This window comes from Vibrio tapetis subsp. quintayensis (genome assembly GCF_030409945.1).
Lineage (GTDB): Bacteria > Pseudomonadota > Gammaproteobacteria > Enterobacterales > Vibrionaceae > Vibrio > Vibrio quintayensis.
Genome location: NZ_JAUFQV010000032.1, coordinates 230,687 through 288,357 on the forward strand (window position 1 = coordinate 230,687; position 57,671 = coordinate 288,357).

Annotated in this window: 45 protein-coding genes and 1 pseudogene (2 of these 46 running past the window's edge); 22 read left to right on the forward strand and 24 right to left on the reverse strand. The window is 44.7% G+C overall.

Annotation, left to right across the window (positions count from 1 at the left end; genetic code table 11):
- From QWZ04_RS16685 to QWZ04_RS16705, 5 genes are all read right to left on the reverse strand, one after another.
- A protein-coding gene (locus QWZ04_RS16685) for a hypothetical protein (RefSeq protein ID WP_290329387.1) crosses the window boundary here: on the reverse strand, positions 1-231 show its beginning. It extends 318 nt beyond the left edge of the window; the window shows 231 of its 549 coding nt (coding positions 1-231); the start codon lies at positions 229-231; its stop codon lies off the left edge, out of view.
- Entirely contained in the window at positions 224-766 is a 543-nt protein-coding gene (locus QWZ04_RS16690; RefSeq protein ID WP_290329388.1) for a hypothetical protein, read from the reverse strand. The genes QWZ04_RS16685 and QWZ04_RS16690 overlap by 8 nt, the downstream gene beginning before the upstream one ends.
- Positions 767-1,228, reverse strand: a complete 462-nt coding sequence (locus QWZ04_RS16695) for a hypothetical protein (protein ID WP_290329389.1) — start codon at positions 1,226-1,228, stop codon at positions 767-769.
- A 92-nt stretch (positions 1,229-1,320) separates the two neighbouring features.
- Positions 1,321-1,611 carry a hypothetical protein gene (locus QWZ04_RS16700; protein WP_290329390.1) on the reverse strand — a complete coding sequence of 97 codons (291 nt, stop codon included), beginning with the start codon at positions 1,609-1,611 and terminating at the stop codon, positions 1,321-1,323.
- A gap of 142 nt (positions 1,612-1,753) precedes the next feature.
- Positions 1,754-2,656, reverse strand: coding sequence for an EamA family transporter (locus QWZ04_RS16705; RefSeq protein WP_290329391.1), 903 nt, complete (start codon positions 2,654-2,656; stop codon positions 1,754-1,756).
- 123 nt (positions 2,657-2,779) lie between these two features.
- On the opposite strand from QWZ04_RS16705, the gene QWZ04_RS16710 reads away from it, so the two are divergent.
- From QWZ04_RS16710 to QWZ04_RS16740, 7 genes are all read left to right on the forward strand, one after another.
- Complete coding sequence (locus QWZ04_RS16710) at positions 2,780-4,189, forward strand: aminotransferase-like domain-containing protein (RefSeq protein ID WP_290329392.1); 1,410 nt, start codon at positions 2,780-2,782, stop codon at positions 4,187-4,189.
- A gap of 225 nt (positions 4,190-4,414) precedes the next feature.
- On the forward strand, positions 4,415-5,707 hold the full coding sequence (locus QWZ04_RS16715) for an extracellular solute-binding protein (protein WP_290329493.1): 1,293 nt from the start codon (positions 4,415-4,417) through the stop codon (positions 5,705-5,707).
- Between the two features lie 201 nt (positions 5,708-5,908).
- Positions 5,909-6,790 carry an ABC transporter permease subunit gene (locus QWZ04_RS16720; RefSeq protein ID WP_290329393.1) on the forward strand — a complete coding sequence of 294 codons (882 nt, stop codon included), beginning with the start codon at positions 5,909-5,911 and terminating at the stop codon, positions 6,788-6,790.
- Positions 6,791-6,811: 21 nt separating this feature from the next.
- Positions 6,812-7,654 carry a sn-glycerol-3-phosphate ABC transporter permease UgpE gene (gene ugpE / locus QWZ04_RS16725; protein ID WP_290329394.1) on the forward strand — a complete coding sequence of 281 codons (843 nt, stop codon included), beginning with the start codon at positions 6,812-6,814 and terminating at the stop codon, positions 7,652-7,654.
- Positions 7,655-7,658: 4 nt separating this feature from the next.
- Positions 7,659-8,846: a sn-glycerol-3-phosphate ABC transporter ATP-binding protein UgpC gene (gene ugpC, locus QWZ04_RS16730; protein ID WP_290329494.1), complete on the forward strand. Its 1,188-nt coding sequence runs from the start codon at positions 7,659-7,661 to the stop codon at positions 8,844-8,846.
- Positions 8,847-8,859: 13 nt separating this feature from the next.
- On the forward strand, positions 8,860-9,657 hold the full coding sequence (locus QWZ04_RS16735; RefSeq protein ID WP_290329395.1) for a DeoR/GlpR family DNA-binding transcription regulator: 798 nt from the start codon (positions 8,860-8,862) through the stop codon (positions 9,655-9,657).
- Positions 9,648-10,352 (forward strand): glycerophosphodiester phosphodiesterase family protein, encoded by a 705-nt coding sequence (locus tag QWZ04_RS16740; RefSeq protein ID WP_290329396.1) that lies wholly within the window; start codon positions 9,648-9,650, stop codon positions 10,350-10,352. Before QWZ04_RS16735 ends, QWZ04_RS16740 begins: the two co-directional genes overlap by 10 nt.
- Before the next feature lie 47 nt (positions 10,353-10,399).
- Here the strand turns inward: QWZ04_RS16740 and QWZ04_RS16745 are convergent, their stop codons facing one another.
- Both QWZ04_RS16745 and xylB read right to left on the reverse strand, forming a co-directional pair.
- Positions 10,400-11,608: a family 43 glycosylhydrolase gene (locus QWZ04_RS16745; protein ID WP_290329397.1), complete on the reverse strand. Its 1,209-nt coding sequence runs from the start codon at positions 11,606-11,608 to the stop codon at positions 10,400-10,402.
- A gap of 486 nt (positions 11,609-12,094) precedes the next feature.
- Positions 12,095-13,546 carry a xylulokinase gene (gene xylB / locus QWZ04_RS16750; protein ID WP_290329398.1) on the reverse strand — a complete coding sequence of 484 codons (1,452 nt, stop codon included), beginning with the start codon at positions 13,544-13,546 and terminating at the stop codon, positions 12,095-12,097.
- A 241-nt stretch (positions 13,547-13,787) separates the two neighbouring features.
- Between xylB and QWZ04_RS16755 the strand changes: the two genes are divergently transcribed.
- Positions 13,788-14,993 carry a XylR family transcriptional regulator gene (locus QWZ04_RS16755; protein WP_290329399.1) on the forward strand — a complete coding sequence of 402 codons (1,206 nt, stop codon included), beginning with the start codon at positions 13,788-13,790 and terminating at the stop codon, positions 14,991-14,993.
- A 130-nt stretch (positions 14,994-15,123) separates the two neighbouring features.
- On the opposite strand, the gene QWZ04_RS16760 is transcribed toward QWZ04_RS16755, so the two are convergent.
- From QWZ04_RS16760 to xylF, 3 genes are read right to left on the reverse strand one after another with little or no spacing between them, the layout of a single operon-like run.
- Complete coding sequence (locus QWZ04_RS16760; protein ID WP_290329400.1) at positions 15,124-16,296, reverse strand: sugar ABC transporter permease; 1,173 nt, start codon at positions 16,294-16,296, stop codon at positions 15,124-15,126.
- A 4-nt stretch (positions 16,297-16,300) separates the two neighbouring features.
- The gene (locus QWZ04_RS16765) at positions 16,301-17,830 is read right to left on the reverse strand and encodes a xylose ABC transporter ATP-binding protein (RefSeq protein WP_290329401.1); all 1,530 of its coding nucleotides are present in this window, start codon (positions 17,828-17,830) and stop codon (positions 16,301-16,303) included.
- A 59-nt stretch (positions 17,831-17,889) separates the two neighbouring features.
- On the reverse strand, positions 17,890-18,885 hold the full coding sequence (xylF, locus tag QWZ04_RS16770; protein ID WP_290329402.1) for a D-xylose ABC transporter substrate-binding protein: 996 nt from the start codon (positions 18,883-18,885) through the stop codon (positions 17,890-17,892).
- A 1,006-nt stretch (positions 18,886-19,891) separates the two neighbouring features.
- Here xylF and xylA point away from each other — a divergent pair.
- Complete coding sequence (gene xylA, locus QWZ04_RS16775) at positions 19,892-21,211, forward strand: xylose isomerase (RefSeq protein ID WP_290329403.1); 1,320 nt, start codon at positions 19,892-19,894, stop codon at positions 21,209-21,211.
- Positions 21,212-21,301: 90 nt separating this feature from the next.
- On the opposite strand, the gene QWZ04_RS16780 is transcribed toward xylA, so the two are convergent.
- Positions 21,302-22,486, reverse strand: coding sequence for an MFS transporter (locus QWZ04_RS16780; RefSeq protein ID WP_290329495.1), 1,185 nt, complete (start codon positions 22,484-22,486; stop codon positions 21,302-21,304).
- 190 nt (positions 22,487-22,676) lie between these two features.
- Here QWZ04_RS16780 and QWZ04_RS16785 point away from each other — a divergent pair, with 190 nt between their 5' ends.
- The 8 genes from QWZ04_RS16785 to QWZ04_RS16820 all read left to right on the forward strand — a co-directional run bounded on the left by QWZ04_RS16785 (position 22,677) and on the right by QWZ04_RS16820 (position 31,383).
- The gene (locus QWZ04_RS16785) at positions 22,677-23,612 is read left to right on the forward strand and encodes an ABC transporter permease (protein WP_290329404.1); all 936 of its coding nucleotides are present in this window, start codon (positions 22,677-22,679) and stop codon (positions 23,610-23,612) included.
- The gene (locus QWZ04_RS16790; RefSeq protein WP_290329405.1) at positions 23,605-24,552 is read left to right on the forward strand and encodes an iron chelate uptake ABC transporter family permease subunit; all 948 of its coding nucleotides are present in this window, start codon (positions 23,605-23,607) and stop codon (positions 24,550-24,552) included. The genes QWZ04_RS16785 and QWZ04_RS16790 overlap by 8 nt, the downstream gene beginning before the upstream one ends.
- Before the next feature lie 6 nt (positions 24,553-24,558).
- Positions 24,559-25,317 (forward strand): iron ABC transporter ATP-binding protein, encoded by a 759-nt coding sequence (locus QWZ04_RS16795; RefSeq protein ID WP_290329406.1) that lies wholly within the window; start codon positions 24,559-24,561, stop codon positions 25,315-25,317.
- 37 nt (positions 25,318-25,354) lie between these two features.
- Entirely contained in the window at positions 25,355-26,143 is a 789-nt protein-coding gene (locus QWZ04_RS16800; RefSeq protein WP_290329407.1) for a siderophore-interacting protein, read from the forward strand.
- A gap of 54 nt (positions 26,144-26,197) precedes the next feature.
- A complete protein-coding gene (locus QWZ04_RS16805) occupies positions 26,198-26,974 on the forward strand; it encodes a response regulator transcription factor (protein WP_290329408.1) in 777 nt (258 codons plus the stop codon).
- Positions 26,971-28,320 carry a HAMP domain-containing sensor histidine kinase gene (locus QWZ04_RS16810; protein ID WP_290329409.1) on the forward strand — a complete coding sequence of 450 codons (1,350 nt, stop codon included), beginning with the start codon at positions 26,971-26,973 and terminating at the stop codon, positions 28,318-28,320. Before QWZ04_RS16805 ends, QWZ04_RS16810 begins: the two co-directional genes overlap by 4 nt.
- A 210-nt stretch (positions 28,321-28,530) precedes the next feature.
- Positions 28,531-30,441 carry a TonB-dependent receptor domain-containing protein gene (locus tag QWZ04_RS16815; RefSeq protein WP_290329410.1) on the forward strand — a complete coding sequence of 637 codons (1,911 nt, stop codon included), beginning with the start codon at positions 28,531-28,533 and terminating at the stop codon, positions 30,439-30,441.
- 30 nt (positions 30,442-30,471) lie between these two features.
- Positions 30,472-31,383: a siderophore ABC transporter substrate-binding protein gene (locus tag QWZ04_RS16820; RefSeq protein ID WP_290329411.1), complete on the forward strand. Its 912-nt coding sequence runs from the start codon at positions 30,472-30,474 to the stop codon at positions 31,381-31,383.
- Here the strand turns inward: QWZ04_RS16820 and QWZ04_RS16825 are convergent.
- From QWZ04_RS16825 to QWZ04_RS16855, 7 genes are all read right to left on the reverse strand, one after another.
- Positions 31,380-32,300, reverse strand: coding sequence for a LysR substrate-binding domain-containing protein (locus tag QWZ04_RS16825; RefSeq protein ID WP_290329412.1), 921 nt, complete (start codon positions 32,298-32,300; stop codon positions 31,380-31,382). The genes QWZ04_RS16820 and QWZ04_RS16825 overlap by 4 nt on opposite strands.
- A gap of 103 nt (positions 32,301-32,403) precedes the next feature.
- On the reverse strand, positions 32,404-33,807 hold the full coding sequence (locus QWZ04_RS16830; RefSeq protein WP_290329413.1) for an FAD-dependent oxidoreductase: 1,404 nt from the start codon (positions 33,805-33,807) through the stop codon (positions 32,404-32,406).
- 190 nt (positions 33,808-33,997) lie between these two features.
- Positions 33,998-34,900: an EamA family transporter gene (locus QWZ04_RS16835; RefSeq protein ID WP_290329414.1), complete on the reverse strand. Its 903-nt coding sequence runs from the start codon at positions 34,898-34,900 to the stop codon at positions 33,998-34,000.
- 76 nt (positions 34,901-34,976) lie between these two features.
- A complete protein-coding gene (gene phnR, locus QWZ04_RS16840) occupies positions 34,977-35,681 on the reverse strand; it encodes a phosphonate utilization transcriptional regulator PhnR (protein ID WP_290329415.1) in 705 nt (234 codons plus the stop codon).
- 10 nt (positions 35,682-35,691) lie between these two features.
- Positions 35,692-37,371 (reverse strand): putative 2-aminoethylphosphonate ABC transporter permease subunit, encoded by a 1,680-nt coding sequence (locus QWZ04_RS16845; protein WP_435433627.1) that lies wholly within the window; start codon positions 37,369-37,371, stop codon positions 35,692-35,694.
- 45 nt (positions 37,372-37,416) lie between these two features.
- On the reverse strand, positions 37,417-38,511 hold the full coding sequence (locus QWZ04_RS16850) for a putative 2-aminoethylphosphonate ABC transporter ATP-binding protein (protein WP_290329417.1): 1,095 nt from the start codon (positions 38,509-38,511) through the stop codon (positions 37,417-37,419).
- Positions 38,512-38,677: 166 nt separating this feature from the next.
- On the reverse strand, positions 38,678-39,688 hold the full coding sequence (locus QWZ04_RS16855) for a putative 2-aminoethylphosphonate ABC transporter substrate-binding protein (protein ID WP_290329496.1): 1,011 nt from the start codon (positions 39,686-39,688) through the stop codon (positions 38,678-38,680).
- A 236-nt stretch (positions 39,689-39,924) separates the two neighbouring features.
- Here QWZ04_RS16855 and phnW point away from each other — a divergent pair, with 236 nt between their 5' ends.
- From phnW to QWZ04_RS16875, 4 genes are all read left to right on the forward strand, one after another.
- Positions 39,925-41,031, forward strand: a complete 1,107-nt coding sequence (gene phnW, locus QWZ04_RS16860) for a 2-aminoethylphosphonate--pyruvate transaminase (protein WP_290329418.1) — start codon at positions 39,925-39,927, stop codon at positions 41,029-41,031.
- Entirely contained in the window at positions 41,031-42,395 is a 1,365-nt protein-coding gene (locus QWZ04_RS16865; protein WP_290329419.1) for an aspartate aminotransferase family protein, read from the forward strand. The genes phnW and QWZ04_RS16865 overlap by 1 nt, the downstream gene beginning before the upstream one ends.
- Positions 42,388-43,212 (forward strand): phosphonoacetaldehyde hydrolase, encoded by an 825-nt coding sequence (gene phnX / locus QWZ04_RS16870; protein WP_290329420.1) that lies wholly within the window; start codon positions 42,388-42,390, stop codon positions 43,210-43,212. Before QWZ04_RS16865 ends, phnX begins: the two co-directional genes overlap by 8 nt.
- A gap of 128 nt (positions 43,213-43,340) precedes the next feature.
- Complete coding sequence (locus QWZ04_RS16875) at positions 43,341-44,045, forward strand: DUF445 domain-containing protein (protein ID WP_290329421.1); 705 nt, start codon at positions 43,341-43,343, stop codon at positions 44,043-44,045.
- 239 nt (positions 44,046-44,284) lie between these two features.
- Here the strand turns inward: QWZ04_RS16875 and QWZ04_RS16880 are convergent, their stop codons facing one another.
- A complete protein-coding gene (locus QWZ04_RS16880) occupies positions 44,285-45,052 on the reverse strand; it encodes a hypothetical protein (protein ID WP_290329422.1) in 768 nt (255 codons plus the stop codon).
- A gap of 452 nt (positions 45,053-45,504) precedes the next feature.
- On the opposite strand from QWZ04_RS16880, the gene QWZ04_RS16885 reads away from it, so the two are divergent.
- The gene (locus QWZ04_RS16885; protein WP_290329423.1) at positions 45,505-46,248 is read left to right on the forward strand and encodes a phosphatase PAP2 family protein; all 744 of its coding nucleotides are present in this window, start codon (positions 45,505-45,507) and stop codon (positions 46,246-46,248) included.
- Positions 46,249-46,370: 122 nt separating this feature from the next.
- Here QWZ04_RS16885 and QWZ04_RS16890 read toward each other — a convergent pair.
- The 5 genes and pseudogenes from QWZ04_RS16890 to QWZ04_RS16910 form a co-directional block, all read right to left on the reverse strand.
- A pseudogene (locus QWZ04_RS16890) lies at positions 46,371-46,798 on the reverse strand (VOC family protein).
- A gap of 137 nt (positions 46,799-46,935) precedes the next feature.
- A complete protein-coding gene (locus QWZ04_RS16895) occupies positions 46,936-50,760 on the reverse strand; it encodes a DUF6701 domain-containing protein (RefSeq protein WP_290329424.1) in 3,825 nt (1,274 codons plus the stop codon).
- Between the two features lie 142 nt (positions 50,761-50,902).
- Positions 50,903-53,080 (reverse strand): 1,4-alpha-glucan branching protein GlgB, encoded by a 2,178-nt coding sequence (glgB, locus tag QWZ04_RS16900; protein WP_290329425.1) that lies wholly within the window; start codon positions 53,078-53,080, stop codon positions 50,903-50,905.
- A gap of 239 nt (positions 53,081-53,319) precedes the next feature.
- Entirely contained in the window at positions 53,320-55,497 is a 2,178-nt protein-coding gene (gene malQ / locus QWZ04_RS16905; protein WP_290329426.1) for a 4-alpha-glucanotransferase, read from the reverse strand.
- A gap of 58 nt (positions 55,498-55,555) precedes the next feature.
- On the reverse strand, positions 55,556-57,671 hold the 3' portion of the coding sequence (locus QWZ04_RS16910) for a glycogen/starch/alpha-glucan phosphorylase (RefSeq protein ID WP_290329497.1). Its footprint extends 338 nt past the window's final position; the window shows 2,116 of its 2,454 coding nt (coding positions 339-2,454); its start codon lies off the right edge, out of view; it ends in the stop codon at positions 55,556-55,558.

Genomic DNA, 57,671 nt, shown 5'->3' on the forward strand with positions numbered 1-57,671 from the left:
TATGTGAGTCCAAATAATAAACAAAAGCAAAAATGGCATCGTAATTAGGCCGCATATTCCTATCATATAGGTTGGATCAACATAAACTATCTGATAATTGGCGGCCAATTGGATTTGCATCGTCTCCAACGTAAGGTATTCATTAAGCCTAAAAGCAGCAAAATAGCTCAAACCAACGCATATCATCATAACCAATGAGACGTGTAGGACATGCATGACTTTTTTAATCACTTAGCACTTCCTTACCGAACACTTCATCTACATACGCATTCACCGCAGGCAATTCCCGAAAGTAACCGTACATAGCGATACTGGTGATTTCGTCATCAGTACAATATTGCGGATCTTTCACCATGGCTTCAACGATGTGAGTACTTGAAAGCAACGTGAACGGAGGGCACCCGACAAAGCCATGATCGCGAGCGATACTCTTTTGCCTTTGGTGTTCTAAGATTTGGCCGGGAACTGCTAAAGCTAATGCTATCAATGTCGAAACTGCTGCGAGCTTAACTGAAATACCTAAGCTATCTTTTCCGAAAAATTGAGACTTACCAATACACCAAATTATAAAAGGGAAACAAATAATGGAACCGATCCAAATAACATATGTAGGGTCGATAAAGACGATCTGATAATTTAGTTCTATTTGAGTTACTAATGTTTCATATTGATGATATTCATCAAGTCTAAATACAGAAAAAACCACCATAAATGATAGGATCAAAATAACAAACATAAAATTAAGTATGTGTTTTATTTTTTCCATTTACAGACCGCCAACTAAGATTGGTGTCATTTGAGATACCGCTCTTTGGGTTTCAACATCACGATTAATCTTGCTAATATCTCCGGATATTGTTTCTTCTATTTTGTGGTTTATTGATTTTATTATTCGTTCCTTATTTAAGTATCTCCCCTCCAAAGTTTCCAGTATTAAACCAGAAACAAAGGCAACGAAGATACCAAGACCAATTGGAAACAATACGACACCAGAAGTTAAAGCAAAACTTCCTACAAAACATCCAAAAAAAGCAGCCAAAGCGGCTTTAACAACATCAGAACCCACATGCACTATCCAATTGGTTACCGAATAGTTTTTCGTCAATGCCAGTTCCAATGTTCGAAACACCACTGAGTAAACCACCGTAATAAATACACCAGCTTTTGCTGAAGCTCTCATACCTGCCTTGCCAATTCCCAATGCAATCATCTTCGCATTATTCGACAAATAACGAGTGCCTTTTACTAGGCTTCTCAGTTTATGGTTGCCTTTAAATTTGATGTAGCTTTGGTTGCCATTTTGAACGACCTCATATTTACTTAAAATCGAACCGCCTTTTTCAAGTCTTCGGCTAATAGATAGAAATCTTTGAAATCATGCATTGCACTGCCATTAGAGGCGACGAAACCTGTAAGCCCTAATACCACTGCCTTGGCATCAATTTGTGACTCACTCAGCCCTTGCTTTTTCTGGGTTGCGACCCATAGTGCAGAGAATCCTTTCGCTTCCAATACGTACATATCAACTTCTTGTACATCCGCGCTTTTTAAGCAAGCGTCGCGCTGGGATTTTTTCCTTTTACTCAAACATTGAAATCTAGAATTTTGCACTGTCTTTTCCCTAAAAATGGCCGTTCACTAAAATAACTTCCGTCATTCTAGGGAACAACCACCGGGCTTGCTGCACAAGGTTTTGTAACTGCGCGGCACTTCTCTCGTCTATGAAACTGACAAATTGATCGATTACTCATCGTTAGCTCATGGAGCTGGCTACCCCCTGCTTTTTGTCTCTTAATGCCGTCAGCTTCGGTGCAAACACGATGACTAAAATCCCGGCTAGAATCAGCAATGACGCCAGCGTTTGCATCAGGCTCATGGTTTCTTCAAACACGACGTAGCCGCCAATTAAACCAAACACAGGCACCAATAAAGTAAGAGGGGTGGCTGTGCTCATTGGGTATTTCACAAGTAATTTATTCCATACCCAATAGCCAAACAGTGTGGTTGGGTAGGCTTGAAATATCACCGAAAACGATACTTGCCAATTCCATGCTTCTATCGAGTCAGTGAGCACTGCTGGGCCATGAAGAAATACCGCCAAACCGAGTAAAGGCACAGGGGCAAACAACATGCCCCACAAGCTAAAGGCAAAGACTTGAGTCGTGCCCGATTTTTTCACTATCGTACTCACCACACTCCAAGACAATGCGGCCGTCAGAATAAGCATCACACCAGAAAGTGTCGCGGTTCCATTCGTTGCTATCAATGCGGTAACCAGCCCCATCAACGCCAATACGAAACCGGCTAATTTAACGGGCGTTATTGATTCCTTAAACACCAGTGCGCCAATGGTCAGGCCGAAAAGTACATTCACTTGTAGTAAAACTGCTGCCATGCCAACGGTGAGGCCTTCGGTGACAGACCACGATGCCATGCCCCATACACCAAGGCCAAAGACCACGCCATAACTGATCAGATATCGCCAAGGTACATCCGGTTTCTTCACAAAGAAGACCAATGGAATGGCTGCTAAGGTAAAGCGCATCGCTGTAACCACTAAAGGGTTAACTTCACTGACACCAAGCTTGATCACCGCAAAGTTAATCCCCCATATAAACATGACGAACAACCCTAATGCTAAATCCTTGTTACTCATTGCTCTCTCCTTTCATCATTCTAAAACTGGCTAAATTATGAGTAGTATTCCGCAATGAGTGCAGATACAATTTTAGGATAAAAAAAGGGTACAGTTTAAAAAAGTCGGAGTAAGGAGAAGCGTATGCGCTATATGGATTTGGCTGAGAAGTACATCAATGAGATCCAATTAGGAAATATGATGGCGGCCACCAAGATGCCATCATTAAGGAAGTTTTCAAAACTGCACTCCGTTAGCATGTCGACCACCTTAAATTGCTATCAGCACTTAGAATCGTTAGGCTGGATAATCGCTAAGCCGCAATCTGGGTACTTTGTCTCAAATAAGTTAAACGCCTACCAGCAACCTACTTTGGTCTCGTTCGAAAGCCAACTATCAGAGCCTCGCCAGCATACCGTTCATCAATTGTTTGGATCGAATCAAACCCGATCAGGCCCTTTAGGGGTTTCTCGCATTCAACCCGACCCAGAATTAATGAAAGCCATGGAGCAGTGCTTTCGTCGCGCAAACAAACGCATGCACAATCGCTTTAATGAATACCCTACCCCTCAAGGTGAGCCACTGCTGAGAGATACATTGGTACGGCATTTCTCTCAATACGATTTTCACTTCGGTGCTCAAGATTTAGTGATCACCAATGGGTGTATGGGCGCCATCAAAACCGCTATCGAAATCTGCTCAACGGCGGGAGACGCCATTGCGATTTGCTCACCGTGTTTCAGCGGTTTACTGGATCTACTGGCTGCTATGTCTCGTAAGATCGTCGAGATCCCATCCATTTCATCGGGTATCGACTTAGATCAACTTGAACTGCATATGAAAAATGGCACCATTAAGGCTGGCTTGTTTTGCACCACCCATATGAATCCGCAAGGCATCACCATGTCGCCAGAGCAAAAAATGCGTTTGGCCGATATGGCACGACGTTATGAAACTCCCATTATTGAAGATGATGTATACATTGAATTACCCCATGGGAATACCGTGCCATTACCCGCGAAGTTTTATGACGAATCTGGATATGTCTTATGGTGTGGTTCGATTTCTAAAACGCTGAGCGCATCGTACCGTTTAGGTTGGTGCTTACCTGGTCGCTATAAAGATCAATATCTCAAAATGTTTGCCGCGGGAAGCTATGGTGTTTCAGCACCGATGCAACTCGCAACCGCCGATTACATCGATAGTGGGCAATACACCAAGCACTTAAGAAAAAAGCGATTTGAATTGCTCGCACAAAAGCGCCAGTACATTGAGTATCTTCAGCAGCAGTTGCCCCAAGGTAGCCGTATTAGCGATCCCGCTGGAGGCTTAGTTCTTTGGCTACAGATCCCAAACCTAGACAGCGTTCAATTGCTTGAGCAGGCCAACCTTCATGGTCTCGACATCCGTAATGGTGATATTTTTAGCTCCCTGCCCCTTTACCAAGATTGCGTGCGACTCAACATCGGATACCCTCTATACAACCCAGACCATACACCAAGCGAAGCCTGCAAGGACATCGACACTTTAGTTTCATTGCTAGATTCAAAATAATCTCCTGCTGCATCCAAGATAATCTCTTTCTACCAAGTAAGTCATGACTCATTATAAAAAGTAATGAGTCACACCTTAGCCATAAATCTTTCATCTTTCTGACATTTACAAGTAACCCCACTGACACAAATCTTCGCCAACATAGCATCAAACGAAACAAACGAAGTCTCGTTCGAAACCAACAATCAGTAAATTCCGTGAAAATTCATCCAAAAGGAAACGATGATGAAAAAGCTATGGCTAGCAGGGTTACTTTCTGCAACTGTTTCAGGCACTACTTTCGCAGCAACAGAAGTTACATGGTGGCACGCAATGGGCGGTCAACTTGGAGAAACGGTTAACAAAATCGCCAAGGACTTTAACGCCTCTCAAACAGAATACAAACTCACGCCTGTTTATAAAGGCTCTTACACTGAAACTTTAACCGCAGGCATTGCCGCGTATCGTGGTGGTGAAGCACCGAACATTCTTCAAGTGTTTGACGCAGGCGCTGCAACGATCATGAATGCACCAGGCGTCGCAACACCCGTTCAAGATATTCTTGTTAATGCCGGTTACTCATTCGACTCTCAAGATTACTTAGCTGGTGTTCGTAATTTCTATGCTGACAGCGACGGCAAAATGGTCGGTATGCCATTTAATAGCTCAACTCCGGTTCTTTACTACAACAAAGACATTTTAGCGAAAGTGGGTGTAAGTGCGCCAAAAACCTATGAAGAGCTTGAAGCGGCGGCGAAAAAGCTAAAATCGCAAGGTTACATGACCTTCTCTCAATCTCTGACTCCTTGGATTATGTTTGAGAACTTTAAGTCTCGTCATAACTTACCCGTGGCTGACCAAAACAATGGCTACGATGGCCTATCGACTAAGATCATGTTCAATACCAAAGACATGATGATGCACGTAAGCAAACTCAAAGAATGGTCAGATTTAGGTTACTACAAATATTACGGCAGCGATTGGGACGCGAACCAAACGCCATTTGAGCGTGAGAAAGTCGCAATGTGGATGGGTTCGTCAGGCTCTTTCGGTGGCTTACGTAATCGCGTTAAGTTCGAACTTGGTACGACTTACCTCCCGTACTGGGAATCAGTGAATCCTGATGCGGGCCTCACGTTCATCGGTGGCGCAGCTTTGTTTGCTCTTGGCGGCCATGATAAGGCACAAGATAACGGCGTTGCAGCCTTCTTCGAATACCTAACCCAACCAGAAACACAAGTTTACTGGCACAAAACAACGGGGTATGTACCTGTAACCAATGCCGCGTATGACCTAGCGAAACAGTCTGGCTACTACAAAGAGCAGCCCGATGCAGAAGTGGGTGTAAAACAACTTAGCTTGAAATCAGGTGAATGGACGAAGGGCTACCGCTTAGGTTACTACCCTCAAATCCGTGAAGTGATGCACCGTGAATTCGACAACATCTTTGCAGGCCGCACGAGTGTAGAAAACGGCTTAGACAAAGTTGAAGACGAAAGCACTAAGTTACTGAAACGCTTCGCACGCACAGTGAACTAAAGCTAACTTTTGTCACTGAATATACGCCGGCTGATACCTCACTTTTCAGTAATCGGTTGGCGTTTATTTCGGCTCTTGCAACATTGATGATTTCCCTTTCGTGTACCCACTTTGTTTATCAAAAAGTGCTGTTATCGCGATGTCCTGCAATGAAATCCAGCATCAATTTGCGCCTTTATTTACCACTATTGGATGAATCTCGTGGAACGTCGCCAGCAATTTTTTCACTCTCCATTACCTTATTTTTTCTTAGCACCGCAGATCATTATTATCGCCATATTTTTCATTTACCCAGCAGCTAAAGCAGTGTACTTGTCGTTTATGTTGGAAGATCCATGGGGCATATCGTCTACGTTTGTTTGGTTTGAAAATTACCAAATGTTATTTGAATCCAGTGAATACATTGAGTCTATTGGTTTCACGTTAATGTTCGCATTTGTGGTTTCTTTTCTCTCGCTCGCCCTTGCCCTGTTATTGGCCGTGAAAGCCGACAACATCATTCACGGCAAAGGGCCGTACAAAGTCACGCTAACTTGGGTTTATGCCGTAGCGCCCGCCATTGCAGGCATCATTGGCAGCTTTTTGTTCAACCCACACATTGGCGTGCTAACCGACTTTTTCGCCTACGTGGGTTGGGACTTTAGTTTTCAAACCGATCCGGTCGATGCCACTTTAGCCCTTGTTTTGGTGTCGGTTTGGAAGCAAGTGTCGGTGAATTTTATCTATTTCCTTGCTGGGCTTCAGTCGATCTCTTATGCCGTCAAAGAAGCCGCGATGCTCGATTGTGTCAGCGATAATAAGCGCTTTTGGACCATCACTTTTCCGCTGCTCGCACCAACAGGGTTCTTTCTATTAGTCATCAACTTGACGTACGCATTTTTCGAAACATTTGGGGTCATCGACACCATGACCAACGGCGGGCCCGGCGGTTCAACCACCTCGCTCGTTTACAAAGTGTATCGCGATGGATTCGTAGGGGCCGATTTAGGCGGCAGTTCGGCTCAGTCGGTCGTATTACTGCTCTTGGTATTAACCCTGACTTTCATCCAGTTCCGCGTCGTTGAAAAGCGTGTGCACTATTAATTTCGAAAGGACAAAATAATAATGAAGAGCAACCGACTCTCTGACCACTTGATTTTAATCACTGGTGCGTTGTTTATGTTGATCCCCATCTGGCTGATTTTCGCCAGCTCAACGCACAATCCAAATACCATCGTAAGTGAGGGCCTGCAATGGTTACCTGGCGATAATTTCTCTGCCATTTACCATGAAGCCTGGAACACCAGCCTAGGGTTCAATGACGATGTAAACGCTCAAACGATGATCATCAACTCTATGATCATGGGCCTTGGTTTTGCCTTCGGAAAAATCGTTATTTCTATGATGGCCGCTTACGCCTTGGTTTATTTTCGCCTCCCTTACGCCACCGCGTGGTTCTGGCTGATTTTTGTCACCTTATTGCTACCGTTAGAAGTGCGAATCATCCCGTCTTATGAGGTGGTTTCAAGTCTAGGTATGCTTAATAGCTACACAGGGTTAATTCTGCCGTTAATTGCATCCGCGACCGCGACGTTCTTCTTTAGGCAGTTCTTTAAAACGATTCCAGATGAACTGTTAGAAGCCGCACAATTAGATAATGCAGGGCCATTTCGCTTCCTAATCGACATCTTATTACCGCTCTCTAAAACCATGATTGCTGCCATCTTTATCATCATGTTTGTCGTGGGGTGGAACCAGTATCTCTGGCCAATCATGATGACCACCGATGAGAGCTACAACACCATCGTGATGGGCATTAAACAAGTATTGAATAACATTAATGAAACCAGTTTACCGCGTTATGACTATGCGTTTGCCATGGTAATTTTGGCTATGTTTCCGCCTATTTTGGTGGTTGTCGTGTTCCAACGTTGGTTTGTAAAAGGATTAGTAGAAAGTGAAAAATAACGCCATCAAAAATAAGCAAAACAACGTCACCCACATGAATAATGCAAGCAGCCAAAAGGACCGTACCATGTTGGATATTCGTAATCTCATAAAAACTTATGAGAATGGCCACCAAGCGGTAAAAGGCGTTAGCCTAGACATCAAAAAGGGCGAGTTTATTGTTCTGGTGGGGCCGTCTGGTTGTGGAAAGTCATCCATTTTACGCTCGATAGCAGGGCTAGAAAGTATCTCCGGTGGCGAGATTCATTTAGGCAATAGGCGTGTAGATACAGAAAAACCAGCACGACGAGATATCGCGATGGTATTTCAAAACTACGCACTGTACCCACACATGAGCGTGTACGACAATTTGGCTTACGGCCTAAAAAACCGCAACGTCAACAAACAAGACATTCAAGCCAAGATTGAAAAAGTCGCAAAAACGCTAAAAATTGAAGATTACCTTGACCGAAAGCCATCCAAATTATCTGGCGGACAACGTCAACGTGTTGCCATGGGCCGAGCCATTGTTCGAGATCCACAGCTGTTTCTGTTTGATGAACCTTTATCCAACTTAGACGCTTCTCTTAGAGCCCATATGCGCCTAGAGATCAAAAAGTTGCAACGCAAACTTGGCGTCACCAGTGTTTACGTTACCCACGACCAAGTAGAAGCCATGACCCTTGCCGATCGCATAGTGGTGCTCAACCAAGGTGAAATTGAGCAAGTCGGCACGCCTGCACAAGTTTACCATCAGCCAGCCAGTACTTTTGTGGCCAGCTTTATTGGTAGCCCAGCGATGAATTTTATCTCAGCACGATTAGAAAATGGCCGCCTAGAAGTCGCAGGCCAGCCGTTTTATCTCTCTCAATATGCCCATATCGAAGCCTGTAACGTCACTGTAGGTGTTCGCCCAGAGCACGCCGAGATTGCGCCAACAGCGGAAGCCTCTGACCCCACAACAATGCATGAACTGGCACTAACTCTGAAATTAAATATCAGCGTTGTAGAACCTCTTGGGCCAAACCAACTGGTGCATGGCAAAGTAAGTGGCAATGCATTTATCGCCGTTACGCCAGAAATCGAGTTAGACCAAACTCAGCCTCTGACGCTGACGGTCGCCCACAGTAATCTGCACATCTTTGACGAACAAGGAAAGCGCTTAGGTTCGCATCATCGCGATGTTGAATTACACAAACAAGCCATTGCTTAATTAGGACAAGACCGTGAGTTTATCTTCAAGACAAAAAGCCATACTGACCTATCTTGAGCAAGCGCACGGCGTGTTATCGAGTACCTTGCTATCAGAAAGGTTTTCAGTGTCGGTACAAACCATACGCAAAGACATGAACGACTTGAGCGACAAGGGCATGGTTAGGCGAGTGCACGGCGGGATATCCCTGCCAAGTGCTAACGATAACCTGTCGTTCACCAATCGAGAGGTTCTTAACTTGTCGGCCAAGCAATGCATCGCACAAAGCGTGGTACAAGAGCTCCCCGAGGGTACCAGTATTTTCCTTGGAATTGGCACCACGCCAAAACACGTGGCACAAGCATTATTAGATCACCCCGGCTTAACCGTTGTCACTAACAACATCAATGCAGCGTTGATGTTAAGCCGAAATCCAAACATCGCGGTGCACTTAGCTGGCGGTGATGTTAGGCCGTCCGATGAAGACACTGTTGGTGAGTCTGCCACGGCTTTTTATCGTCAATTCAATATAAAAATTGGCATCTTTGGTGTTGGAGGGCTGGGAGAAAAGGGGCAGCTACTTGATTTTACGCCGGAAGAGTCCCATTTAACACGAGCCATCATTGAGCAAAGCCAGCAAACTTGGCTAGTATTGGATAAAACCAAACTCGGCCGATACGGGCCAGTAGTCAGTGGTAAACTCAATGAAATACAACGCATGTTTGTAGACAAATCATCAAACACTATTGAACAGCTTTGCCTGACAAATCAGGTTGAATTAGTCTGCGCCAGTGAACAACAAGAACAGCATAAGGAAACACTATGCCTCTAATCGTCGGTCATCGTGGGGTTGCAGGTACGCACCCAGAGAACACCAAAGCCAGTATTAACCAAGCCATATCCTTAGGGTTAAAATGGATTGAGATAGACGTGCAACCAACCAAAGATGATGTGTTGGTGGTTTGTCATGATCATACACTAGAGCGATGCAGTAATGGCAAAGGCCGAGTCGATGAACACACCTTAGCTGAATTGGAAGCCTTAGATTTCGGTCGATGGTTTGCAGCAGATTTTGCACACGAACCGATTTTAACGTTAGCCGAATTGTTAACTCATGCTAGCCAACATTCATTGCACATCAATATTGAAGTAAAAATTGACCGCCACGATCCTGCGCACGTTGTCACCTTACTCACAGCAGAGCTAGAACGCGCTAACATCAATCGTGATTTGATTTTAATTTCGAGTTTTAGCCACGATGTGGTCAAACAGCTTGCCGAAAAATGTGGCGAGTACCGACTTGGCGTTATTTCCGATGAACTCAGTGATGGAGACTGCATCCTGCTTGCGCAAGTTAACGCGTTTAGCTGCCACCTCTATTACAAAAACACCACTCAAGAGACCGTCACCAAATTAAAAGGTTTAGGGTATCAAGTGTGGTGTTATACGGTTAACGAGCCGACCAGCTTCCCGCTACTTAATGACGTAGACGCAATTTTCACTGATTATCCAACTCGTTTTTTGTAGTCGCTTTAGGCATCACCTTAGGGCAGCAGAAAAACGACTACATGCACTTAATTTGACAAACTCGGCTTGCTAACCACTTTGTCCGGTCTAAATGCACTTATTTGCCCACGATTAGTCATGTCAGCTTCAACTAAGCTGTACATGGCACGTCTGTAATTATGGATTTGATCAGGCGCGGTCGGATTATAACCGTCGTTTTTTCCGTTAACGTGGTCATGGTAGAACGCCCAGTAGTTATTCGCCCAGTGAACCACTGAACCGTGATTAGTTCCTGCTTGACCAAATGGGTGTACTAAAATTCCCCTCTGATCAAAGTTATGCAGTGGGTTATTATTGTTCCAAGCGACTGCATGTTTGATCTGATAGCCTCCAGGGTAAGGCCAACTTGCCGGAGCCGTAACACTTGCCCATTGCAACCACACGTCATTTCCTACTTTATAAGCATGCGGCCCTTCCAAATAGCTACCAGGTTCTAATCCAAGATCAAGCGGGTTGTATATATAATCGAAGTTAGCATCTATTTTGGCAGCCCAAATGGCTTTATTGCCACCACCACCATTCTTCGCATAAAAAATATACCACTGAGTGCCTATTTTGATAACTGATGGATCAAAGACATGATCAAAGTTATTGTTGGTCGAGATAGGATTTTCTCTTGCAACAAATGGCCCTTCAGGTGAATTAGACACAGCGACACCAATGGTTTGGTGGCTGTTATCTTGGCGAACACTTGGGAAGAACATGTAGTATTTTCCATCATCTCCTTTTACCACATCGGCGGCCCACATAGTTGCACTGTGACCCCAACCCTCCGCTGATTTTCGCGCCCAAGGCACATCTTTCTGACGCAGTACCAGCCCATGTTTTTCCCACGAACTTTGATTGAGTGCCGTATCGATTGATGAAAAAACTTGGTATCCAGGCATACAGAAACCCGTATTAGCCCAAGGAGAGTAAGCGTGCTTTTGCAGTTTATCGGAGCGAATCTGGCAGAGCTCTTTACTGTCTGTAGAGGTGTAGACGTACAACTTCCCGTCAAATACTTTCGCCGTTGGATCCGCTGATCCCACCGGATGCCACTGATTAAAGTGCGGGTTGCTACCACCATCCCAGATCAAATTTGGAGCCCAAGCTTCAGGAAGCAACGTTCTGTTTCTAAGCGTTTCCGCATACGCGCTCGTGATCACCATAGGCGCAATAACCACTGATAAAATAAGGCTCTTATAACTAAAAGAGCGACTGTTTGTGATGTTCATTACTTAATTCGTCCTTGTATTTCATGTTGTAAAGATAAGTACTTCGAAAAGAAACCTGCACAATAAATGAGCAGCCAACTTGAAGTGAGTAAAGTTCACATCTTGCTATAAATAAAGAACGACATTGCATAAACAAAGACATTATCACAATTAACAAAAAACATAATCAGATAAACAAATTACAGGGAAGATATATTAACTTTATCTATTTCAGTTATAAAAAATCACAAACAAAGCCAATAACACCAAGTAATAATCATTAAAAATCAAAAGGTTAAATCAAAAGGTTAAATCACAAAATAACCAATTTAAATTGATAAGCCAACAGAACCACAAAAATAGATGGTGTAATTTTTAGTCCATATTACATTTCCTACCATCTAACTTAGACAAATAAAATAGCACGCAAGTATAATTACAGTTAACACTTAATTCGTGTTAACTGTAATATAATTAAATATTATTTATTTCACAAAAATTAGTACACTAAAATACGTCTTTTAGTTTTGCATACAATTTTCGGTAAGTCACTCTCTTCGTTTTGTAGTGCTGTTGCAACGCTTGGTTCGGCTCGTGCCTCTGAACAAGTTCTGGTACTGGACACACCTCCTTCACCGTTGCTGATTCATCCACGCCTAGAATAGCGAGCCGAGCCGCCCCTAAAGCAGGGCCAACATCTCCGCCTTTTCTATACACTAACGGTAATCCGACGATATCCGCCAGCATTTGTCGCCAGTACTCACTTCTCGCTCCGCCACCAATCAGTGAAACCTCATCAGGAACCATTTTTGTGTCATGTAGTGCGTCAAACCCGTCCGCAAACGCGAATCCGACCCCCTCAAGTACAGACAAAGCAAGTTCATTACGGGACGTAGTGTGTGTCATACCAAAAAATACACCCTTGGCATTTGGATCATTATGAGGGGTACGTTCACCCGATAAGTAAGGGAGAAAAATGACAATGGAATGTTGGTCTACGTCTTTCTCTACGCTTGAGATCATCTCTCCCACATCATCAAACCCGGTCAACTCCGCAACCCATGTTAGACATGATGCCGCACTCAAAATAACAGACATGGTATGCCACGTGTTTGGAAGCGCATGACAAAAACTGTGCAAAGCCGATTCCGGATTAGAAACAAAACCATCACTTACCACGAAATAAACACCTGAAGTACCTAACGATAACATCGCTTGGCCAGGTTCCGTTAACCCAACCCCGATGGCACCGGCGGCATTGTCACCCCCGCCGGCAATCACAGGAACACAAGACATACCCCATTTATGCGCGACGTCTTCACTCAAAGTCCCTGTTACGTCGCTGCCTTCATAAAGCGTTGGCATGTTCTCTCTTGTTAATCCGGTCGCACGTAATAACGTATCACTCCAATCGCGCGCTTTAACATCCAGCCAAGCAGTACCAGCTGAATCAGACATTTCGGATGCACAGTCACCCGTCATTTTAAAGCGCAAATAATCTTTAGGAAGCAGCACCTTATCAATTTTTCTAAACAATTCCGGCTCGTAGTTTTCGACCCACTTTAATTTCGGAGCAGTAAAGCCCGGCATCATAATATTGCCCGTAATGTCACGGCAGTTTTGTACTTCTTTCTCGATCTGTTTGCACTCTTCTTCGCAACGGCCATCATTCCATAGAATCGCAGGCCTGATGACATTTCCGGTGTTATCAAGCAAGGTCGCTCCGTGCATTTGCCCTGATAAACCAATGGCTTTAACCATAGATAAATCAAATTCTTTTCCTAGTTCTTCTATGCATTGGCAAGTTGCTTGCCACCAATCGGCAGGATCTTGCTCCGACCACAGTGGCTTTAACCGAGACACCGACAATTCGGCTGTTTTTGTACCCATTATTTCGCCAGCTCTGGACATAATGATTGATTTAACACCTGAAGTGCCTAAGTCAATTCCGATATACATAACATAACCTCTATTGATTGCGATTCGACAGACCACGGGGCTAAAACCGCAGGGGAAATGTCGGTGGACGCTTTTTCTGATTATTCAATACTAATCCACTGCACCCTTTATACAATTACGTTATTTAACAGTGAGTTTCACTCATTTATTGAATGGGCGAGAGATCACACCCTGTATGGAGTCTTCGCTGCTACAATCCTAAAATAACAATGGGGCTGACAAAGTTAACAATAAGGATATTATGAATAGAAGATATCGTATTACTCTGCTCTTCAATGCCAATAAAGTCTATGACCGACAAGTAATTGAAGGCATCGGTGAATATTTGCAGGCTTCTCAGTGTGAATGGGATATCTTTCTAGAAGAAGATTTCGTAACTCACCTAGATAACTTTAAAAATTGGACAGGAGATGGGATCATTGCGGATTTTGATAGCCCAGAGATTCAAGCTCTACTTTCTGAATCTGACATTCCTGTTATCGGCGTTGGCGGGTCATACACCAACAAAGAAGACTACCCTCCTGTTCCGTACGTAGCCACCGACAACGAAGCTTTGATCGAATTAGGCTTTCAACACCTAAAAGAAAAAGGGTTGGAACATTTCGCGTTTTACGGTATCCCGCACGACCCGGCAAAACGCTGGGCGTTGGAACGAGAACTCGCCTTTAAAAAAATCGTTGAGCGTGAGGGGTATGCTAGCGCTATCTATCGAGGAAAAGAAACCAGCCCACAAACATGGCAATATGACATGAATAGGCTTGCTGACTGGCTGCAGCGCTTACCGACACCAACCGGAATCATTGCGGTAACCGACTCTCGTGCTCGTCACCTCCTGCAAACCTGTGAACAGCTAGGTATCATGGTGCCAGACAAAGTATCCGTAATAGGTATAGATAACGAAGAGCTGGCTCGTTACCTTACCCGCGTGTCACTCAGCTCGGTAGGTCAAGGCTGTAAAGATATGGGGTATCGAGCGGCGAAAATGCTGCATAAACTGCTAGATAATCAACATAAGGAACCTGCATCATCAAGCCAAAACAACACGTTTGCGCGGGTCTTGATCCCACCGACTAAAGTCTTTGAGAGACAAAGTACTGACTTCCAAGCATTAAAAGACCCATACGTAATACAAGCAATGCACTTTATTCGCCATAATGCTTGTAAAGGCATTAAGGTCGATCAAGTTCTGGATAATGTAGGAATATCACGCTCCAACATGGAAGCTCGCTTCAGAGAAGAACGTAACCATTCAATTCACCAGGAAATCCACAACTCTAAACTAAAAAGAGCCTGTTCATTATTGCAAGGTACATCATTACCCATCTTGGAAATCGCCGAGTTATGCGGTTACCCGTCTTTGCAATACATGTACACCGTATTTAAGAAAAACCTCGAACAAACCCCTAAAGACTACCGTGAAGCATCTCGTTCTAACGGGGATAATTAACCTCTCACAATAAAAAAGAAACCAAACAACCTAAAACAAAAAATGGCCCTAATAATTAGGGCCATTTTTTGTCAGTTACATTATTTTTAGGCTTAATAGGGCCGAAATATTCTGCCCTATTAACGAGCGATTAACGCTTCACTTTTGTTGCGCTATCCATCCAAACGGCGAGTAATAAAATTCCACCTTTAACAACGTATTGCCAGAAAGTTGGAACATCCATCATACTCATACCGTTATCCAGTGAAGCCATAATAAAAGCACCAATCACTGCACCGATAACCGTACCAACACCACCCGCCATACTTGCCCCGCCGATAACACAAGCAGCAATGGCATCCAGTTCAGCAATATTACCGGCAGATGGAGAGCCTGCACCTAAACGGCTACTAAGCACGAGCGCTGCAGCCCCGACAAGGAAACCATTCATCGCATACACAGACAGCTTAGTCTTCTCAACATTGATCCCTGAAAGTCGGCTCGCTTCAATGTTGCCACCAATTGCGTAAATACGGCGACCAAACTGAGTTTTGTTCGCTATAAAGGTTCCAACAATCAAGAACACGGCCAATAGAAGTACAGGGGTCGGTACACCTCGGTAGTCGTTAAGAATTAGAATGATACTAAGAACACCGACACCCAATAAACTATGCTTCATAAGGGCAGTTCGCGCCGCTTCCACAGGAAGTTGATACTGGTTTCTTGTGACTCTTCGCTTCTTTTGCCATGCAAAGTACATTGCTAACCCAGCAACACCCATCACCATACTGATCATATTAGGCAGGTAGCTTTGTCCTATCAGGCCCATCTCACTTGATATGGGCGCAACGGTCGTTCCATCGGTAATACCAATCAAGATACCTCTAAACGCCAACATTCCTGCGAGTGTTACAATGAAAGATGGCACCTTTCTATACGCTACCCACCAACCATTCCATAGGCCCAGTAAGAATCCCGCACCAAGTGTGAGTACAATCGTCAGTGGTAACGGTAGACCAAACCACACATCCAATATTGCGGCGGCACCGCCCAATAGGCCCATCATTGAACCAACAGACAGATCAATCTCACCACTAATTATGACAAACACCATTCCTATGGCAAGAATGCCGGTGATCGATGTCTGTCTAAATAAGTTCGATATGTTTCGTGGCGATAAGTATGCCCATTCCGTCATGACGCTAAAAAATAGCATGATCATAATGATGGCGGTCGCCATTACCAATAACTGTAGTTTTGCTCCTTGAAACCAACTCTTCCAATTGAAACCTGAGTCTGTCGATACTGATTTTACTTGTTCCATGACATCATACCTCTTGAGCGAGCTTTTCTGAGAGCGCGCAATCCATGATTTTCTCTTGAGTGAGCCCCTGATTAACCAGGTCACCTTTCAAATTCCCTTCGTGCATAACGAGTACGCGATCGCTGATCCCTAGTACTTCTGGCAGCTCCGATGAAACCATGATGATGCTAATACCTTGTTTTACTAGCTTAAACATCAACTTATAGATCTCATACTTCGCCCCAACATCAATACCGCGAGTCGGTTCATCCAATATAAGCACCTGAGGATTCACCATTAAAAACCGCGCCAAGATAGCTTTTTGCTGATTACCACCAGACAAGTTACGTATCGGAAGCTCAGCGTTAGGGGTTTTAACCGTTAAAGATTGAATAGATTGGCTAATTTCAGCGGCTTCTTTGATGTCGTCCAATATTCCGAACTTGGCAAAACCGTCTAAGCCTGCAAGTGTGATGTTCTCACCCACACCCATAATCGGAATGATGCCATGCCGTTTACGATCTTCCGGTACCATGGCAATGCCCGCTTGCAAGGCATCCCTGCTACTTCCCAAGGCCAGTTGCTTGCCATTTAAGGAAATTTCGCCACTCGACTTTCCTTGATAACAACCATAGATACACTCCATTAATTCCGTACGACCAGCCCCTACTAAGCCAGAAACACCCAGAATTTCTCCTCGGCGCAATACAAAACTAACGTTAGCTACTTTTGAAATATGAGGGTTCATTTTATCGAAGGCGTTAATATTTTTAGCTTCCAATACTACATCACCAATATCGTGATCCTCTCTTGGAAACAATTGCTTCATTTCACGACCAACCATCATGGTAATAATGTCGTCCGTTGTCATGGTCGCCGCCGATTTTGTGCCAATATGTGTACCGTCCCGAATCACACAAATTTGGTCTGAAATGGCTTTCACTTCATTAAGCTTATGGGAGATATAAATACAACTCACCCCCTGTTGCCTAAGGTTCTCGACTAGGTCTAACAGTATCTCGGTTTCTGATTCTGTTAGGGGAGCGGTCGGTTCATCCAAAACCAGAATCTTTGCATCTTTAGAAAGTGCTTTAGCAATTTCGATCAATTGCTGTTGACCCACCCCTAAATCACCAACGCGTGTTTCAGGTGAAATATTCAATTTTACCTTTTCTAATAGCTTGGCTGATTCTGCATGCATTCGGTCAAAATCAAGAATGCCAAACGTTTCTATTTCTGCACCGAGAAACAGGTTCTCTAACACCGACAACTCTTTCACCAGTGTCAACTCTTGGTGGATGATTGCTATACCTAACCCTTCAGTATCCGCTATCCCCTTTGCTTTCACAGTTTGACCTTCAAAGATGATCTCGCCTTCAAAGTCACCATGAGGATAGATCCCACATAACACTTTCATCAACGTCGACTTTCCGGAACCATTCTCTCCACAAAGAGAAAGTACCTCACCACGACCCAACGTAATACTGACACCATCCAGTGCTTTTACTTCACCGAATCGTTTAACAATATTCCGCATTTCTAACAACGACTCCATACCACACTCCTTGATCATAAAACGAGGACTAGGGTAAACCCCAGCCCTTGATTGATGCCTTATTGATAGACCGAGCTTTCAGAGTGGAATTTGTCAGCAATTACTGTCGTCTTAATATTGGTTTTGTTAACAGCGATTGGTTTTAGTAACCAAGCTGGTACGTCTTTAACACCATTATTAAGAACAGCATTGGTTTCTGGCGCTTCGTTACTGCCTAGTTCAACAGCAATTTCCGCCGCTCGTGCTGCTAATTTACTGATAGGTTTGTATACCGTCATCGTTTGAGTGCCATCAACAATACGGCGAATAGCCGCTAAGTCTGCATCTTGGCCCGAGATAGATACTTTACCGGCTAAACCTTGTGCGCCTAACGCTTGAATTGCGCCACCAGCGGTTGCGTCATTCGAAGCGACAACTACATCGATGTTGTTGTTGGTTGCCGTTAGTGCATTTTCCATGATCTTAAGAGCATTTTCCGCTAACCACGAATCAACCCACTGATCACCAACCACTGTGATATCACCAGAATCAATTTTCGATTGCAGCACATTCATTTGGCCTTGACGGAACAACTTAGCGTTGTTATCTGTTGGCGCACCACCCATTAGGAAGTAATTGCCGTTTGGTTTTTGATCTAGCATGGCTTTCGCCTGCATCTCACCTACTTTTTCATTATCAAACGACAAGTAGAAATCGATTTCAGCGTTATTAATTAAACGGTCGTATGCGAGAACTTGAATTCCATCACGCTTTGCTTCTGCAATCACATTAGTAAGCACTTCACCGTTGTAAGGAATAATGACAAGCACATCAACACCACGAGAAATCATGTTCTCGATCTGAGATATTTGAGTTTGCTCATTACCGTTTGCAGATTGCACATATACTTTTGCGCCAAGCTCTTCCGCTTTATCAACAAAAATATCTCTGTCCTTTTGCCAGCGCTCTAGACGAAGGTCATCAATCGCCATACCGATTTTTACAGTGTCCGCAAATGTAGGGATTGCAGCAAAAGCAAGAGCAGCAGTACATAGAAGAGAAATTACCTTTTTCATTATATTATCCTTTTTAGTTTCACTATGACTTTTTTAAAAACCAATTAATTGGCAAGCACAATTAAATTAGCTGTAAAATTTCTTTTCTTCCTTTCGTTTTTCTCACACTCTTTTTACGTTATTTTGTTTTTCTAAAAAGGTGTGACGGAGGTTATAAAAATAACGTGATGTTTACAGTTTTGGTAATGAAATTCCCCCGAATTTCTCATCCTGTAATATCGCAACCATATTTACTGATAACAATAAAATCAATCCAATATGAAACCAATCTCAATTATCGTTATAATCATACGAATTAAGGTGAACCATCCTTCCATTATATGCATGCGCTACTACACTAGCCTTGGCTCTACCTGTTATACGACTCATCATTTTAGAGCTATTTTCATCACTATTTCAATGTTATAAGTACAAATATTGGAAGTTGATCCGCTGTTTAAATCACTGAATAGCTACATCTATAGTCCTGATTAAATTGAACAAAAAATCAATTCACAATATTATCAAGTTAACCATCCATGCATCCACTCTATCACTGTTCTCAAACCACCTTTGAGGGTGGTTTGAGAACAGAAAAAGCCCCACATGAAGTGGGGCGAAATCGTTTATCAGGAGCGATAAACAATGGGGGTAAGTTGTTAAAGTGCTTTCCTTGCTCTCTGCATTTTTTATAACGTTAAAATAGGAGATCCTACTATACCTTCATCACCTCTTATTTCGTTTAATTATATGTTAAACCCCTATCCAATATAATTAAATTGTCATATATATCATTTCTTTTATGGTATTAATTTTTTGTGATACTAATCATTAAATAACGAAATAGGAAACAACCAAACTTGATATGAAGTTTACTATTTATTCAGATTCATCCTGTTTATGAGATATAGGGCACATTTAACAGAAAGGTGAAATTTAGTATCAAAAAACATAATTGCGGCATATCGAAAAAAAGTAAAACATTAAGGCTGAACAGGACCTAATAATTAACTTACTGGACATGGATATGACTGAATATTTCAAACAAATAAATAAAATTCAATTTGAAGGTTCTGAATCTTCAAACCCGCTTGCTTTTCGCCATTACGATGCAGATAAAATGATCCTTGGCAAAAGTATGAAAGAGCACTTACGCTTCGCAGCGTGCTATTGGCACAATTTCCGCTGGGGGGGCGCTGATATTTTCGGTGACGGCACCTTTGATCATCAATGGCTAAAAGCGAACGATCCAATGGAACAATCGTTAATGAAAGCCGACGCGGCATTTGAGTTTTTCTCCAAACTTAACGTTCCTTACTATTGTTTCCATGACACAGACATCGCACCCGAGGGTAATTCACTTAAAGAGTACGTCAATAACTTCCAAACAATGGTAGATGTATTTGAAAGAAAACAGGAAGAAACGGGTTTAAAACTCTTGTGGGGCACCGCAAATGCATTCTCCAATGCTCGCTACATGGCGGGGGCTGGCACAAACCCAGATCCTAAAGTATTTGCCTACGCTGCAACCCAAATCTTTAATGCCATGGGCGCCACACACCGCCTAGGTGGCGAAAACTACGTACTGTGGGGCGGCCGAGAGGGGTACGAAACCTTATTGAATACCGACCTACGCCAGGAACGTAAACAACTAGGTCGTTTAATGCAAATGGTCGTTGAACATAAACACAAAATTGGTTTTAAGGGCTCTATTCTAATTGAACCAAAACCTCAAGAGCCAACAAAACACCAATACGACTACGATACAGCAACAGTCTATGGCTTCTTAAAACAGTTTGGTTTAGAAAACGAAATCAAGGTCAATATCGAAGCGAACCATGCCACTTTAGCCGGGCATAGCTTCCAGCATGAAGTCGCAACAGCCACATCTTTGGGCGTATTTGGTTCTATCGACGCAAACCGTGGTGACCCACAACTGGGTTGGGATACCGATCAGTTTCCAAATAGTGTTGAAGAAAACACGCTCGTCATGTATGAAATTCTAAAAGCAGGCGGCTTTACTACGGGCGGATTCAACTTCGATGCACGAGTTCGCAGACCCTCTACAGACCTTGCGGATCTATTCCATGGTCATATCGGTGGCATGGATACGATGGCACTATCATTAGAACGCGCTGCAAACATGATAGAAAATGATGTTCTGTCGAAGAAAATAGCTCAACGCTACGCAGGTTGGAATGAAGATCTCGGCAAAAAGATCCTGGCAGGCGACATGAACCTAGAGCAAGTCGCTCAATTTGCAGTTAGCAATGATATTCAACCCGTTCAAGCATCAGGTCAACAAGAGCATCTTGAAAACATCGTTAACGGGTTCATTTACAAATAGCAGCATGGCTTGCGAAACGCCAACAAACTCATGACTTAATACTTCGCACACAAAAACTTTTTTTGTCGATTTATTTTTCAACTTATACCGCTACCGCCAAGCGAACCGGTTAACTTCATTACCATCGCTTGGCTTCGCTGGTACGTTGAATGCCAGTATCAAAGACACTACCGCCATACCGCAACCAGCGAAAAACACACTCGCAGGCGAAACTAACCACATCACACCAAACACGACAGGGATGACCACGGCGGCTATATGATTAATGGTGAAAGACACACCCGCAGTAGACGCCATATCAGCGGGGTCAGCAATTTTCTGGAAATACGTTTTAATGGCCAGTGCGAATGCGAAGAACAAATGGTCAATGACGTATAACGCGGCCGCCCATTCCGCGCTTTCTACAACTGCATAGCCTGCAAACACAAAAATCAAACCGATGTATTCAAAAACCAGTGCTTTCTTTTCACCAAACTTACCGATCAGTTGACCTATTTTCTTAGCAAATAACCAGTTAAATCCATAGTTAATGAGAAACAACAGCGAGATATCAGCGGCGCTATAGTGAAATTTTTCAACCATTAAGAAACCGGCAAACACGACAAAGATCTGTCGTCTTGCGCCACTCATGAACGTCAAGGCGTAGTACAGCCAATAGCGCTTTCTTAGCACCAAGGATTTATTTTGCTGTGTGTGGCTAGGAAATAATGGAAATGAGATGGCAATGACGACCATAACCACAAAGGCTGTGCCACCAGTAATAAGGTAAACCCAAATATAGTCTAGCTGCCAGTACGTCAGCATCAGCCACAGGCCACCATAAGTACACAATGAAGCCAGAGCGCCTACCGAGATCATCTTACCTAAGAATTCGGGCGCTTCGTCTTTGGATAACCACTGCAATGACAGTGACTGTTTCAGCGTTTCAAAATAGTGAAACCCGACCGACATCAGCAAGGTGGTACAAAGCAGGCCAGGTAGAGACGGGAAAAAGCCAGTAATTGCCGTTCCTACTGAAAGCATGATCAAGGATACAATCATGAATCTCTGCTCACGAATAAACAGCAAAACAAACACCGCAGTAAATGCTAAAAAGCCCGGAATTTCCCGTACGCTTTGCAGCAATCCGATATCAGCACCGGTAAAATTCGCTTTCTCAATAACAAAATTATTCAGCAGAGCCTGCCAGCTGGCAAAGGCAATCGGCACCACGATCGAAATAATAAGTAAGAAGTTATGAGGCGTTTGCCAACTGTGTTTTGCTTTGGTTTCCATACCATTTCCATCCATGAATATCGTTATTAAGCATATGCCTAATAGTACTGAATTACTACGACCAATCTTGCGGCTCTTTACAGTGTAAATACCGTCGGTCATATGCATTTTTCTCTGTTATTTACAGCGTGAATGAGATACCTTTCCAACTCAATTAATAATACGAATGATTATCAGTAGGGTTACTTTCGTGAAAAAGCTCGTTGCCATCCTATTTATCCTTAGTGTTCTGTCGCTCTTTGTTGGTGTTGCGGACTTATCCATCGAAGATCTGCTGGCTGGCGATCCTGCCGCGTGGGAGCTATTTATTATCAGCCGTATCCCTAGGCTACTTGCTATCTGGTTATCTGGAGCTGGGTTAAGTATCGCGGGGCTTATCATGCAGCAGATCAGTCAAAACAGGTTCGCCGCTCCCTCTACTTCTGGCACAATTCAATGCGCCATGTTTGGCTATGTCTTGAGTTTGGTGTTCTTTGGCCACGGCAGCAATCTTTGGCTAATATTTGGTTGCGCCATCATCGGCACGTTAATCTTCGTGCGTTTTATTCATGCCATTCAATTCAAAGATGCTATCTATGTGCCTTTGGTCGGGATCATTTTTGGTAACGTCGTTGACGCGGCATCCACATTCATTGCCTACCGTTACGATTACATCCAAAACTTGTCCACTTGGACTATCGCCAATTTTTCAACCATGTTGCAAGGCAACTACGAACTGCTGTACATCGCCATTCCCATTACTCTATTTAGCTATGGGTACGCCACTCGGCTCTCTGCCGTTGGAATGGGCAAAGACTTTGCGACCAACATAGGTCTCAATTATCGACAAGTCGTGTTGATTGGCGTGGTCTTGGTATCGGTATTGTCAGCAACAGTTGTGATGATTGTGGGTGAGATGCCGTTTCTAGGCTTAATTGTCCCAAATTTAGTGGCGTTATATTTGGGTGACAACGCCAGAAAAAACATCCCTTACACCGCCATTTGTGGAGCCATTTTAGTGCTGGTCTGCGACGTGCTTGGTCGTGTTGTCATCTTCCCTTATGAAATCCCTGTTTCTCTCAGCATCAGTTTAATTGGTGGCGCTGTATTCATTGCGCTTATCGCTAAGGACAAACGAAATGCGTGATAACCTATTGATTGTCGCCAGTGCCGCGGCCGCTCTGCTGTTTGCCTTTTTGTTTATCGGAGTAGGGCTAGATGCCGATAACTACGAATACTTCTTATCTCGCCGTGTGCCAAAAGTTTTAGCCATCGTAATTGCGGCGGTCGCCATCGCACAGTCTTCTTTGGTGTTCCAAACCGTCACTCATAACCGAATCCTTACCCCGAGCTTATTGGGGTTCGACTACCTATACCTACTCATTCAAGTGTTGTTTGTGTTCATTCTTGGTGGGCTCGGTAGTGTCATGCTCAGCACCTACCTCAATTTCGCCATATCGATTGTGGTGATGGTTGGTTTGTCTTTGGTGATGTTCTCGCTCTACTTCAGACAAGAAAATCCGAATATTCTCACCCTCATGTTACTTGGTGTGGTGGTGGGTCAGTTACTTGCCAATGTCGCTAACTTTATCGTTCTGTTGCTTGACCCGACCGACTTTGCCTTTTTCCAAGGATCTATGTTTGCCAGCTTCAATAATGTAAACAGCGACTTAGTTTACGTAAGTCTTGTACCACTCAGCTTAGTCATGGCGACGCTATTTTTATATTGCCGTAAATTGGATGTGTTTTGGTTAGACAAAGACAACGCCATTAGCCTAGGTGTCGATGTAAAAAAAGTCACCAAGCACATTCTCATCTTAATCTCGATTTTGATTTCAATCTCCACCGCTTTGGTCGGCCCGATCTTATTTTTTGGCCTGTTAGTCGCCAACGTTACTCGTCAATGCATGAACTCTTATCGTCATAAAGATCTGATGATTTTTGGGGCGTTCATCTCCATCGCAATGCTGCTTGGTGGTCAATGGATCATCGAAAATCTGTTCAGTTTTGAAACCACTATTAGCGTCATCATTAACTTTGTTGGTGGGATCTACTTCCTATCTCTACTTATTCGTCAAAAGGTATAAATCGCTATGATTTCAATTCAAAACATCAGCAAAGCATTTGGCAAGCAAATGGTCATAGACCAAGCGAGCGCCAACTTTGTCAAAGGTGAAGTCACTGCGATTATTGGCCCGAATGGTGCGGGAAAAAGTACTCTACTGTCTATGGCAAGCCGATTATTAAGTCGAGACAGTGGGCAAGTCATTATTGATAACAAAGAACTGGCCGCGTGGGACACAAAGGCGCTGGCAAAACGCTTAGCGGTATTAAGGCAGTCCAATAATTTGGCGATGCGTTTTACCATTCGAGAGTTGGTGGCTTTTGGCCGCTTTCCTCATAGCCAAGGGGCACTGACCGATGAAGACCAATCGATCATCAACAAAGCCATTGCCTACTTGGACCTACAAGATATTCAAGATAAATACTTAGATGAGTTGAGTGGCGGTCAACGCCAATTGGCCTTTATCGCTATGGTCGTCGCACAAGACACTGATTATGTCTTCCTAGATGAACCACTCAATAACCTAGACATCAAGCACTCTCTTCAAATCATGAAGAACATTCGAGTGTTGGCCAAAGAACTACATAAGGCAGTGGTGATCGTCATACACGACATCAACTTCGCTTCCTGTTACTCCGACAACATCATTGCGCTTAAAAAAGGCGTGGTGCAAATCAACGGCACCGTCGACGAGGTCATTAAGCCAGACGTGCTATCAAAAATTTACGACACGACATTTCGTATTGAGCAAATTGATGGGCAACGCATCTGCCTCTACTACCAATAAAGCTCATCACTCATATGTTCGTTTAAAAGGAAATATTATGAACAAAACACAACCAAAATTGCTAACGGTCACACAAAAAAAAACCGTTACGCCTCATATGCTACGCCTCACGTTGAGTGGCGATTGGCTACAAGCATTTGCCGGTAATGATTATGCGGGAGCGTACATCAAACTGGAGCTAAACGCTCAAGGCCAAGCACATATCTCAGCAGAAACGGTCAATCAAGACCCGTTACTCCGTACTTACTCCATTCGTAAACTGAACACACAAGCCAATGAAATCGATGTTGATTTTGTTCTACATGGCAATCAGTTAGAAAATGGCATCGCCTCTTATTGGGCACAAAATGTCGAAATCGGCACCAACATATCCGTTCGCGGGCCAGGCACCATCAAAGCCGTTGATACCCATGCAGATTGGTATTGCTTTGCCGCAGACATGACCGCTCTTCCTGCGCTGTCAACGGTGTTAGAACAGCTCAGACAAGACGCCGTTGGCTTTGCTGTTATCCAAATCACCAGCGCTGAAGACAAGCAGCCCCTCGTTAAGCCCGATGGCATAGAGCTGGTTTGGGTAGAAAGCAACGTAACGGGCGCAGAAGACTCCGCACTCATTAATGCAGTTAAGGCACAACCATGGCGTGAAGGCCGCGTATCAGCGTGGGCCGCGTGCGAATTTAGCGCGATGCGCCAAATGAGGCAGTTTCTACGTAACGAGAAAGACGTCGATAAAGATGCATTGTATCTGAGCAGTTACTGGAAAAAAGGCCGCACAGAAGATCAGCATAAAATTGACAAGCGCCAAGATCTCGAAAGCCAACAATAACCTAACCTTCACCTGATTACGGCACCAGCCATGATTTGAATAGCGGACTGTATTATGTTTGATTCACCGAGTTTTTCCGACCACGAATCCGGTTTTACCACCAAATCTGAACAGCCTGAATTTGAGATTCTACTCGTCGAAGATGACTTAGACCTCAATACTCAACTGACTCGTCTATTGCAAGTTCAGCACTACAAAGTCAGTTCCGAAACATGCGGTCTAAAAGCACTTGAACGATTGAAAACAGGCTGGTTTGATTTGATCATATTGGATGTTGACCTACCTGAGGTCGATGGCTTTGGGCTTCTGCAATACATCCGCGAGAAGTCCACCACTCCTGTGATGATGTTAACCGCATCAGGTGCGGAAGAGCACCGTATTCGAGGCCTAAAAAGTGGCGCTGACGATTACGTCACCAAACCATGTAGCTTTACTGAAGTGCAGTTACGTATTGAGGCTATTTTAAGACGCACCGCTCCACAATATAGTCCTTACAATCGCACACTTCAGAGCCTCGATTCCGAATTATCCCTCGACCGTTCGAGTCATCAAGTTCAAGTGCTCAAAGACCCATCGAGTGCATTGTGCCAAGGTACGGAGGCCATTCAACTCACCCCCGTTCAGTTCAAACTACTCTGGACTCTAGTCCAAAATAAAGGGCAAGCTCTATCCAAAGCTTACCTATACCAAGCGGTTCTGGAACGAGATTACAGTCAATACGATCGAAGCTTAGACATGCACCTAAGCCGTATTCGTAAAAAGCTCGTCAGTCACGGGATGGATGCGGAACGTATTCAAACGCTTTATGGCAAAGGCTATTTATTCAAATGAAGAAGGTCCTATTTTGGCGGCTCTTTGTGGTACTAGCTTTGGGCATGGTGTTTTTCTTCTCCATGCTTCACAGCGCCGCTATCCACACCAAAGAAACCATGAGTTTTTTAGACCAATCTCATCGCCAGGAGATTGAAGATTGGGGCAACACAGCGCAAATGCTGCTCGAAGCGGATCAAGCCAATGGCACAACCAAGCTGGATGCGTGGCTAACCGATTTAGGGCAAACCGAAAATACATGGACAACCGTCGTTCGGTCACAAATTAATGTATTAGGAGGCGCGGCACTGAATCAACGTTTTCTCGATGGGTACCGAATTGGCCGAAACGTCGATTGGAAAATTCACCTCGATTTCCCCACTAACCCCATAATGGAAGTGACACTCAGCCCGAGTAATCAGCACTTTTTGATTCTATTGCCCGATCGCATGCGCCCGGGAACTTACGTTTCTCATGCCTTTTGGGTATTTCGTTTCATCATTCCATTTGCCAGTTTATTTGCACTGACGATCTACCTTTATCGCTACGTCATGAAGCCCATTAAAAGGCTCCATAGCGCAACACAAGCCTTTAGCCAAGGCAACTACGATGTACGTATTGGCGACACAGTGCGCTTGGGTAAAGACGAGTTTAGCCAAGTAGCAAGAACGTTCGATCAAATGGCAGAACGTACTTCCGATCTTATTTCCCACCAGCGTCATTTAATTGCAGATATGTCTCACGAGATAAGAACACCGCTTACTCGAATAGAAATGGCATTAAATTGTGCCGAACAGAATATTGACTCACCACAAATGCTCAAGCGCGTCGGACAAGAAACCAAAGCCATGCGTCAGTTAGCAGAAGACACCCTAACACTCGCATGGCTCGACAACGAAAAGCCCAACCTAAGACAAGAGTCTTTTGATTTAAGTGAGTTAATCGAAGTGATCTTAGAGGACGCCCAGTTTGAATACCCAGAAGTCACGATTGAAAATCAATTACCAGAGCAGCTTCCGCTAGCGCATTCAAATCAACGTTCGCTGGCACAGGCTATCGAGAACATCGTTCGCAATGGCTTGCGCTATACCCCTTCGGGGCACCTATTTCGGGTACATCATCACCAAGGTGAACATGACGTTTCCATTCATATTATCGACTCTGGCCCCGGGGTGCCTGACATGCTATTAGGCAAAATTTTTACGCCATTTTTTAAAGTAAAACAGAAAGATCACACACGAAGTGGCTTTGGCGTAGGGCTCGCATTAGCAGAGCGACATATCGAAGCCGTACAAGGAAGTGTGAAAGCGTTCAATCATTGCGATGGCGGGCTTGAAATCGTCATTACGCTGCCACTTGGCGATTAACCAAACACTTGGCAATTAATCAAACAAGAAAAAGCACTTAAGTTTACTTACGGAATTATCGGGCTAAGTCCCCAATAAGCATGAAGTTGCGATAAATACTGAATGAATTGTAACAGTTGTAAAATTCATTTACTCGGGGACGCTTGCGACGCATTATCGCATCCGCATTACTTCAATCGATAATAGTTATCATTAACAACGGAGGTTCCCGTGAAACCGACAGCGACGTTCAATTTAAGCCTTATTGCCACCTCTATTCTTTTGGCATCTACGCCTTCTTTTGCCAGTGATGACGTAGAAGTCATTCAAGTGACGGCAACCAAAGCTCAACCTGTTGATATCAGTATTGACTCGGATGCACTCGACAAATCTCAAGCCCAAGACTTGAACGACATCTTCCGTAAGCAATCTGAAGTAAGCGTTGGTGGCTCTTCCGGTGTCTCTCAAAAAATCTATGTTCGTGGTTTAGAAGACACCATGCTAAATGTCTCCATCGATGGTGCAGAGCAGTCTGGTAGCTTATTCCACCACCAGGGTCGCCTGTCTATTGAGCCTGAACTGCTTGAAAAAGTAGAAGTGAATGCCGGTGCTGGCCGCGCAACCAATGGCCCTGGCGCTTTGGGTGGTTCAATCAAGTTCACCACCAAAAATGCCGATGACCTACTGGCGGCAGATCAACAATTTGGCGCCCAAGTGAAAGGCGGCTATTACACCAACAATGGTGGTAAAAAAGCCTCAGCAAGCCTTTATGGCCGTGTCTCAGACAACTGGGGGATTCTGACATCATTCGGCTACAACAAGGGTGATAACCTTGTTAATGGCGACGGCGAAGAAGAAAAAAACACCGCATATGAGCAAAAAGTCGCGTTAATTAAGCTTTCAGGTGATCTAACCGATACACAAGCATTGTCATTGAGCTACGACTACCGTAACGATGACGGCACCCGTTTGATCAAGCCTCATATGCAACCAGTCGAGTTTAGAAACAAGAATGTACCTATTCGACAAGAAACCGAACGCCAAACCATTACGGCTAACCACCAGTGGACCCACAGCAGTAGCATCAATTTAGATTCGGCTCTGTACACCACAGCGAGCAAACTCGCGCACATAGACAACCCCAGCTACGGCACCAGTGACGGCACGATCACTACGAACGGGGGCAAGATATTCAACACCGCAAACTTTGCAAGTCACACTCTAATTACGGGTGTCGATTACAAAAAAGACGAAGTGCGCTTCGCAACGGGCGGGAAAGACCACACTGAAGATGGCACCGTTTACGGCGTCTTTATTCAAGATGATTGGCAGGTAACCCAAGCGTTATTACTTTCAGCAGGTGCTCGTTACGATTGGTACAAGCTGGATGAAGATGGCCACTCTTCATTTAGCTCTAGTGGCTTTAGCCCGAACGTCAGTGCCAGTTACTTCATTACTCCTGAAATTAACGTTCATGTCAGCATCGCTCAAGCCTTTAGAGGCCAGCAAACCAAAGAAATGTTCTTAGTGGGTTGGGCCGTCAACGATGAAAATCGAGTTGCTGAAGAAGCCACTAACAAAGACATTGGCGTGAAATACGCGAAACAATCTTTCACGGCTGGTGTCACTCTGTTTGATAACAAAATTGAAAACGTCGTAGGCAAAACCAAAATTAACGGCAAGACCGTCATGGCTAACTTAGGCGAGCTTCGTACCAAAGGCGTAACCGGTTATGCAGGGTATGAGTTTGATAAAGTATCGACTCACCTTAGTTACAACCAATCTCGCCCTGAATTAAACGGCAGCCCATTACGAGATTATGACTTCAACCTAGGCACATCCATTGGTGATACATGGGTGCTGGATCTAAATTACCAACATAACGACAGCTTAGCGTTCGGTTGGAATAGCCGCTTCGTAGAAAAACTGACGCATGTTGCAGCCGGTGAGTCTGAAAAAGACGCTTACGATGTTCATGACATCTACGCACGTTGGCTACCAATGGCAGGCGATGACCTAGCGCTCACACTCAGCATCAAAAACCTATTCGACAATTACTACAAAGACCACGCTTCTTGGTATGACTACGGTTACGCGCAGGCGGGTCGAGATGTTCGCTTCAATGCCAGTTGGGCATTTTAAACTTAACTCCTAGTTAAAAAAGGAATAACAATGACTAAGTCTCAATCTCTGGTTCAACACATACTGCTCGCCGCCAGCTTACTTTGCGCGAGTGTTGCCACCGCGAAAACCATCACGATTGAACACCCGATGGGAAGCACAACGGTGGAAACCAAACCGCAACGTGTTGTTGTATTGGGTATGGACAGCTTAGATGTGTTAAATGCGCTTAATATCGAGCCTATTGGTGTGGTGAAAAAACCCATGCCAAAGTACCTAGATAAGTACCAAGCGGATCAATACACATCGGTTGGATCACTCTTTGAACCCGATTTTGAGACTATTTTTAACCTAAAACCTGATCTGATTATTGTCAGCAATCGCAGCTCTGAATCCCTCAAAGAACTGGCTAAAATCGCTCCAACGGTTTTATTTATGGCCGACAGCAAAGATTACTGGGCTTCCACTCAAGATGCATGGCGCATGATTGGTCAGATTTTTGAAAAGGAACAAGAAGTTGAAGACAAGATCTTAACCTTGAAAAACAAGATCAAAGCCATCAACACCAAAGTCACCAACGAGAACTACAACGCTCTAACGGTAATGAGTAGCGGCGGTAAAGTGTCGGCATTTGGTGCAAGCTCGCGCTTTGGTAGCATTTACACCTTATTCGGATTCACTGAAACCGTCAGCGATATCAAACAAGCTCGCCACGGTGACTTAGTGAGTTTTGAATTCATCGCGACCGCCAAACCAGACTTCCTATTCATTCTTGATCGAGACACTGCCATCGGAAAAATAGGTACAGCAAAGAACAAATTTGATAATAAGCTAATCCAAGGCACTCAAGCCTACAAAAACCAGCGCATGACGTACCTTAACTCTTACGCGTGGTATATTTCGGCCAGTGGTATTACCGCCACAGAACTCATGGTAGATAACATGGGCAGTGCCCTGAATTAAACTGCGATAAAACTTGGAGCATGGCAACCATCAAGTAGCCAACCACTAAAGGCTTTGACTTTGCCCTGCTCCCAATCAGCCCCTAAGTCACCGTCAGTATTCACGATTAAATAATGCTGACTTTGACTGGGTAACTCAAATGAGCTCACTCGAACTAACTCACCTTGTTTGAGCGCATCTTCCACTAAGAGTGAACGCACATAAAGCGCACCTAACCCTTGTATCGCTGCTTCAATCCCTAACTGAGAATGTTCAAATTGAAGGTGTGGCGTATGTATTTCGCCGTCATATTCTTGAACTAAAAACCAATCTTGCCAACTTTCCTGATAACCAAAGACTGCGATTTTTTTGCATGATGCGATGCTATCTAAATCATCTTTAATCATGCCTTGTTTTTTAATAAAACTGGGGCTAGCTACGACTAACCACTCCTCATCAAACAAAGGGGTCGCATTATGGTGCTGAAATTGGCCATAGCCGTTAATGATCTCTATATCGACACCGCCATTTTTCTGAGGGTAAGAGTTGGTGGTCGTCAGCATTTTTATGTCGATATTAGGATACTTTCGTAAGAAATCGTCCAATCTAGGAATCAGCCATTGTTGTGCAAAACTATTGGCTACTCGTAAGGTTAGCGTTTGTTTTTTATTTCGTTCAAAGAGGTGCTGCGTGCCTCTTGATAGCGCATCAAAGGATTGAGTCAATAAAGGTAGGTAGTATTGCGCTTCTTCGGTGAGCAGTAATTTTGTGCCGTTCCGTTCAAACAATTTAGCATCAAGAAAGTGCTCTAACTGTTTAACCTGCTGGCTTACTGCGGCGCGAGTCACATTCAGTTCAACGGCAGCCAACGTCAGGCTGTTTAGGCGAGCCGCGGCTTCAAAAGCACGTAACGCATTCAATGGCGGAAGTTGGCGCATATAAGTTCAAATAATGGCTGGCTAGATCCCTACAATCTAGCACAGCATTATGACAGCCATATGATGCCTGTCCTTTTAAGATTAGGCCTAGTCGAGGCAAGAGTTACTTCACTTTATCTGCTTTACCTGCAGGGCCTGCCAATATCGATAACCACTTATCCCAAACCATAGGTTGTTGTTCTTTGTCTTCTGCGGCTTCTTTTCGTCTAACCGCGTCTCGAACCATCATAGCGCCAAGCCAACGGATAGGCTCTGGTGGAAAATGCCCTCTTGGCCCAGTTGTTAAACCGCACTTTACCCATTGGTCACTCAAACCAAGGGCCATCGATGCCAGTATTTTTCCTCCGATGCGAGTCTGAGCCACGCCATTTCCGGAATACCCCAGCCCATAAAAGACATTATCTTGGTGTTTAATGTTGCCGAAAAATGGCAAGCCAGTCACGGATCGATCCGAGCCTCCCGTCCAATGGTGTTCGATAGAATCGGAGGGGAATTGTAGAAACAAAGACTGAAATGAGCGTATTAGCAGCCCTAAGTATTGGGTCGGTCGGTGGAACATAGGGTCCACTTTGTTCGCAAACGAGAAATGGTTACCGCCTTTGCCTAGCATTAAACGTCCATCACGAGTATCTCGGTAGTAGTGCACAAAAATACGTGAATCTACCACGGTCGCGCCTTGTTCTGGCCCCAAGGTTTTCATCTGTTCAGGCATGGGTTTTGTGATCACCATGTCCGATGACACCACCACAATGCTGCGTTTAAATTGGCGGAAGTGATCCAACATCCAAGCATTAAGCGCCAGAATCACTTTACCTGCGGTGACAACGCCATTGGGCGTCACCACCTGAGCAGGCTGACCATATTTAAGCTCCGTCATTTTTGTCTGCTCGTAAAGCTCAACGCCCATTTCGATCGCAACCTTACGCAGGCCTCTTGCGAGCAAGGCAGGCTGAACACTGGCAGCATGTTCAGAATAATACCCTTCAATGTGTTTATCTGAACCCGCTTTTTGTTTTAACTCATTAGCTTGTATTGGCGACCATGAATTAATACCAAGACGTTTCAGCTCTTCTACAACCGGGGCCATTCCGCCTTTTTGAGCGGTGTTGGTAGAGGTGTAGTAGGTACCGTGACGATACAGCTCTGCGTCAATGTCATGTTCAAGGCAAAACTGCTCTATTTCGCTGATCACACACTCAGACTGTTCGACTAACCACTTGGCTTCACTTTCACCATAGAGCTTTTTTAATGTCGGATATTTGGTGGCCCAAGTAAGCATACAACCACCATTCGCACCCGAAGCGCCACTGCCACATAGGCCTTTTTCTATCACAGTGACGTTTAGCTCTGGCTGTTGCTGCTTAATTATAATTGCACTCCAGAGGCCAGTGTAACCACCACCAACAATGGCGATGTCAGTTTGAATGTCTTGGTTTAGTTGGTGTACCGTCACGTCACCTTCTTTTTTTAATGCATCTTGAAACCAGTATGAGTAATGAGGTTGCATGCTGTTGATCCTGTCGTTAAATTACAAGCAGAATAAGATGCAAATTCACCTTCAACCAGCCAGAAATACTAACGCTAAGCAGCAGTAAATCTATCGCCTATAACTGTCTTCCATTCATTAAACTTTCACACTAAAGGCTCAAGGATAAGGTGCCTGTCCTTTAAAGAAGGTAACCGCTATGCCTGCGTTATTAAGACAATGCAGTAATCAGCCCCAACACAATCAAGCCGACTCCAACACCTCGCGTGGCGTACCATTTTTCTTTCAAAATCAATACGCCCATGGCTAAGCCAAACACAATGCTAACTTGTCTGAGTGCTACCACTAAAGACACGTTTTCCGTCATGCTCATGGCGTACAACACTAAGGCATAGGTTCCCCCCATCATCACGCCAGCGATCGCCCCTTTTTTCCTGATCTGCCATGCTTGTGAAAAGGCGATATTGTCCCGTTTAATCATCAGCCAGATCACAAGGGAAAGCACCATAGACCAAAACTGCACGGCTAAATAGAAAACGGCGCTGCTCACTGAGCTGTGCATGCCCGCCACTGTTATATTGAGTAAATCGATCGCTTGCTTATCAATAATGGAATAGCCGGTTGTTCCTATGGCAGCAACCACGGCCCACAACACTCCTAGGTTAAAATAAGACGACCAGTTAAGCTGCTTAAAATTCGTTAACGGAACCAGCAAGCATCCGACGGTCAACAGACTAAATCCAACCCACTGATGAACGTCCAGATTTTGCCCCAACAAGTAAGTACCAAAACCAACCATGAGCACTGGCATCGCACGTGCTATCGGGTATATAACGCCAATATCTGCTTGCTGATATGCGTTGGCTAACCCAAGTAGATACACCGCTTGGCACACGCCACTTAACAACACCAACATCATAAACTCTACTGGCCAGTCAGCGCTGCTTGCGGACACTAAAAACCAAACAATGAATGGTGTTAAAAGCAAAGCAGGTGCCAATGCAGAAGCGAGAAAAAATGCACTGCCCGATCCTTGATTAGATTTTCCAATTAAGTTCCAACCAGCGTGCAACAGAGCCGAGAAAAGCACCAATAAAAAAGCGAAAAGAGTCATGTGTGGCCTTGATTATCCTAAATATAAAAATGGCTTCCTTAAAAAGGAAGCCATTGAAAAAGGTAAAGTAGTAATGCTAGCGGGCGAGTTCCGCGACCGATTCAATGCTGATCGCATCATGGCGCCAATACTCGATATCACAATCAATTAAATCGCCCGCTGGGTTGTAATTGGTTCGTTCTACCACCATCGCAGGTGCTCCTGATGTCGCTCGCAACGCCGCAGCGGTTTCACCTAACAAAGATGTCGTGCCAATTCGATAGCGCGTTTTTTGATATACCACGCCAAACTGCTCGCGGTAAATATCCGTCAGGGATAACGACAAGTCAAAATCCAATAAATTTGGAAACAATTCAGGGCGAATAAAGTTGGTGACGAACACTACGGGCCTATCTTCCAAATATCGCACTCTGTCGACTCGGTACACATCAGAAAAAGGAGCAAGGCTTAATAGTTGTGACGCTTGTTTACTGGCAAGCATCGCTTTGGCGGCCAGTAACTCGGTTTTCGGTTTTCTACCTTGCGCTAACGCCATCCCAGTAAAATTTAAGGTTTGGGTTGGGTCATAGCGTAGTGGCTCTGGGGCAATAAACCAGCCACGGCGGTCTTCGCGGTACAACTTTCCCTCCGACTCTAACAGCGACAGCGCTTCACGTAGCGTGACTCGCGTTGTATCAAAGCTTTCTGCCAACTTTCGTTCCGATGGCAGTTTTTGCCTTGGCTGCAACATGCCTGAGTCTATTTGTTCGACAATCACGTCTTTAATTTTTACGTACTGCACATTACATCCTTTATCGTTTACGCCACGCTTGAGTTCGCGCTTCTAACCATCCGCCCACTACCATGTGAGTTAGCTTTGCCCCAGCGGCTGTTATCATGATCATCACAGCCATTGCCGCAGCCGATCCGGTTTGACCAGCATCGTCCATATTCAATACAGAAACGGACGCAGGAATGGTATCGGTAGAGTATAAGAATACTACCGCAGAAGTGGTGGTGAGTGCATTAATAAACAAATAACCTGCAATGTCTAAGATGGCCGGTAAGCACACGGGCACCGTGACTTTCATGAACAATTTATATTGTGGCAAATTCACGGAAGCAGCCGTTGCTTCAATTTCTACTGGCATTTGCTTTAAGGCGGTCAATGCGGTCATATGCCCGACCGTGTAATAGTGCACTACAGTGTTTATCACAAGAATGATCATGCCACCGTACAAAAAGCTTAATGGGTTACTCGCGTCATTAAAAAAGAAAATGTACCCCAAACCAAGCACCAAACCTGGCACGGCCATCGGCACCACACTCAGCATTTGCATCAGCTGACGCAAGGGCGAATACGCATTGCCTTTTTCAACGCCATACGCCCCAATGAAAATCACAAAGGTACCGATAAGTGCTGTCCAAGAAGCCAGTGTGAGTGAGTTCCAATACGGGCTCCATCCATAGGTGCTAATTTCTGCAAAGTTATAATTGCTTAACGTCAGCGCTTTATTCCAAGGCCAAAACGTTACAAGCGATCCATACACCGCCATCGCAAGTACGGCCACAATCGCCGTGCAAATCACAAGGCAATAAACAAAGCTCAACCAATCTCGGATTGGGTTCGGTTCAGGTTGATAAGGAACCGATCGAGTATCAAACAAGCTTTTTTGTTTCTTTTGCACCCAACGATCAACCACAAAGGCAAACAATGCGGGTAGGAGAAGCAAAATACTGGTGACCGCGCCCATGGCAAAGTTTTGCTGCCCAACGACTTGTTTAAAAATGTCGGTCGCTAATACGTTGTAACTGCCGCCAATCACCTTGGGCACACCAAAGTCACACACCACCAAGGTAAACACCACAATCAAAGTGCTGATCAGTCCATACTTAGCAGCAGGCAGCGTCACAATAAAAAAGGTTTTAAAAGGCGATGTTTTTAGTGCTCTGGCGGCTTCATAAAGCCGTGCATCGGATGTGCGCAGCGACGTGGTTAGGATCATCAAAGCATGGGGAAAGGTCCAAAAAATCAAACCTAATGAGATACCTATAACGCCATAAATAGACTCTCCCGCTAGCCACTCTTTTGCAATGCCTTGATTACCGAATAAGAATATCAAACTGATCGCGGGTAATAACGACGGGGCCAAAATGGGCGCACTGCCCAGTACTTTAAACACGCTTTTAAACGGCATGCAGGTTCTGGTCAGAGCGAAAGCAAAGCCAAATGCCAATACTCCGACAACACTGGTAACCACGAAGCCCAATGTTAAGGTATTGCCTAAAGAGTGCCACAAGCTTTCTGATGAAAAATACTGATTGAAGTTTTGCAGCCCAACAAACTGTCCATCGCTGTTTTGCACACTTTTTTTCAGCATCGCCCAAATTGGCAACACAATAAAAAGCCACATAAAGAGCAAGAGCGAAGCCAACACAGCCAGAAGAATCACCCTGTCTTTGCTCATTTTTTGTAACCAAACAAACATCATAGAACGCGGCTGAGATCGAGTCATAACGGATTCCATTTTGATTACCTACGCTGCTATCTGCTGACGCGGCTTTTGGTAGCCTCGCACTTGTTCTTGCTGAATTTGCATCCGGCAAATGTCACCCACTTTGAAATTTAGTTGCTGTGCTCGGTTTATCGCTACATCAACATAAATGGACGGGGCCATCGCCTCAAGTTGAAGCTGACATTCCATTCGATAACAGGCACCTTGAAATTCAATGCCCAGAATCTTCGTAGGGATGCCTTCCTGATCTTGGGGATGCAAATCAATACTTTCAGGGCGAACGGCCAAATCGAACTGTTCGCCTGTGCGTGGGGTAAAGTTCTCTAGCTCAATGGCACCAAACAAGCTTTCTGCTATGCGCATTTGCTGACTATTCACCAATGACGTGGGGATAAAATTCATGCTGCCAACAAACTGGGCGACGAATCGGCTGGCCGGTTTTTGATAAATTTCCTGCGGAGTGCCGACTTGCTCTATCACGCCATGGTTCATGACGACAATGCGGTCAGCCATCGACAAGGCCTCTTCTTGATCGTGCGTCACCATGATGGTGGTAATGCCCAACTTTCGTTGCAATTGGCAGATTTCATCACGTAAATGAGTGCGTACTTTGGCATCCAGTGCAGAAAGCGGTTCATCGAGCAATAACAAACCTGGGGAAAGCGCCAGAGCACGCGCCAATGCCACGCGCTGCTGTTGCCCGCCAGAGAGTTGATTAGGATACTTTTGCCCCGATGTTGGCAAGCCAATCGTTTCAAGCCACTGAGCCACTTGGCTTAGCGCTTGTTGATTCGACATACCTTTATTTTTAAGCCCAACCGCAATATTTTCTTCCACGGTTAAATTAGGGAAAAGCGCATAAGATTGGAAAACGATGCCAAAATCACGCTTTTCAGGCGGCAAGAAAGTGGTGTCTTGACCTGACTGGAATATTTCGCCGGTAGTCGGTAAATCGAGGCCAGCAATCGCACGTAATAACGTTGTTTTACCGCAACCAGAGGGGCCTAAAAAACTGACAAACTCGCCCTGTTTTATGGCTAATGAAATCTCTTTCAATGCACTAAACTGGCCGAATTTTTTGGTTAATTTATTGATGTTCAAATAAGGTTGATTCATTGTTTCGTCAAACTCTTTAATTGGTATACACCAATATTAATATTCAATTATGTCACATGCATGACAAATCATGAAAAAGGAAGGCCGAAACCTTCCTTTATTATCTTTTGTCTCACAGTTTATGGAGCCATATCTATCGTTAACGGCCCCAACCCATGCATCGAGATTAAGACTTAGGTTCTGACTTTGAATCGAACTTATCAGACCATGTTTTCAATACACTAGCTCGCTCACTGCCCATGCGTGCGAAGTCCATTTTCGCCATCGACTTATCGACATCTGGGTAATTCGCCACTTTCTTGGATACATCCTTATGCCCAACCACTGGGTAGCTTTCAATGTAAAGTTGGTTGGCGTTTTTCGATACCGACCAATCGACAACGCGCTTCGCTGCGGCACTTGGCTTAACTAGGCCAACTGCTTCAGATTCCCAGCCAATCCCTTTAGGTAAAATCACCGACAATGGCGCACCTTGCGTTTTTAACTTAGCGCCACGTGTGGCCATTGAAATACCAATCGCCACCTCTCCCATACCCGCTTGAACACATGGTTTAGAGCCAGAGTGAGTGTAATGAGCAATATTGTTATCCAGCTTGCGCATGTAATCCCAAGCTTGGTCTTCACCCATATTTTGTAACCAAGCCGATACCTGCATGTAGCCTGTCCCCGACGACGCTGGGTTTGGCATAGCAATATGACCTTTATAGATTGGCTTGGTTAGGTCTTCCCATGACGTTGGTTTCGGCAAGTTGAGCTGTTTTGCCACAATATCGTTGAAACAAACTGCATTAAAAAACGCATCGTTTCCATACCAAGCTTGGCCGCTTTGTGGGTCATTCAAGCTTGGGCGAAGTGCTTCTACACCCGCTGGTGTATAAGGTTTAAGGATGCCTTTGTCTTTTAATAATGCCATCGAAGACCCAGCCAAACCCCACACGACTTCAGCGCGAGGGTTATTTTGTTCAGCTAACAATTTCGCAGTCATGATGCCCGTAGAATCACGAACCCATTTAATTTCAATATCTGGGTTCTCTTTCTCAAATGCTACTTTGTATTTCGCAAGCATGTCCGTTTCAAATGCGGTATACACCGTTACTTCTTGTCCTGCATGAGCTTGTGTAGCCAGTAAAGCAACGATCGCGGCCAATAAGCCTTTCATCAAACGGTTTTTCATCATCTTCTCCAATTGATTGTTTGGTATGTACCAGTTGACGAGACTCAAATTACCGCCTTTAGATGACGAAAACATGAACCGAATGTGGCAGTTTTACGACAGATTAATTAAGAACACGCTTAATTAATTTGCTATATGAAAGTTTTGTGAAATTGAATCGGAACGTCTTTTTTCAATCGGAATCCCTTGCTAAGGTATCTTCATTAAATTGGTATAGTCCAAAAAAAAGAGACCCGATAATGAAGAACGAATATTTGCTGCTAACACCTGGTCCTCTGTCTACGTCAAGCACGGTGCGAAACGCAATGCTCAAAGACTGGTGTACTTGGGATGATGAATACAATATCGACGTTGTTGAAGTCATTCGATCTAAATTAGTTGCCCTAGCCACGCAACAACCCGGCTATACCAGCGTACTTATGCAAGGCAGTGGCACAGCGTCAGTTGAAGCCACGATTGGTAGTGTTATTGATAACAATGGCAAACTATTAGTGGTTGATAATGGCGCTTATGGCGCACGCATTGCCCAAATTGCAGACGTACTCAACATTCCATGCCGTGTGGTTTCCCCTGGTGAGACATCACAGCCAGACTTGAACGAAATGGAAACCACACTGGCCATGGATACCGACATCACTCACGTTGCCATTGTGCATTGTGAAACGACCACCGGCATGCTCAACCCGATTGAGCCCATCGCAGCCATGGCGAAAAAGCACGATAAAAAAGTCATTTTAGATGCCATGTCGAGCTTTGGCGGCATACCAATGGACATCGGTGAGCTAGGCGTCGACTTTATGATTAGCTCAGCCAACAAGTGCATTCAAGGCGTTCCTGGTTTTGGCTTTGTTATCGCTAAGCAATCTGAGTTGGAAAAATGCCAAGGCCTTGCTCGTTCACTAAGCCTAGACTTGTTTGACCAATGGCAGTGCATGGAGCAAAACAACGGTAAGTGGCGCTTTACGTCTCCGACTCATACGGTACGAGCATTTCACCAAGCACTTCTAGAGTTAGAGCATGAAGGAGGCATAAAAGCCCGCGCCAATCGATATAAGGCGAATCAAACCACCTTAGTTGCCGGCATGAAGGCGCTAGGCTTTACGCCACTACTGGACGAGTCACTACACTCACCAATCATTACTTCTTTCTATTCACCGACTCACCCAGATTATCAATTCAACGTCTTTTATGAGCGTTTAAAAGAACAAGGCTTTGTTATCTACCCTGGCAAGGTATCCAATGCCGATTGCTTCCGAATTGGTAATATTGGTGAAGTCTATCCCGCTGATATTGAACGCCTCATTGAAGCCATTCAACACGCTATGTACTGGCAGGTAGGCGCATAATGAGCACTCATTTTAAAAATGAAGGCGACATCAACACCACACCAGCAAGGCAAGAATGGAGCGAATCTATTCAAGACCCAACCATCCAAACCTTGCTAGAGCGCGATGCAAAGGTGTTCCTTCATCAAGCCATGTCAACGCCGTGCCTCGACGCGTTAACCGGGGCCGAAGGTATTTATTTGCAAGATGCTGCAGGTAAGCAATACATGGATTTTCATGGCAATAACGTACACCAACTCGGTTATGGCCACCCTCACGTGTTACAGCGTGTGCAACAGCAAATGGCCGACTTGCCATTTTCACCAAGACGCTTTACCAACCAAACCGCCATTGCTTGCGCTGAAAAGCTCAGCGACATTTGCGGTGATGAACTTAATCGTGTGCTGTTTGCTCCGGGTGGGACTTCGGTAATTGGCATGGCGTTAAAGCTGGCTCGTCATATCACGGGGAATTATAAAGTCGTCTCCCTGTGGGATTCATTTCACGGCGCATCACTGGATGCCATTTCTGTTGGCGGTGAAGCCTGTTTCAGAGAAGGCATGGGGCCACTCATGGCTGGCGTTGAACGAATTCCACCCGCGGTGAGCTACCGAGGAGCACTGCCTTCTCAAGATGGCAGTGACGTTCACTATGCCGATTACCTTGAATACGTTATCGAAAAAGAAGGCGGCATCGGCGTTTTCATTGCGGAAGCCGTTCGCAACACCGATGTGCAGGTACCAAGCAAAGCCTACTGGCAACGCATTAGAGAAATTTGCGACAAACACAACGTCATGTTGATCATTGATGACATTCCAAATGGCATGGGTCGCAGTGGTGAATGGTTTACCCATCAAGCCTTTGATATCGATCCAGATATCTTGTGCATTGGTAAAGGGTTTGGTGGTGGTTTAGTGCCTATAGCTGCCATGGTCACCAAAGACAAATACAACACCGCAGCGCAAATATCTTTGGGTCATTACACCCATGAAAAAAGCCCTATCGGCTGCGCGGCCGCACTGGCCACCATGGAAGTGATTGAACAAGAAAATCTGCTCGCTAAAGTACGCCAAGACAGCGAATTCGTTAAAACATCCTTGCTGGCTATGAAAGAAAAATACCCAATCATTGGTGACGTACGTGGCATTGGCCTACTTTGGGGAGTGGAACTGGTCACAAACCAAGTCAGCAAACAACGAGCTTTTGACGAAGCGGAAGCGGTGCTCTATCAATGCCTTAATCAAGGACTTAGCTTTAAAGTTTCTCAGGGCAATGTTATCCAACTCAGCCCTCCATTAATCATCACCCGAGAACAACTCACACAAGCGCTGGCTATTTTCGAGCAAGCGATTGAAAACGTATGTAAGGAATTCAAACATGTCTGATTCATCTAGTAGTCCGATCCAAGCCGTTATCTTTGACTGGGCTGGCACCATTGTCGATTTCGGTTCATTCGCGCCAACGTCTATTTTTGTTGAAGCGTTCAAAACTGAATTTGATTTTGATCTCACGATCGAAGAAGCTCGTGTCCCTATGGGGCTTGGCAAATGGGACCACATTCAAGCGGTAGGCAAGCTGTCCTCTGTCGATGCTCGTTGGCAATCCCAGTTCCACTGTTCAATGGACAGGCATGATATCGACCGCATCTACGCAACTTTCATGCCTTTGCAAAAAGCCAAAGTTGCCGATCACGCAGAGCCTATTTTGAACGCAGTGGAAGTGGTGAACAATCTAAAAGATAAAGGCATTAAGATTGGGTCATGCTCAGGCTATCCTCGCCAAGTGATGGATGTACTCATTCCTGTCGCAGCGGACTACGGCTACAAGCCAGACTGTGTCGTCGCGACCGATGATCTCTCTCACGGAGGGCGCCCGGCGCCTCATATGGCGCTCAAAAATGTTATTGAGCTTGGCGCTACCAGTGTGAGGGCTTGTATCAAAGTAGACGATGCTGCTCCTGGCATTGAGGAAGGCCATAACGCAGGTATGTGGACAGTTGGCTTGCTACTTTCTGGCAACGAAGCGGGATTAACGTATCAAGAATATTTGGATGCCGATGAAGCAACGCTAAATTTGGCTCGTGAAAAAGCGCGCACCAAACTGAATAAATCAACACCACACTACTTGATTGACACGATTTCAGACTTGCCTGACGTCGTGGCGGATATCGAAAAACGTTTGTTACAAGGCGAGCGCCCATAACCCACTAGAGATAGCCGTATGAAATAGATCACCCAAATAAAAGGGCTTCTACAAAAGGAGCCCTTTGCAATTGAGCCTATTTTGCCTACAATTCCAGCCAATTATTTCTATCACTCATTTTGGCTACCATGAACAAAAGCTTAATCACCAACCTCGTTGCGCTATCTTTGCTTATCGCAGGTTACCTAAGTGGCAATCAACTGGCGCTTTACGCCGGACTGTTCGCTTTCTCTGGCGCTATTACCAACTGGTTAGCGATCCACATGTTGTTCGAAAAAGTTCCGGGGTTGTATGGTTCAGGTGTTATCCCTGCTCGTTTTGAAGAATTCAAAGCCGCAATTAAATCCTTGATGATGCAGCAATTTTTTACTCAAGATAATATTGACCGTTTCTTAAGCAAAGAAATGGACGCAGGCAAAGCGCTTAACCTTGAACCCGTTATTGAAAAAATTGATTTCGAAACGACGTATGATTCTTTAGTCGAAGTCATCAATAACTCTCAGTTTGGCAGCATGCTTGCAATGTTTGGTGGCTCAGAAGCTTTGGAGCCCTTAAAAGCGCCTTTTATCGAAAAGATGAAAGAGTCTGTGATTGATATCAGCAAGAGTGACGCGATTAAAGACGCCCTCAAAGAGCAATTAGAACAACCTGAAATGTTGGGAGAAATCGAAACCAACATCGAAAACATCATCGACCAACGCTTAAATGAACTGACACCTCAGTTAGTCAAAAGCATGGTGCAAGACATGATCAAAGCTCACCTCGGTTGGCTTGTTGTTTGGGGCGGCATCTTTGGTGGCATCATCGGTATCATCTCTTCGTTCATAGCTTAACGCCCAAGAAAGCGCCCATGAAAGGACAGGCTTCCCAAGAAACTCTTTAACATGCCTGTCCTTTTAAATCCCTTTTAAATCCACCTATCTATCATCCCAATAAATCCCCTAACATTTTTGTCTTACTCTCCTTTAATTTCACCTTTTCAGAATAAATGTGCGAATCTTGCACGACAAATGCGCACGTTAACACCCTTACAGTTCAGTAAGTTCGAGTAAATAGGGGGGAATATTATTGGCTAATCTGGCAGCGAAAAACCGGATACACGGATATATCCTCTACGTCTCGCGATAAATTTAATCATCTGCTTAGTGCCAATCATGATGGATCTCGGTCGCTCTAATTGAGTCGTAATTTCAAGCCAGTCTTGCCTAGTAATACCTATTCGCTCAAGTATAGGTGGTAACTGCTCATCAATATGGCCTCTTTTATTGGCACGAAGCTCTCTACCCGTCCAATCCACTAATTCAATATAATCCAGTAAGTTATAAGGCACATGAGCAATATCTTCATTACCTAATGAATCGATAAACGGGTGCATGCAAGGCAACCTTTGGCCCTTATTTTGTAACTCTTTGATCCGCTCTTTCAACGATATATGCCGAGATTGTTCAGGTGTCTTGGCTGACCGACTGCGCACAGGATTCAATTCATCATAAACCATCGCACTCAAAAGGCCTTTTTCATCGAGTAATGCTTGGCTTTTAAATCGACTTTCCCAGAAGTGACCAGTACATTGATCTTCTCCGTTTGCTCTTTTCGCCATATAGAGATTCACTTCTTTCATAAACCAATCTAGGCCGAAAAGACGGTTTCTCCAAACCTCTACGGTACGCTTCACACTCGCAAGTTCTGCTTCTGTAAGAATAGCTCCTTCTAAGCTTTTCTTCACCAACGCGGGTAAGTGGTGCAAAATACTCCAACGTTGTATCACTTCGTCATCTGATAAATTAAGTGCCTGTTCTTTATCGATATATACAACAGTATGATAGTGATTATCCATCACAGCGTAAGAGCATAGTTTAATACAATAAACGCTGGCTACGTGCCGTAATCGGTCTTCAAGCCACACTCTTCTATGCTCATAATCTGTGTTTGTTATCCGGTCAACCCCACACAGAAAGCCGCGCCTTACGCATCGAACAGTACAATGATAATAGCGGGTCGTTTCCAGGCATATTTGTTGCTTTCGAGGTATTGTCATGTTGATTTGGGCGCTTATCAAAAGTGATTAGAATAATGCTAGTGGAAAAAACTTGGCGAGACACGGTCAGAAAGCAAAACCTCGACGCAAAGAGTACAAACATGAAATTGATGGGTTTATAAATTGCTAATCACTTAAGGTGCCTGTCCTTTGAAGTCCTTTTCACTCTTTAGCAGTAGGTTTGACCTGAGGCTAACTTTGTTCGCTTTCATTCGGGTATGATAATCGGCTTTTAAAAAGCGATAAGAAGTATTGTGAACTGGTCTTTTCTCCCTAAACGTTTCGAATTCATTGCCATTGCCATTCTTACGGCCTTAATTGGTTTAATGGTGTTAGTTGTGCCAACGCCTGACTTAACTTCTGTACTTAGCGACAGTACCGGTTCTATGCTAGACATTCTCACTATGTCAGCAGGCCAAGAGGGATTCTTATACACGACGGCGCTTTTGTGTTTGTTACCTTTACTATTCCGCTTACCGCTACCCAAGTTATTTGAGGTTTACGCGAAGTTTGGCGCGTTATTGGTGTTGAGTTTTGTTCTTAAAACCGGCATGAAACACATCACAGAAGTGCCTAGACCTTACACACTACAACTGAGTCAGTCAGAATTGGTCGTATCACCTGAAGACTTTTACGCTCACAACGCCGCTGAACGCGAGTCCATCATTGAAGAAGCCAAAGATACATTCAGCCCTTGGCGACTAAAGCATTGGGAGGGAGAAACAAACTACTCCATGCCGTCAGGCCATACTATTTTCGTGGCTATCTGCGTGATGTTTTGGGGTGGTTTTTTATTGGCTCAGCGACAAAAAACACTATTCACACTATTGATCGTTTGGGGCGTTGGAGTGGGCTTTAGCCGCCTGTGGCTTGGCATGCACTGGCCGTTAGATGTAATGGTGTCTTTGGTATGCGCGGCATCGTTAAATTTCTTGGTTCCCAATATCACAGCGCCAGGTTGGATTAGCCAAATTACATTTAAAAAACGCAAAGCATAAATAAGAAAACAGAGTTTCTAATCAAAAACAGCGGCTGCTCTCGCTTAACGTTAGCGAAAGCAACCGCTGTTTACAGTGTAAATTCCAATCGGTTGAAGTAGAGAGTTTAGGTAATAGCACCGCTATTCAATAACTAAGCTGCCGTCTTCGTTAAATTGCCAGAAATCAGCGTAAGCCACCTCCCATAAATGGCCATCTGGGTCGGTGAAGTAACCACTATACCCTCCCCAAAATACATCTTGAGCCAGTTTTACAACTTTGCCACCGCTTCGCTCTGCAAGGGCTAATGTTGCATCGACTTCTGATTTTTCTCTCGTGTTGTGAGCCAAAGTTACGCCCGAGAACCCTGTCGTTTACCCGCAAAATCTGGGGATACATCTTCAGCCAATTTATCTAACGGATAAAGCGCAACACAAACGCCTTTTGTCTGAAAAAATACGATCCCAGCATCCACTTTACTGGTCGTTGGGAAGCCAAGATCTTGATAGAAATTACATGAACGTTCTAAATCGCTCACACCTAAAGTGATAATACTTACGCGTGGTTCCATGAGTGTCCCATCTAAGTTCAGATTATTGATTTCACAGTCTAGGATCTAACTCGCAACAATGCATATTTGTCGCTAAGTTTTGCCACCACCTACGCAGTTACGGGCCACATTGCTAACTTAAAAACGCTCAAAGATCATTAGTACATTCTTGGTTCACCACGATAGATGACCCTATCATTCCCCCGATAAACACCAAACGTAATCGTCGCTCTTGGGTTTTCATCCCCTCGACCATCCCAATTGTAATGCAAATGCTCCATGTTACCGGTGTTGACCCCTTCACAGTGTAATCCGGTTTCGAAGCTTGTTGGCACAGCCCCAATACGTAGCCACAATTTCACTTGTTCGCGTACATCGTTGGTGACTTGATTTTGTATTGCAACCAAGTCGTCCGAATCACCAACAGTCACGTTACCTGCCCCTGTCATCGTTACCGCGGTTGCTCCAGACGTTGGCCAAATTCTTAGGCGACAGAAGTTATCACTGTTAAAAGCACTGCCACTATCTAGCGTATTAATCACGAAGTTGCTGCCATTCCAATATTCCGCTTTTAACGGAACCGTTAAATTGGCACCACTAATGCCGCCAATATCTGACATCGTCATCCGGCCATATCGTACATCTAATTCTTCTGTTAACCCTTTAACGTCTTTCACTCCAGAGCCATCATTTCTGTATTCATCAGTACTATCAAAGTAAGTACAGCCTTGCGTGGCGCAGTTTACCGTTCCTTCGTTCACTTCCAACCCCATTCGAACTCGATACGGGCCATCAGGAATCGTCTTCAGTGGCGATGACGACTCTTCTACTCTGTTGAACTTCAAAATAGAAATAGGTATACCCAAGGTGCCAGCGGACCAATCCGACTCCCAACCACTGCTGGATATGGTACTCATATCGATTCGACTGGTAAGATCATTCGTTGTTGGTGACGTTTTACTGGCATCCACCGCTTTAAGTTGAATCGCCATCACGTAGTTCGTCAAATAAGGGTAATTTAGCGTTGTTGTATTTCCAACAGCTTGAGCAGCAACTTCGAATTGCGCCCCAAACCCTTGCTTCATGTAGGTAAAATTACTTTGTCCTTCATTTACCACACTGCTGCTCAATGCAAAATGGTCAGGATAGAAGCGTCCGATAGCGGCTATACCTTGCTCTACTGCACCCAAAGCATAATTAGGGAAATCCGCTTGTAACCATAAACTTCCCACTTCACTCCAACTTAAATTGGAAATCACCAAACCACTCTGCGCTTCACCTGTAGTGGTAAAATTATAGTGTTGGTCCGTTGTACTCGGTTGAATCAAAGCGCCAGGTTCCTTGCCTGCAGGGGTATGTAAGGCATGAGAAAGCTTAACGCGAGCAAACTGCCCACCCGCCGTATAATAATTGGGCGTGGTTGGTTGTGAACACAATACATCCGAAATCACATCGTTATTTCCATCCCCGGAATCATCCCCTGAAATAGCAGAACCCAACCAAGTTACGGGCTTAATAGTGACGCTAAATGCTTCTCCTGCTTTTGCAAAGCCATTACCCGAAGTGGCTGTTCCTGTATGACCTTGGTTCAAACCGGTCGAAGTAATATTACAGATTGCGAAGGTATGAGGCCGAGAATGAACAAGCATATCGCCAGTCACACCTCCACCGACTTCTTCAATAGAAACACTGACTGTCCCCGCATCGGCATAATGCACTAAAGCTGTGCCTACCCCACTAGAAAAAGTGATATTCCCAGTCACAAGGCTCGCATTTAAATTACCTGTAACTGGCAACATTTTCGCAGTGGCTGACACTTCAAGACTTTTAATCCCCTCATAAGATGGAAGCACAGTGCCAGTATTATCTACTGCCTTTATTGTCACCGTGGTATTTTGACCGGCAATCATCAATAACGGACTGGGTTCAAAAATAAACCCATTGATTTCAAAATTATACTTTCCTGCGCTCGCATTAACTGTTGGCTTTTCGACCCATACGGCACTAATATCCACTTCGGTTTGGACAGAACTAAAAAGGTAATAAGTAACAATACCGGCTTGAATTGGAATAGAGCTAGCATCCGTTAAGCATGTACTGGCTTCCGACACCTTCCAACAAACTTGCGCCCCTCCAGAGTGAGTAAGGTTCAGATTGCCATAGGCGTTACCATCTACGGCTCCTTGGCTATTAACAATTGAAAATGTAATTGGGATCGATTGATTAACCACCTGAGTTGCAGACATCGGACTAATATTGAGTTGCTGGGTATCATTATTACAGCTTGATATGTCACCGTTGATGACAGAAGCGCCTTTAAGGCCAATATCAAAAGCTGCCACAGCACCAGTTAACTGACTACTACCAGTGATCGAAAATTCATTTTCCGTTATAACAAATCCTGTAACTCGTACATCGTTAAGAAATTTGGCCTCAGCGTCGTCACCATGAACGATGATATTTAGGTTTCGGGCAATGCCATCCAAAGCAGAGCCATTGCTCAAGTTCATGTTCGCTTGAGCGGAGTTGTCCATCGTAAATTCATTCGCATGAAGAAAAACCTCCCCATTCGTAAATATCCGAGCGTTGCCAATAATTTTTATTTCATCAGCCCAATAGTCTCCTGCGTTCAAGGTAACGTGGGCATCTCCGGAAATCGTGATTTCACCAAAAAAACCTGAAGACAATGTGTGTGTTCCAGAAGCAACCGAATAGTTACTACTTCCAGGACTGTAAGACGCAAAACTATAGTTAGGCACCATTAAGCTCGGATCGGCAACACACGTCCCAGTATCACAACTGGTATTAGGTGTAACATTTATGCTAGCAAAACCAACTCTATTATTAGGTACAGCCCCAGTAATTTTGGACGACCCAACCATTTTTAGCTCTCCATCTGTATCCCAAGTTTGGACAGCTCCAGTAAACTGAGTACATTGTTGTACAGTAAAGGGCACTTCAAAAATAATGTAACCGAGCGTTTCTACAATATGCATACGCTCTGCATCGGTATCCTGATCTTCATCAACCATAAAACTGGATTTAGCCGTTTCTAGCCGACACCGTCGTACCCAGCCACCATCGCCACCACTACGAGTATTTTTGGAGGCAATAATAATAGGCACCACATCGTAAGGACTGTCGTAATCAGCGTATGTCTCACAACCAGTACTTACAGGGTCACCTGTGTTGTATGAATTAGTCGTTTGCTGGGTTTCAATACTAAATTTGATGTCATCTTTTTCACCACTTCCCACCGCCGCAAGAAAACCAATACGTTCATTCTGAGTTGGGTAACCTCTTTGGTCTATTGACTTTTTACCATCAATTTCAGAACGCTCCAGAGCCATGTCAAAACGGTTACTGTTCACGTTATATACGGTAGAGGTTAACCAAAAGTCCGCGCCATTCGCCACACTTTGTACTTGGTGAATAATACCGGGTTTCGAAGCAAAGCCCGTAAAACCTTGGCCGTTGAACTGATTGTATTTTACCCTTTCTCTTTGGTTTCGATTGGGCGGGCGAACCACAGGCGTCCCAGGGTTAATATCTATATCTATTCTAGTGCGAAACTTATTGGTATTAATGTCACCTGCTAATACTTGAACACCACTAGAGAAGTTATGAACCCCTTTTTCAATCACGAGGTAATCAATGACCTTCATCGGCAAGTCTTGCATGCCTCCCGGCTCTGTTGTATTAGGGGCGAATTTCTGCTGGAAGCGGACGCGAGTCGTGTTGACATCTAAAATACGAATGGTAGATGGACGATCGGTTTCATCTTGAAAACTAACGGTGTCCATGAAAAACACCAAGGGAGCAGTTGCATAGGTTTCATCAAATATGATTTCACAAACCGTATCAATGCAATCAGCATGTGGAAAAGCGTTAACATTATAACGTCCATACTCTAACTCTAGTGCTAAGCTTGAAAAGCTCACCAGCAGTAACAAGACACCAAGCAGTCTTAATATGAGCCTCATTTAACAACCAATCATTAACTTATACCTACATAAGCCTAAGATTAGAACACATTCAATTACATAAATGTTTAATTGCTAACAAAAAACGAAAAAACCCAGAATAATCTGGGTTTTTTATTACATGATTTTATAAATGAAAAACTTAATTTTTCAGCTTATAAAACACCGTCGCGAGTGGCGGAATTTTTAACGCCAGAGACTGCGCTAATCCTTCACTCTCAATCGCTTCGGTTTGAGCATGTTCAATGACCTCAAAGCCGCTACCGTTATAAGTATCAGCGTCGGTATTAAGCAACAACTCATAACGACCAGCATTAGGCACACCCATACGGAATGCTTCATGCGGAACAGGGGTGAAGTTTGAAATAACCAACACGCGCTCACCGGCTTCACTGATACGCTCATGAGCCAGAACACTGGCTTCACTTGCATCTTGTAAGCGCCACTCAAAACCTGCAGGTGCACAATCTTGATCGTGCATTGCAGCTTCATTGCGATACAACATGTTAAGGTCACGAGTTAGCGTTTGAAGGCCTTTGTGACGATCAAAGTCGGTCAAGAACCACTGCAGTTGGTCATCATGATTCCACTCACCTGTTTGGCCAAACTCAGCCCCCATAAAGTTGAGTTTCTTACCTGGTTGACCATACATGTAACCCATGTAAGCGCGAAGATTGGCGGTTTGCTGCCATTCATCGCCCGGCATTTTCTCGTGAATGGAGCGTTTACCGTAAACCACTTCATCATGAGACAGTGACAGCACGTAGTTTTCACTGTGTGCATACACCAATGGGAATGTGATGGTGTTGTGGTGATATTGACGATGAACCGGATCTTCTTGGATGTAAGATAAGCTATCGTGCATCCAGCCCATGTTCCACTTAAATCCAAAGCCTAAACCACCCATGAAAGTAGGGGCGGAAACACCAGGGAATGCCGTCGATTCTTCCGCTATCGTCATGGCGTTCGGGAAGTGTTTATACACCTCTTCGTTCATCCATTTTAGCGTCCAAATCGCGTCGTGGTTTTCATTACCACCATCGACATTCGGAATCCATTGATCGTGGCTACGTGAATAATCGAGGTACAACATAGACGCAACGGCATCCACACGAATACCATCGATATGGAATTGCTCGAACCAGTACAAAGCATTTGAGACTAAGAAACGGCGAACGTGCTCTCGGCCCATGTCATAAATGTATGAGTTCCAGTCTTGATGCCAGCCACGGCGTGGATCTGGGTCATGGAATAATGGCGTACCATCGAAGTTAGCTAAGCCGTGATCATCTGATGGGAAGTGCGCAGGCACCCAATCAAGTACTACGCCAAGGCCAGCTTGGTGACATTGATCAACGAAATACTTGAAGTCGTCAGGTGAACCAAAACGGCTGGTTGGCGCAAATAAACCAACAGGTTGGTAGCCCCAAGAACCATAGAATGGATGCTCTGAGACCGGCATCAGTTCAATATGGGTATACCCCAAATCGACCAAGTAAGGGATCAGCTGTGCGGCCAATTCACGGTAATTTAGGAAGTCGCCATTTTCATCACGACGCCAAGAACCCGCATGCAGCTCATAAAAAGACAAAGCTTCTTTAGTCTTAGTACTCAATGGGCGATTCTGCCATTTACTATCTTGCCAATCATAACGGGCATGGTCGTAAGTTACTGAGGAAAAAGAAGGGTATTGCTCTGCATGAAAACCCCATGGATCGGCTTTATGTGGTAAGCCTTCACCGTTTGGACCTTTAAGCTCATACTTGTACGATTCACCTTCCGCAAGCTCGGGAATAAAAATACCCCAAATGCCGTAATCCAAGCGCTGCATTGGCGTACGGCGACCATCCCACTGATTAAAATCACCAATAAGGCTAGCAGCAGTCGCATGCGGAGCATACACAAGGAAACGAGTACCCGAGATAGATTTACCGTCTCTTTCGATGGTAACGAACTGTGCGCCCATTTCATGGTACATCTGCTTTGGTGCATGCAGATCATCGTATTCGGCATACAGGCCGTGATACTGATACGGGTCATCAAGGATTTGCTCATCACCAGACCAATTCACCGCCAAACGGTAGTGAGTAAAGGTAAGATCATGTCTTTGCGTTAATATAAAGCCGCTTGCATCTTCACGCTCAAGTGCAATGCGTGTGTTATCTTCTAGCACCAACTGAACACTGTCCGCCCCGGGCATCCATACTCTTAAGAAAACCCCTTCATTTTTACAATAAGGGCCTAAAAAAGAAAACGGTTCTGCAAAGGCAGCTTGAGAAAGTTGGGTGTAGGCTTTTGTAGATTGTGTTTTTATATTCAATGCCTTTTCCCCTGACACATATGAGATATCTCTCATTTCAACCCATGCATAACAAGGATTGATATTCCATTATTATGAAAAATGCTCGCCCTTAAAGGGCGAGCACTTAATTCACCCCTAAGGATGAGACTTTACCGTATAAACGCACAACAAAGTGTGCTCAGTCTACCATGGTTCTTACAAAGTGACAGTGCTTGCATAAATTAGGCAACTCCTTATACCACTTTGTTTTCTCATCATTATTGACTGGCTTTACGGCGGACTTCGGTAATGCGAGCCGCAATATGGTTCACATCATTGTTACCAAAGACTTGGTCCAAGTTCATCGACAGTTTACGACGCCAGTTCGGGTATTCATTCACGGTACCTGGAATGTTTACCGGCTTATCCATTTGCAGCCAATCTTCTAATTGAATGCTTAATAGTGCACTAGAACCTGCCGCAACATGAACCTGCAGAGCTTCACTCAAATGCTTGTCCATAGGAACCAAGGATGCGTCACGTCCAACGCCATCAGGCAAATAACCGTGGCCTGCTACGCTGTTAATGATTTCTTGTTTACACTTAAGACGATCATCAAACAAGCCTTCAAGCTGGACGGGGTCTGGGTACAGCCCAAGCTCTTGCCCTGTTTTCAAATCTTCACAGTGCCAGAAGCCACGTAACGTTGGCATATCGTGCGTACACAGAGCCGTCATCGACTGATCTTTGTAATGCGTTGGAGAGTAATAACCCCCATCTTCAGCTGTTTCAAAGAAGAAGACTTTGTATGAATGCACACCGGCATCAGCCAAGATTTCGACAATCTCATCAGGAACGGTACCCAAGTCTTCACCGATCACAGAACAACGGTAGCGGTGACTCTCTAGAGCCAAAATGGCTAGCATGTCTTCCACTGGGTAGTAGATGTACGCCCCTTTTGTTGCGTCTTCACCTTTTGGTATCCACCATAGGCGTAATAAGCCTAATACGTGGTCGATGCGAAGCGCGCCACAATGCTTCATGTTTGCACGTAGCAAATCAATATATGGTTGATAAGCCGTCACTTGAAGCTGCTGTGGGTTAAGCGGTGGTAGACCCCAGTTTTGACCTAGCGGACCAAGAATATCCGGCGGAGCACCGATGCTCACATCCTGACATAAATCGTCTTTATCAGCCCAAGTCTCTGAGCCTGAATCGGCAACGCCAACGGCAAGGTCTCGGTAGATACCAATGCACATGCCCTTTTCTTCAGCCAGTGCTTGCGCTTCTTTAATTTGACCGTCTGCTAGCCACTGCAAGTACATGTGCAGTTGAACTTTATCGCTTTCTTTTTCAATAAACTTCTTAACCGCTGGGCTATCAAATTTACGGTAATTTTCAGGGAAGACCGGCCAACCCCAAATTTGATCATCTTCGTTATGCAAATGCTCATGCAATGCATCAAAAGAGGCTTGTTGAAGCAAGCTTTCGCCTCCGGCTTCTACAAATGCATGAAAGTCAGCCGCACGGTCTGTTTTACTAGCGATATGGCGAGTTTTAAACTCGTCAAACAGCATAGGCAGCACGCTCATTTTTAGCGCCGACACTTCGGTGTAATTCACCCAATGAGCATCACGCGCTTTTTGTAAACGTTGCTGGAAAGCACTGCTACCAACAAGTTGTTGGGCTTTTGCACTTAATGCAAACTCAGAGACTGAGCTCACATCAATATATAGAACGTTTAACCAACGACGAGAAGACGGGCTATATGGGCTCGCGCCTTCTGGATTGGCAGGGAAGAGAGAGTGAATTGGGTTCAAACCAACAAAATCGCCACCACGTGATGCGATCTCGCTAACCAGTTGTTTTAAATCGCCAAAATCACCGATGCCCCAGTTATGGCTTGTTCTAAGGGTATACAGCTGTACGCTAGGACCCCAGATCTTTTTACCACACTGTAAAGGCTCTTGCTTATAACAAGCTTTAGGCGTAATCACTAACGTCATTTCGTAAGGCGTTTTACGGCGCTTACGGCTAACAATCAGTTTGTGATAGCCCCAAGAAAGTCCACTTGGCAGTGCAAACACTAAAGGACCACCCTGATCTCGCTCGTCTCTGACGATTTGAGATTGCAGGTAGCCCTCTAGAACTTCACCTTGTTCGGTTTCTAAACGCCAACTGAATTCACTTTCACGTGCACTCGCTCCAAGATGCAGTTCCACATGAACTGGAGCATCATCTTGCAATACAAGCACAGGCGGTAGTACATCCTTTTTATGCTTCCTTTCGGCAGACTTCAATAGTGACTCATCACTGGATGTATCGTAGCCGAGTGCAGAAAGAAGGTGTCGAATGGTGTCATCCGAAACAAACGCTTCGTCGCCCCATGCGCTAACATAACTGTCGGTGATACGAGCCATTTCAGCGACTTGTTTTAATACTGTTTGCTTTTTCATCGCTCTCTCCGAAGGCGGGAATTAACCCGCCTTCTTGGTAGGGTGTAATTATGGAAACTTAACGCTTAACCGCTTCTAGTTTCCAAATATTATTAACGTAATCACGGATACTACGGTCTGAGCTGAATTTGCCCACAAGTGCCGTGTTTAGAATCGCTTTCTTAGCCCAACCGGCTTGGTCACGGTACTGAGCATCCATGTCTTCGTGCGCTTTCACATAAGATGCGAAGTCAGCAAGCACTAAGTACGGGTCACCGCCATCTAGTAGGCTGTCGTACGTTGCACGCAACTTACCTGGTTCGCCTGGAGTGAACTCATCACCAAGTAATAGGTCAAGAGAAGACTTAAGTAAGTGATCCGCATTGTAGTAATCAAACGGGTTGTAACCGCTCGCTTTCACTGATTCCACACCATCTACGTCTAGGCCAAAGATGTAGATATTGTCGTCACCCACTTCTTCACGGATCTCAACGTTTGCACCGTCCATCGTACCGATAGTAAGTGCACCGTTTAGAGCCATTTTCATGTTACCCGTACCTGAAGCTTCTTTACCTGCTGTAGAGATTTGCTCAGAAACGTCTGCTGCTGGAATGATGATTTCAGCCATGCTTACACGGTAATCAGGAACGAAGACCACTTTCAGCTTGCCAGCGATGCGAGGGTCGTTATTCACTTTCTCGGCAATCTTGTTCGTTGCGTAGATGATCTCTTTCGCTAGGTGGTAACCCGGAGCCGCTTTGGCAGCAAAGAACACAACGCGTGGCGCCATATCAAACGTAGGATCATTCAATAGACGGTGGTATAGAGACAAGATGTGCAGCAAGTTTAGATGCTGACGCTTGTACTCGTGAAGACGTTTGATTTGAACATCAAAGATAGCATTGGTATCGAGTTCGATATCCATGTTCTCTTGAACCCAATCAGCCAGACGTTGTTTATTCGCCTTCTTCACAGCCATGTATTCTTTTTGGAATTTCTTATCTTCTGCGTACTTAGCAATTTCTTCTAACTGCTCAAGTTTGCCTGGCCACTCGGTACCGATCTTATCCGAAATAAGGTCAGATAGGCCTGGGTTACAGAACTTCAACCAACGACGAGGTGTAATACCATTGGTTACGTTATGCAAACGCGTTGGATATAGTTCGTTGAATTCTGGGAATAAATCACGCTTAACCAATTGTGAGTGAAGTGCCGCTACGCCGTTTACTGCGTATGAACCAACAACACAAAGGTTAGCCATGCGAACCATACGGTGGAAACCTTCTTGGATGATAGAAAGTTTCTGTTGTTTTGCTACATCACCAGGCCACTTAGCACGTACATCTTGCAGGAACAGGTGGTTGATTTGGTAGATGATTTCCATATGACGAGGAAGTAGGCGCTGAATCAAAGACTCGCTCCATGTTTCCAACGCTTCTGGAAGCAATGTGTGGTTAGTGTATGCGAAAGTATGAGAACAGATTTCCCATGCAGCATCCCAAGATAGATCTCTTTCATCCACAAGGATACGCATCAATTCAGGGATAGCGATCGTTGGGTGAGTATCATTAAGCTGAATCGTTTCTAGCTTAGGTAGGTCAGCCAGTGTGTGGCCTGCCGCTTCGTGGCGACGCAAAATATCACGAACAGATGCTGCAGAATGGAAGTACTGTTGCATTAGGCGAAGTGTTTTGCCTTTTTCGTGGTTATCGTTCGGGTAAAGAACTTTGGTGATGTTACCCGCATCGATGAGTGCGTGCTGCGCTTCGAAGTAATCGCCATTGTTAAAACTTTCTAGAGAGAAAGGAGCGATAGCGCGACATTCCCATAAGCGTAATGGGTAAACTGTGTTGCTTTGGTAACCAACGATAGGTAAATCCCAAGGCATGCCTTGTACGTGCATTCCAGGAACCCAACGACGCTTTTCTTTGCCGTTTTCTGTGTACACTTCAACATGACCAAAGAAGCCAATTTCTTGAGCAAGCTCAGGACGAGCCACTTCCCAAGGGTAACCTTCAACACCGCGCCATGCGTCTGGTGCTTCTTGTTGGTGACCTTCTTTAAATGATTGCTTGAACAAGCCGTACTCGTAGTGCAAGCCATAACCCACTGTTGGGTATTCTTGCGCAGCACATGAATCCATGAAACACGCAGCCAGACGGCCTAAACCACCATTACCCAAAGATGGGTCGCGT

Excerpts from the sequence above, each read along its gene's own strand:
- QWZ04_RS16805 (WP_290329408.1), top strand. The coding sequence starts at position 26,198 with ATGTTTGATTCACCGAGTTTTTCCGACCACGAATCCGGTTTTACCACC.
- QWZ04_RS16790 (WP_290329405.1), top strand. The coding sequence starts at position 23,605 with ATGCGTGATAACCTATTGATTGTCGCCAGTGCCGCGGCCGCTCTGCTG.
- QWZ04_RS16740 (WP_290329396.1), top strand. The coding sequence starts at position 9,648 with ATGCCTCTAATCGTCGGTCATCGTGGGGTTGCAGGTACGCACCCAGAG.
- QWZ04_RS16865 (WP_290329419.1), top strand. The coding sequence starts at position 41,031 with ATGAGCACTCATTTTAAAAATGAAGGCGACATCAACACCACACCAGCA.
- QWZ04_RS16850 (WP_290329417.1), bottom strand. The coding sequence starts at position 38,511 with ATGAATCAACCTTATTTGAACATCAATAAATTAACCAAAAAATTCGGC.
- QWZ04_RS16825 (WP_290329412.1), bottom strand. The coding sequence starts at position 32,300 with ATGCGCCAACTTCCGCCATTGAATGCGTTACGTGCTTTTGAAGCCGCG.
- QWZ04_RS16820 (WP_290329411.1), top strand. The coding sequence starts at position 30,472 with ATGACTAAGTCTCAATCTCTGGTTCAACACATACTGCTCGCCGCCAGC.
- QWZ04_RS16755 (WP_290329399.1), top strand. The coding sequence starts at position 13,788 with ATGAATAGAAGATATCGTATTACTCTGCTCTTCAATGCCAATAAAGTC.
- QWZ04_RS16810 (WP_290329409.1), top strand. The coding sequence starts at position 26,971 with ATGAAGAAGGTCCTATTTTGGCGGCTCTTTGTGGTACTAGCTTTGGGC.
- QWZ04_RS16710 (WP_290329392.1), top strand. The coding sequence starts at position 2,780 with ATGCGCTATATGGATTTGGCTGAGAAGTACATCAATGAGATCCAATTA.
- xylB (WP_290329398.1), bottom strand. The coding sequence starts at position 13,546 with ATGTATATCGGAATTGACTTAGGCACTTCAGGTGTTAAATCAATCATT.
- QWZ04_RS16765 (WP_290329401.1), bottom strand. The coding sequence starts at position 17,830 with ATGGAGTCGTTGTTAGAAATGCGGAATATTGTTAAACGATTCGGTGAA.
- xylF (WP_290329402.1), bottom strand. The coding sequence starts at position 18,885 with ATGAAAAAGGTAATTTCTCTTCTATGTACTGCTGCTCTTGCTTTTGCT.
- QWZ04_RS16875 (WP_290329421.1), top strand. The coding sequence starts at position 43,341 with ATGAACAAAAGCTTAATCACCAACCTCGTTGCGCTATCTTTGCTTATC.
- QWZ04_RS16715 (WP_290329493.1), top strand. The coding sequence starts at position 4,415 with ATGAAAAAGCTATGGCTAGCAGGGTTACTTTCTGCAACTGTTTCAGGC.
- QWZ04_RS16855 (WP_290329496.1), bottom strand. The coding sequence starts at position 39,688 with ATGATGAAAAACCGTTTGATGAAAGGCTTATTGGCCGCGATCGTTGCT.
- phnX (WP_290329420.1), top strand. The coding sequence starts at position 42,388 with ATGTCTGATTCATCTAGTAGTCCGATCCAAGCCGTTATCTTTGACTGG.
- QWZ04_RS16835 (WP_290329414.1), bottom strand. The coding sequence starts at position 34,900 with ATGACTCTTTTCGCTTTTTTATTGGTGCTTTTCTCGGCTCTGTTGCAC.
- QWZ04_RS16895 (WP_290329424.1), bottom strand. The coding sequence starts at position 50,760 with ATGAGGCTCATATTAAGACTGCTTGGTGTCTTGTTACTGCTGGTGAGC.
- QWZ04_RS16745 (WP_290329397.1), bottom strand. The coding sequence starts at position 11,608 with ATGAACATCACAAACAGTCGCTCTTTTAGTTATAAGAGCCTTATTTTA.
- QWZ04_RS16800 (WP_290329407.1), top strand. The coding sequence starts at position 25,355 with ATGAACAAAACACAACCAAAATTGCTAACGGTCACACAAAAAAAAACC.
- malQ (WP_290329426.1), bottom strand. The coding sequence starts at position 55,497 with ATGAAAAAGCAAACAGTATTAAAACAAGTCGCTGAAATGGCTCGTATC.
- QWZ04_RS16830 (WP_290329413.1), bottom strand. The coding sequence starts at position 33,807 with ATGCAACCTCATTACTCATACTGGTTTCAAGATGCATTAAAAAAAGAA.
- ugpE (WP_290329394.1), top strand. The coding sequence starts at position 6,812 with ATGAAGAGCAACCGACTCTCTGACCACTTGATTTTAATCACTGGTGCG.
- xylA (WP_290329403.1), top strand. The coding sequence starts at position 19,892 with ATGACTGAATATTTCAAACAAATAAATAAAATTCAATTTGAAGGTTCT.
- QWZ04_RS16845 (WP_435433627.1), bottom strand. The coding sequence starts at position 37,371 with ATGATGTTTGTTTGGTTACAAAAAATGAGCAAAGACAGGGTGATTCTT.
- QWZ04_RS16795 (WP_290329406.1), top strand. The coding sequence starts at position 24,559 with ATGATTTCAATTCAAAACATCAGCAAAGCATTTGGCAAGCAAATGGTC.
- QWZ04_RS16705 (WP_290329391.1), bottom strand. The coding sequence starts at position 2,656 with ATGAGTAACAAGGATTTAGCATTAGGGTTGTTCGTCATGTTTATATGG.
- QWZ04_RS16690 (WP_290329388.1), bottom strand. The coding sequence starts at position 766 with ATGGAAAAAATAAAACACATACTTAATTTTATGTTTGTTATTTTGATC.
- phnW (WP_290329418.1), top strand. The coding sequence starts at position 39,925 with ATGAAGAACGAATATTTGCTGCTAACACCTGGTCCTCTGTCTACGTCA.
- QWZ04_RS16780 (WP_290329495.1), bottom strand. The coding sequence starts at position 22,486 with ATGGAAACCAAAGCAAAACACAGTTGGCAAACGCCTCATAACTTCTTA.
- QWZ04_RS16760 (WP_290329400.1), bottom strand. The coding sequence starts at position 16,296 with ATGGAACAAGTAAAATCAGTATCGACAGACTCAGGTTTCAATTGGAAG.